Source organism: Halomonas urumqiensis (assembly GCF_003028575.1).
Classification (GTDB): domain Bacteria; phylum Pseudomonadota; class Gammaproteobacteria; order Pseudomonadales; family Halomonadaceae; genus Halomonas; species Halomonas urumqiensis.
The window spans coordinates 282,047-339,717 of the sequence record NZ_PYUD01000002.1 but is presented as its reverse complement, the minus strand read 5'-3'; the positions used below and the strand labels follow the sequence as shown (position 1 = coordinate 339,717).

Genomic DNA, 57,671 nt, shown 5'->3' with positions numbered 1-57,671 from the left:
CCAGGCACTGTTCGAGCAACGGTTCGCCGATGAACCGTTCGTCGACGTGATGCCCGCCGGCAGTCATCCGGAGACCCGCAGCGTCAAGGGCGCCAACGTCTGCCGCCTGGCGGTACATCGTCCCGGCAACGGTAACACCGTTGTCGTGCTCTCGGTGATCGACAACCTGGTCAAGGGCGCCTCCGGCCAGGCGATCCACAACCTCAACCTGATGTTCGGCCTCGACGAGAACGCTGGTCTCGCCGCCCCGGCGCTGATGCCCTAATCTCGCTCACCAACAGTCACGGCGCCGATGGAAGGTCGACGACTGGCCGAAAAGTTGACCCTTTTGCTGGGGATTGGGGATAATACATGGCTGAGTCATCCATTTCCCTTAAGGGAGCTCGTCCATGAGCGGTGCTGAATCCTTCGTTCCCACCCCCTTGCTGCTGTCCGAGAGTGCCCGCGCGCGCCTGGCATCGCTGATAGATGAGGAGGGCAACAGCCAGCTCAAGCTGCGTGTCTACGTGACCGGTGGCGGTTGCTCGGGCTTCCAGTATGGCTTCGACTTCGCCGAGGATGTCGGGGAGGACGATACGCTGGTCGAATTCGGCGAGGTGGGCCTGGTGGTCGACCCGTTATCCTACCAGTACCTGGTAGGTTCCACCGTCGACTACGAGGAAGGACTCGCCGGTGCCCGATTCCTCGTCCAGAACCCCAATGCCACCACAACCTGCGGCTGCGGCGCCTCTTTCATGGTCTGATCCGGACCTTTCCCCGTGACTTGACGCTCTGACGGATTCTCGCCATGGTAAATATGGTGAATCCCAACAGAAAAGTCTTAACAACGGGGAAACAAATGAAAAAATCGTCCATCACATCATCATTGCTGAAACAATCCGCGCTGTTCTCGGCCATGGCCCTTGGCTTCGGGCTTGGTGCCAGTGCCATGGCCCAGACGCCCACGGTAAATGTCGCCACCGACCCAAGCTTCGTTCCCTTCGAGATGCTCGATCCCGACACCGGCGAGATGATCGGTTTCGACATGGACATCATCAACGAAGTGGCCGAGCGTGCCGGCTTCGAGGTGAACCTCACCACCATGGAATTCGCTGGCATCATTCCCGCCGTACAGACCGGTAACCAGGAAATCGCCATCGCCGGCGTGACCATTACCGAGGAACGCGCCGAGATCGTCGACTTCTCCGATCCCTACTACGATTCGGGTCTGCAGATCATCGTGCGTGCCGATAACGACAGTGTCGAGACTGTCGAGGACCTTGAGGGCATGACGATCGCCACCAAGATCGGTTCCACCAGCTACGACTATCTGCAGGAAACCCTGGGCGAAGACGCCGACATCACGCCGTACCCGGGCACCTCCGACATGTACATGGCGCTCCTGGGCCGCAATGTCGATGCCGCCTTCTACGACGCCCCCAACGTCGCCTACTTCGCGAAGACCCGCGGTGAAGGTCGTGCCAAGGTCGTAGGCCCGCTGTACGAAGGTCAGCAGTACGGCATCGTATTCCACAAGGGTAGCGAATGGGTCGAGCCTACCAACCAGGCGTTGGCGGAGATGCGCGAGGACGGCACGTACGACGAGATCTTCGAAAAATGGTTCGGTGAAGCTCCCGAAGACGAGTGATTGCCGACACGCCCTGAAGGTTCCGCCATGTTGGATGCAAGGCGGGAGGATAAGCGGGGCCGGGTGGTCATGCCTCCCGGCCCCGCGTCGTTTCCAGACATCGCGGAGAGACGCTCGTGGAAGTGACCTTTCAATTCGATTGGGGAGCGGCATTCGCTTCGATTCCCCACCTGTTGCCAGGCATCCCCTGGACCCTTCTGATCTCGTTCGGTGGCCTGGCCATCGGTTTTCTGATCGGCATCGTGTTTGGCCTGATGCGCATCAGCCGCTCTCGCCTGATGCGTATCCCTGCCATTTTCTATATCGAGGTCTTTCGTGGTACCCCGATCCTTGTGCAAGTGCTGTTCATCTTTTATGGCTTGCCACAGCTGCTTGGTGGTCCGATCAACGCCCTGACCGCTGGCATCGCCGCCATCGCGGTCAACTCAGGTGCCTATATCTCGGAAGTGGTACGCGGCGGTGTGCAGTCCATCGAGCGCGGTCAGCGTGAAGCGTCACTGTCGCTTGGCTTGTCGCGTACCCAGGCCTTTCGCTACGTGATCTGGCCACAAGCCTTCCGGCGCATGATTCCGCCGCTAGGTAACCAGGGCATCATCAGTATCAAGGATACCTCTCTGTTCTCGGTGATTGGGGTCGGTGAGCTGGTGCGTCAAGGCCAGATCTATATCGCCACCACCTTCACGGCGCTTGAGGTCTACTTCATGGTGGCGCTGCTCTACCTCGCCATCACCTGGACGCTATCGCTGGTGTTGCGTTTCCTTGAACAGCGCGGCCTGGCCGGACAATGAGGAGAGTCACCGCATGACCGATAACGACACAGCGACCGCTCCCATCGTCCAGATGGAGAAGGTCAACAAGCACTTCGGCGACCTGCATGTGCTGAAGGACATCGACCTGAACGTGGTACCCGGCGAGGTAGTGGTGGTGATCGGTGCCAGTGGTTCCGGCAAGTCGACGCTGATTCGCTGCATCAATGGCCTCGAGGAGTTCCAGGACGGCCATATCATGGTCGATGGCAACCAACTCACCCCCCACGGCAAGAGCGGCAAGGCACTTCAAAAGATCCGCACCGAAGTCGGCATGGTGTTCCAGCAGTTCAACCTGTTTCCCCACCTGAGCGTGCTCGACAACGTCATCCTGGCACCCATGAAGGTACGTGGCTGGAGCCGAGCGGACGCGGTGGAGACCGCCGAGCGTCTCCTTGCAAGGGTCGGCATCAGCGACCAGGCCGCCAAGCATCCCACGCAGCTCTCCGGAGGTCAGCAGCAGCGTGTGGCGCTGGCCCGGGCACTGGCCATGGAACCTCGGCTGATGCTGTTCGACGAGCCCACCTCGGCACTCGATCCTGAAATGATCGGCGAAGTACTGGATGCCATGCGTGAGCTCGCCCGCGAAGGCATGACCATGGTGATCGTCACTCATGAGATGGGCTTTGCCAGGGAAGTGGCGGATCGCGTCATCTACATCCACAAGGGCGAGATCGCCGAGGCCGCACCGCCCGAGACGATCTTCGATCAACCCAAGGACGAGCGAACACGCAGTTTCCTCTCCCGCGTGCTAAAGCACTGAAAAACAGGCGTAGAAGACGAGCGAAAGAGGGCCCTGTCGTTATCGACAGGGCCTTTTTCATGCCTGTGGATAGAATTTTCCTGGCGCCCTGGCATATACGCCGCCAAGGCCCACTCCCAAGGCCTTCACCACACATCATCGAGGTTGTTCACAGCCACGGGCACAAGGCATGTACCCGACGGTGGACAAGCGGTAGATTCTCTCCACTGTGGATAGAGTGGCATTCCGTCCACAAGCTCCAGACAGGTCCCTCCCAGGCAGTCACCCGCTTGTGCGTCTTTGAGTCAACAGCGTATCATTTTGTTTTTATGTTGATTAATTCACTTATCCACGGTTTTTGTCCACACCAGTAGTTACTACCACAACAGAACTTCTCTCTATATATTTTGATTTAACTGATAGATAGCCCAATACCACCACGGGCCTGAAAACCAGGTGTGGAAAACCCCTGACGATTACCCACAAGGGGTTTATACTGGCCGGCTTGTTCACAGCGGCTCCGTTTCCGGAGCTTGCGGGGCAACGCAACTACCTGACGACAACGCAGGCGCTATCGGCGCCAACGAGGTGCACCTTGGATTACCCAGACCGCTTTGACGTGATCGTCATCGGCGGTGGCCATGCGGGAACCGAAGCCGCGCTGGCCTCCGCTCGCATGGGCTGTCAGACCCTGCTTTTGACCCACAACATCGAGACCCTGGGCCAGATGTCCTGCAATCCCGCCATCGGCGGCATTGGCAAGAGTCATCTGGTCAAGGAGATCGATGCGTTGGGTGGGGCCATGGCGCTGGCTACCGACCTGGGAGGCATCCAGTTTCGCGTGCTCAATTCCCGCAAGGGGCCCGCTGTGCGTGCAACTCGCGCCCAGGCCGACCGAGTCCGTTACAAGGCGGCGATTCGGGGCATGCTGGAAAACCAGGCCAACCTGACGATCTTCCAGCAGGCGGCCGGAGACCTGGTAGTTGATGGCGACACCGTGCGCGGCGTGGTCACCGAGACCGGGATCCGTTTTCTTGCCGAGACGGTCGTACTGTGCACCGGCACCTTCCTCGGCGGGGTGATCCATATCGGGCTGGACAAGAGCCTGGGTGGCCGTGCCGGTGACCCGCCTTCCAACGCCCTGGCCGAGCGTCTGCGTTCGTTGCCATTCCGGGTCGACCGCCTGAAGACCGGTACTCCACCACGCCTCGATGCCAAGAGCGTCGATTTTTCGATGCTCGAGGAGCAGCCGGGCGATTCCCCGACGCCGGTGATGTCGTTCATGGGCAAGCCCGAACAGCACCCGCGTCAGATGAGCTGTCACATCGCGCATACCAACCAGCGCACCCACGAGATCATCTTCGCGAATCTCGATCGTTCACCGATGTATTCCGGTGCAATCGAGGGCACCGGGCCACGTTACTGCCCATCGATCGAGGACAAGGTGCATCGCTTTGCCGACAAGCAGAGCCACCAGATTTTCATCGAACCCGAAGGCCTCGACACCCACGAGCTCTATCCCAATGGGATCTCCACGTCACTGCCGTTCGATGTGCAACTGCAGGTGGTACGCTCGATCAAGGGTCTTGAAAATGCTCATATCACTCGTCCCGGCTATGCCATCGAGTACGATTTCTTCGATCCGCGAGACTTGAAGCACTCGCTGGAAACGAAATTTATCCACAACCTGTATTTCGCCGGGCAGATCAATGGCACCACCGGGTACGAGGAAGCTGGCGCCCAGGGGCTGCTGGCGGGCCTCAACGCCGCTCGCCGTGCGCGTGGCCTCGATGCCTGGTGGCCGCGCCGGGATGAAGCCTACCTCGGCGTGTTGGTCGATGATCTGATCAGCATGGGCACCCGGGAGCCGTATCGCATGTTCACCTCGCGTGCCGAATACCGGTTGCTGCTGCGCGAGGACAACGCCGACCTGCGCCTCACCGAGGCCGGTCGCGAACTGGGCTTGGTCGACGACACCCGTTGGGCGGCCTTCAGCGCCAAGCGCAGCGCCATCGAGGCCGAGAGTGCCAGGCTCAAGGCGAGCTGGGTGCAGCCCGGCACCCCGTTGGCCGCTGCCATCGAGGGCAAGACCGACAAGCCGCTGTCGCGTGAGTACACGCTGCTGGATCTGCTCAAGCGTCCCGAAATCGAGTACGCCGATGTCGCGTCGCTCATCGGTGAGCCAGTGAGCGATCCGGCGGTTGCCGAACAGGTGCAGATACAAGCCAAGTACCAGGGCTACATCGACCGCCAGCAGGATGAAATCGACAAGCTCAAGCGCCATGAGGCGACGCCCTTGCCGTCCGATCTCGATTATCAGCGGGTCGAGGGGTTATCCCACGAGATTCGCCAGAAGCTTGGCGAGGCTCGCCCGGAGACGCTTGCCCAGGCATCGCGCATCTCCGGTGTGACGCCGGCGGCGGTGTCGATCCTGCTGATCCACCTCAAGAAGCGTCGCCTGCTCGATGGCAATCGGGTGGCCAGCGCATGACGGCTGTCGAACAGCAGAGTACCGCTCGCCTCGACGAAGGCCTTGAACGACTCGGCATCGAGGTCGACAGCAGGCAGCGCGAACAACTGCTCGGCCTGCTCGGCCTGTTGCACAAGTGGAACCGCGCCTATAACCTCACCGCGATACGCTCTGTCGAAGAGATGGTCCCTCGTCACCTGCTCGATAGCGCCGCGGTGTTGCCCCATGTGCATGGTCCCCGGCTGCTCGATGTAGGCACGGGCCCCGGCCTGCCGGGCCTGGTGCTGGCGATCCTTGCGCCGACACTGGCCGTGACGCTGCTCGACAGCAATGGCAAGAAGGTGCGCTTCCAGCGCCAGGCGGTAATGGAACTCGGCCTGACCAACGTGACCCCGGTACAGGCAAGGGTCGAGGCGTTCTCGGGCCAGTTCGACCAGGTCATCTCACGGGCCTTCGCAAGCCTGGGTGACTTTGTCGCCCTGACAGAGCCTCTGGTGGCCCCGGGTGGACAGTGGCTGGCCATGAAGGGGCCTGCCGTCGAGAGCGAGCTTGTGGACCTGCCGCCCGGTATCGAGCCGGTCGAACGATATGAGCTGGCGGTGCCCTTCGATGTCGGCAACCGCCTGTTGGTGCGACTCGAGCGTCGTGAATCTGCCCTGGCCTGAACGCAAGGTGTCTGCAAGGGTCGCTCGAGGGGAATGCAGCCCGACCATTCGTATTTCCCAGCAAGGGAGTTGCCCGTGACAAAGATCATCGCGTTGACCAATCAGAAGGGTGGCGTCGGCAAGACCACCACCGCCGTCAACCTCGCCGCCAGCCTGGCGGCGCTCGATCGCCGCGTATTGCTGGTCGACCTCGATCCCCAGGGGCATGCCACCATGGGGAGTGGCGTCGACAAGCATGAGCTCGATGGCAGCGTGCTGGATGTGCTGCTGGGCGATAAGCGCGCCATCGACGTCATCCTCGACTGTCCCGTCGCGGGATACGCGCTATTGCCGGGCAACGGCGACCTGACGGCTGCCGAAGTGGCGTTGCTCGACCGTGAAGCGGGTCGTGAACGTTGTCTTGAGAAGGCCCTGGCCGATGTTGCCGGTGAATATGACGTGGTGCTGATCGACTGCCCGCCGTCGCTCAACATGCTCACCGTCAATGGCCTGACCGCCGCCCATGGCGTGCTGATTCCGCTGCAGTGCGAATTCTACTCCCTCGAGGGGCTGTCGGCGCTGCTCGATACCGTCGAGCAGATCAAGGACAGCGTGAATCCCGACCTCGAGATCTTTGGCATACTGCGTACCATGTTCGATGCCCGCAACAGCCTGACCCGGGACGTGACCAAGCAGTTGCGCGATTACTTCGGCGATACCCTGCTCAAGGCCACCATTCCGCGAAACGTCCGGGTCGCCGAGGCGCCAAGCCACGGTCTGCCGGTCACCAAGTATGCCCGCTTCTCAAGGGGCAGCCAGGCCCATCGGGTGCTGGCCAAGGAGATGATTCGGCGCCTGTCGCTTTAAGCGCTCGATGAAAACGCTGTGATGAGGGAATGTCGATGACGCGTAAACGCGCCCTGGGCCGAGGCCTGGATGCCCTGATCGGGGCCGGTGCTCGCCGCCGCGAGAGTCTGGATTTGCCCGAAGTGTCGCTCGATGCGATGGAGTCGGATGCGGGTGACGTCACGCCCGTTCCGGAGGCCGAGGAACGCCTCGAGCGACTGCCGCTGAGTCAACTGACACGCGGCAAGTATCAGCCACGCCGTGATATTCAGCCCGAGGCACTGGAGGAGCTTGCCGACTCGATCCGTGCCCAGGGGGTGATGCAACCCATCGTGGTGCGTCCGGCCGGCGAGTCGCGTTACGAAATCATTGCCGGTGAACGGCGTTGGCGTGCCGCGCAACTCGCTGAACTGGACACCATCCCGGCGGTGATTCGCGAGGTCAGTGACCAGGTGGCGCTGGCGCTTGCGTTGATCGAGAACATCCAGCGCGAAAACCTCAACCCGATGGAAGAGGCGATGGCGCTCAAGCGTTTGCTGGAGGAGTTCGAGCTCACCCAGCAGCAGGTGGCGGACGCGGTCGGCAAGTCGCGGGCCCAGGTGACCAACCTGCTGCGCCTGATGACGCTGGACCCGGAGGTCCAGACTCTGCTGGAGCGAGGCGACCTCGATATGGGGCACGCGCGGGCGCTGCTGGCGCTGACCGGTGCCAAGCAGCGTCGTGCGGCCCACGAGGTGGTCAACAAGGACCTCACCGTTCGCGATACCGAAGCGCTGGTCAAGCGGCTCGCCGCCGGGGAGCCCAAGAAAGCCGCGGCCGTCGCACCCGGCCCGGATGTGACACGTCTGGAATCGCGCCTTGGCGATCTGTTGGGTGCTCCGGTAAAGATTCAGCATGGACGTGGCGGCAAGGGGCGCTTGACCATCCGCTACTCGAGCCTGGATGAGCTGGATGGCATTCTCGAGCATATCCGTTGAGCACATTTCAGCGCTGGGGCAGCCACCAAACCTGCACCTTTGGTCGAAAATTAATCACTTATGGAGACAATTCGTCAGGAAGTCGGTTGAAGGGCTCGGGGGGCTTCCCTATAATCCGCGGTGGTTTGCAGGTACCTTGCCATGTGCCGACGTGACAACCTTGAAGGTGGTGTAGCCTCCGACAGGTATCCAGCAATGCGCAAGCTGTCCGCGGCAATCAAGCGCCAGTCGATAGCGGTTCATCTCTGGTGGTTGCAGTGTCTGGCGGTGCTGGTGGTAACGGTGGTAGCGGCGGTTGCAGCGGGCGTGAGCGGCACGCTCTCATCGCTTACCGGTGGTATGGTGTGTCTCTTGCCGCAGCTGTTCTACATCTGTCGGCTTGGTCGATCGTGGAGGCGCAAACCGCATGCGGTCGTCATGGATTTTTACCGAGCCGAAACGGGAAAGTTTGGTTCGACGGTGGCACTGTTCGTCATCATGTTCGTCACAGTGCCTCCCTCAAACCCGATTTTTTTCTTCAGCGCATATACGGCGGCTCAACTCATGTACTGGCTGATACCCTGGCTGCAGCATGACAGGCCGGCCCCCTGAACCGAGGTAAGCACCGCATGGCAGCAGGAAATGAAGTCACGGCGACGTATTACATACAGCACCATCTTCAGAATTTGACCTTTGGCCGCCACCCGGAGAATGGTTGGTCCCTGGCAGGCAGTGCCGAGGAAGCTCGCGAGATGGGATTCTGGGCGATCCACCTGGATACCATGGGCTGGTCCATCGCCATGGGCATGCTGTTCATCTGGTTGTTCCGCAAGGCGGGTCGGTATGCGACTACCGGTGTGCCTGGAGGCCTACAGAACGCGGTCGAGATGGTATTCGAGTTCATTGAGAATCTTGTGCGTGCCACCTTTCATGGCAGGAATCCCGTCATTGCGCCGCTGGCGCTGACCCTGTTCGTCTGGATCCTGTTGATGAACACGCTGAAAATCATCCCGGTCGATTACTTCCCGGAGCTGTTCATGCGTCTCGGGGTTGACTACATGAAGATCGTGCCGACCACCGACCCCAATGCGACGCTGGGGATGGCTCTGGGTGTGTTCTGCCTGATCATTTACTACAGCATCAAGGTCAAGGGAGCAGGTGGGTTCGCCAAGGAGCTGTCGCTGACCCCCTTCAATCATTGGAGCCTGATCCCCTTCAACCTGGTACTTGAAGTGGTGGGTTTGATCGTCAAGCCGATCAGCCTGGGCTTACGTCTGTTCGGCAACATGTTTGCCGGCGAGGTCATCTTCATCTTGATCGCCCTGCTACCCTTCTGGGCCATCTGGGTGCTGGATGTTCCCTGGGCGATCTTCCACATTCTGGTGATTTCGCTCCAGGCGTTCATTTTCACCACACTGTCGATCGTCTACCTCAGTGCGGCGCACGAGCATCACTAAAACCCGAGCAAGTTTTTTAGTCCTTAGCTTCAACTCAACTTAACCTCAACTCAAAACTAGGAGCACTATCATGGAAATCGTCTACATCGCTGCGGCCATCATCATCAGCATCAGCGCTCTGGCTACCGGCATTGGCTTCGCCATGCTGGGTGGCAAGCTGCTTGAATCCACCGCTCGCCAGCCTGAGCTGGGTGACCAGCTGCAGACCAAGACCTTCATCATGGCCGGCCTGCTGGATGCCGTGCCGATGATCGGTGTCGGTATCGCCATGTACCTGATCTTCGTCGTCGCCGGTTAATGACAGCGCCGAGTGCACCGCACTCGGCTTGCTTGTTTCCGGTTGCCACGAATCAGTCAGAGGTACATCCCTGTGAATATCAACATGACGCTAATCGGGCAGACGATCGCCTTCGCGATCTTTGTCTGGTTCTGCATAAAGTACGTGTGGCCGCCGATCAGCAATGCGCTCCATGAGCGCCAGAAGCGGATCGCCGATGGCCTCGATGCGGCCAGCCGTGCGTCCCGGGACCTCGAAGTCGCCCAGGAGAAGGCCGAAGCCACGCTGCGCGAGAGCAAGCAGCAGGCTTCCGAAATTCTCGAGCAGGCCCACAAGCGCTCTTCACAAATGGTCGAAGAGGCCCGTGAGCAGGCCCGCGCCGAAGGCGAACGGATCGTCGCCCAGGCGCGTGCCGAAATCGACCAGGAAGTGAACCGCGCCAAGGACGAGCTTCGTGCCCAGGTGTCCCGTCTTGCTGTCACCGGAGCCGAGCGAGTACTGGAAGCCTCCATCGACGAGAAGGCCCATCGCAAGCTGCTCGACAAGCTTGCCGCCGAACTGTGAGGAGGTGATCCATGGCGGAAACGTCTACTGTCGCCCGACCCTATGCCAAGGCGGCTTTCGAGTATGCGCGTGATCACCAGGTACTCGATACCTGGGCGGCACAACTCGAGATGCTTGGGCACGTCGTCGCGAACCAGGATATTCAGAAACTGCTTGCAAGCCCCAAATTCACCACCGAACGCAAGGTGGCAATGGTGCTGGAAGTTGCCGACATCAAGGCCGATGAGCAGGCCCGTCGCTTTCTGGATGTCCTGGCGGAGAAGGGTCGTCTGCCGGCCCTCACTGCCATTGCCGAGCAATTCGAGCGCATGCGTGCGGATCACGAAAAGCGTGTCGATGTCACGGTGGTCTCGGCCTACTCGCTCGACGACAAGCAGCAACAGAAGCTCGCTTCTTCACTCAAGAAGCGCCTGAATCGCGAAATCTCCATTACCACTCAGGTGGACCCGACGCTTCTCGGCGGTGTCATCCTGCGTGCCGGCGATACCGTCATCGACGGTTCGGTACGCGGTCGATTGGCCCGTCTTTCCGAAGCCCTTTCCGCCTGAGTTCGAGGGACATGGCATGCAGCAACTGAATCCTTCCGAGATCAGCGACATCATCAAGCAGCGTATCGAAAAGCTGGATGTCGCATCTGAAGCCCGTAACCAGGGCACCATCGTCAGCGTATCCGACGGCATCGTGAAGATTCACGGTCTCGAGGACGCGATGTTCGGTGAGATGATCGAATTCCCCGGCAGCATCTTCGGCATGGTACTCAACCTGGAGCGTGACTCCGTGGGTGCCGTGGTGCTGGGTGACTACCTGCAGCTAGAAGAGGGGATGACCGCGAAGTGTACCGGTCGTATCCTCGAGGTGCCGGTGGGACCTGAGCTTGTCGGCCGCGTAGTCGACTCGCTGGGCAACGCCATCGATGGCAAGGGCGATATCAATGCCAAGCTCACCGATGCGGTCGAGAAGGTCGCCCCCGGCGTCATCACCCGCCAGTCGGTCGATCAGCCGGTACAGACCGGCCTGAAGTCCATCGACGCCATGGTGCCGATCGGCCGCGGTCAGCGCGAGTTGATCATCGGTGACCGTCAGATCGGTAAGTCAGCCGTTGCCATCGATGCGATCATCAACCAGAAAGGCAAGAACATCACCTGCGTCTATGTGGCGATCGGTCAGAAGCAGTCGACCATTGCCCAGGTGGTGCGCAAGCTCGAAGAGCATGGCGCCATGGAACACACCATCGTGGTGGCGGCCGGTGCGGCCGACCCCGCGCCGATGCAGTTCCTGGCGGCCTATTCGGGCTGCACCATGGGTGAGTACTTCCGTGATCGTGGCGAAGACGCACTGATCGTCTATGACGATCTCTCCAAGCAGGCGGTCGCCTATCGCCAGGTCTCGTTGCTGTTGCGCCGTCCGCCGGGCCGTGAAGCGTATCCGGGTGATGTCTTTTATCTCCACTCGCGTCTGCTCGAGCGTGCCGCGCGTGTCAACGCCGACTACGTCGAGAAGTTCACCAACGGCGAAGTGAAGGGCAAGACCGGTTCACTGACCGCGTTGCCGATCATCGAGACCCAGGGCGGCGACGTCTCGGCGTTCGTACCGACCAACGTGATCTCGATCACCGACGGCCAGATCTTCCTCGAGACCGACCTGTTCAACTCGGGTATCCGTCCGGCCATCAACGCCGGTCTATCGGTATCCCGTGTGGGTGGTTCGGCCCAGACCAAGATCATCAAGAAGCTGGGTGGCGGTGTGCGTCTGGCACTCGCCCAGTACCGCGAGCTGGCGGCGTTTTCCCAGTTCGCTTCCGATCTGGATGAGGCGACCCGCAAGCAACTGGAGCATGGTCAGCGCGTCACCGAGCTGATGAAGCAGAAGCAGTACTCTCCGCTGTCGGTGGCCGAGATGGGCGTGACCCTTTACGCCGCCAACGAAGGCTTCCTGGATGACGTCGATGTCAGCAAGGTGCTGGACTTCGAACGTGCCCTGCACGACTTCATGAGGTCCGAGTACGCCGAGCTGCTCGACAAGATCAACCAGTCCGGCGACTACAACGACGAGATCCAGCAGGGGTTGAAAGAGGGTCTCGAGAAGTTCAAGGCCACTCAGAGCTGGTAATGCCCGATGGGCCCGTCCGCAGGGGCGGGTTCCGGCGCTTTCTGAGGGCAAGAACGGAGTAGATCGCGATGGCAGCTGCAAAAGAGATACGCACCCAGATCGGGAGCATCAAGAACACGCAGAAGATCACCAGCGCCATGGAAATGGTGGCTGCGTCGAAGATGCGCAAGGCACAGGACCTGATGCGGGCCAGCCAGCCCTATTCACGCCAGATCCGTAACGTCGTTGGCCATGTGGCCGATGCCAACCCCGAATATCGTCATCCGTGGATGGTCGAGCGTGATGTCAAGCGGGTCGGCTATATCGTGGTCTCCACTGACCGCGGCCTGTGTGGCGGCCTGAACATCAACCTGTTCAAGACCGTGCTCAAGGATGCCAAGGGCCAACGTGACGAAGGCGCGGAACTCGATTTCTGTGCCCTCGGCCGCAAGGCGGGCGGTTTCTTCAAGAGCTACGGGGGTAACCTCGTGGCGGCGAAGAGCGGGCTTGGCGAATCCCCGGAGATGGAAGACCTGATCGGTAGCGTCAAGGTCATGCTGGACGCCTACGACGAAGGTCGACTGGATCGCCTGTATGTGGTGTACAACGAATTCGTCAACACCATGACCCAGAAGCCGGTGGTAAGGCAGATGTTGCCGCTCTCCCCGGACATGGGTAATGACGGGCATCACGAAGAGAACAAGCGTCCCGGTAGCTGGGACTACCTGTATGAGCCGGATGCCAAGGCGCTGCTGGACAGCCTGCTGATTCGCTTTGTTGAAGCGCAGGTGTACCAGGCGGTGGTCGAGAACGCAGCCTGTGAGCAGGCCGCGCGAATGATCGCCATGAAGAACGCCACCGACAACGCTGGCGGCCTGATAGACGACCTCGAGATGGTCTACAACAAGGCACGTCAGGCGGCGATCACTCAGGAGATCTCCGAGATTGTCGGCGGCGCGGCAGCCGTATAGCGCCAGGGGAGGGAAGCTCCCTCCCGGCATGCAGGTTTCATTTTCAGGTATTTGAGAGGAACCAAGATGAGCGGACGTATCGTACAAATCATCGGCGCGGTGATTGACGTAGAGTTTCCGCGGGACGATGTTCCCAAGGTCTACGACGCGCTGAATGTCTCGACTGTCGAGACGGTGCTCGAGGTCCAGCAGCAGTTGGGCGACGGCGTGGTGCGTACCATCGCCATGGGCTCAACCGAGGGCCTCAAGCGCGGCATGGACGTCACCAACACGGGTGCGGCCATCTCCGTGCCGGTCGGCAAGGAGACCCTGGGGCGCATCATGGATGTGCTGGGTCGTCCGATCGACGAAGCCGGCGAGATTGGTGAGCAGGAGCGCATGCCGATCCACCGCAAGGCGCCGAGCTACGCGGATCAGGCGGCGTCCAACGAGCTGCTGGAAACCGGCATCAAGGTCATCGACCTGGTCTGCCCGTTCGCCAAGGGCGGCAAGGTCGGCCTGTTCGGCGGCGCCGGTGTCGGCAAGACCGTCAACATGATGGAGCTGATCCGCAACATCGCCACCGAGCACAGCGGTTACTCAGTGTTCGCCGGTGTCGGTGAGCGTACCCGTGAGGGTAACGACTTCTACCATGAGATGACCGAATCCAACGTCATCGACAAGGTGTCGCTGGTCTACGGTCAGATGAACGAGCCGCCCGGCAACCGCCTGCGCGTGGCACTGACTGGCCTGACCATCGCCGAGAAGTTCCGTGATGAAGGGCGTGACGTGCTGTTGTTCGTCGACAACATCTACCGCTACACCCTGGCGGGCACTGAAGTATCGGCGCTGCTGGGTCGTATGCCGTCCGCGGTGGGCTACCAGCCGACCCTGGCCGAGGAGATGGGTGTCCTGCAGGAGCGCATCACCTCCACCAAGACTGGCTCGATCACCTCCGTACAGGCCGTCTACGTGCCTGCGGATGACTTGACCGACCCGTCGCCGGCCACCACCTTCTCGCACCTCGATGCCACGGTGGTACTGGCACGTTCGATCGCCGAGCTGGGTATCTATCCGGCCATCGATCCGCTGGACTCCACCTCGCGTCAACTTGACCCGCTGGTGGTGGGCGATGAGCACTACGACACCGCACGCGGTGTGCAGAACGTGCTGCAGCGCTACAAGGAACTCAAGGACATCATCGCGATTCTCGGCATGGACGAGTTGTCCGACGAGGACAAGCAGGCCGTGGCCCGTGCGCGCCGAATCCAGCGCTTCCTGTCGCAGCCGTTCTTCGTCGCCGAGGTGTTCACCGGTTCGCCGGGCAAGTACGTGTCGCTTAAGGAGACCATCCGTGGTTTCCAGGGCATCCTCAACGGTGACTACGACGATCTGCCCGAGCAGGCCTTCTACATGGTCGGCACCATCGACGAAGCGGTCGAGAAAGCCAACCAGATGAAGTAATCCCGTCTACCTGGGAGACACATCGCCATGACGAAAAGCTTAAAGTGCGAGATCGTCAGCGCCGAAGAAGGGATCTTCTCTGGCGACATCGAGCGGATCGTCGCGACGGGCCACATGGGCGAACTGGGCATTCTGCCCGGCCACGCCCCGCTGCTGACCGAGCTGAAGCCCGGCCCCGTGCGGGTCATCCATGATGGCGGGCGGGAGGAAGACTACTACGTATCCGGCGGCTTCCTTGAAGTCCAGCCCGACGTGGTGACCATCCTGGCCGATTCGGCCGTTCGTGCTCATGACATTGACGAGGCGTCGGCCGAAGAGGCTCGCCAGCACGCGCTCAAGGCCCTGAACGACAAGTCCGCGGAGCTGGATTACACCCGCGCGACTGCCGAGCTTGCCGAAGCCGTGGCCCAGCTGCGCACCATCCAGCAGCTGCGCAAGAAGGCCGGAAAGGGCTGATCTCGCCTTTCCCCGGCCACGACGCCCCCCGTGCCATGTCACCATGACAAGGACCGGGGGGCGTTTTTTTGTTGCAGGAGAGTCGTAGCCGGCGCCTAGTCCACGGCGTCAGGAGGATGCCATGTCGTTGAAGGAATCGCTCAAGCAACAGCAGCAGGCACTGCTGGCCGCACTCGATGCCGGGCAGCGCGAACGCCTGGATACACTGCTGCCGGAACTACGCTCCGCCGATATCGCCGAGATCATCGAGGATATTCTCGACGAGGAGGATGACCTGCCGGTCGCCCTCGAGCTTCTCCACTGCTTGCCGCTGGAGCGTCGTGCCAATGTCCTGACCTATCTTCCTGACGAAGAACAGCTGGATATTGCCGAGTCGATGTCTGACAGCGGATTGCTTTCGGTACTTGAGGAGATGGGCTCGGACGAGCGTGCGGACCTGTTCAACCTGCTCGGTGAGGATCGTCGTCAACTGCTGCTGCGACGCATGGCTCGCCATGAACGCGAGGATCTCAAGCGCCTGGCGAGCTACGAGGAGGGTACCGCCGGCGCGATCATGACGGCGGATTACGTGGCCATCCCGGTGGGGCTTACGGTGTCCCAGGCGATGATGCGGGTTCGCCAGACGGCGCCTGATGCCGAGACCGTTTACCAGCTTTATATCATCGACCACGAGGGCCGCTTGGCTGGCACCATGTCATTGCGCCAGTTGATGGTGGCCCCCCCCGGAGCGCGGATCGATGCGCTGATGATCAAGGACGTGATCAGCATGGTGGTGACCGCCCCCCAGGAGGAGGTCGCCCGGGTCGTGGCCCGCTATGACCTGCTGGCGTTGCCGGTGGTCGATGCCGAGCAGAAGCTGGTGGGCATCGTCACCCATGACGATGCCATGGACGTCGCCGAGTCGGAGGCCACCGAAGATATCCACAAGGGGATGTCGATCGGGCAACTGGAAGGCGGGGTCAGCCGGGTGCCGTTGTGGAGCCTGTATCGCAAGCGAGTCACCTGGCTGGTATTACTGGTGTTCGCCAACTTGTTCTCCGGGGCGGGTATTGCCTATTTCGAGGAGACCATCGCCGCCCAGGTGGCGCTGGTGTTCTTCCTGCCGCTGCTGATCGGCAGTGGGGGCAATGCCGGCGCCCAGGCCGCCACGCTGATGGTACGTGGCATGGCCACTGGTGATGTCGGGATCAAGGACTGGGGGAAGCTACTGGGGCGTGAGTTGCTGGTGGCAGGCTCGCTTGGCCTGACCATGGCGCTGGCCGTGGCACCCATCGGGGTGATGCGTGGCGGGGAGGCCGTTGCCATGGTGGTGGCCATGAGCATGGTGATCATCGTGCTGTTCGGAAGCCTGCTGGGCATGTGCCTGCCGTTTCTTCTGGACCGGCTGGGCTGGGACCCGGCCACGGCGTCGGCACCGCTGGTCACCACGTTGATCGATGCCTCAGGCGTACTCATCTACTTCAGTATCGCCACGGCCGTGTTAACGGGACTATAACGTTCTAGTCCGAAAAACGTTCTACGCCGAAAAAGGGCCTTAGCAGGAGGCCTGTGGCGGACATCGCCGCGCCAGAAAGGTATGCTCTGCGCGTTATCCACCCCCGCTCACCATGAAGCAGGGGGACATCATATTTTGACAGGATCTCCACATGGATTGGCTACAGGTAGCCGTGCTTGCCATCGTTCAGGGATTGACCGAATTCCTGCCGGTCTCGAGTTCCGCCCACTTGATCCTGCTGCCGGTGCTCAGCGACGCCCAGGACCAGGGTCTGGCTTTCGACGTGGCGCTGCACGTGGGCAGTCTTGCCGCGGTGGTGATCTATTTCCGCCAGGAACTGTGGAGGATGACGCGCAGCTTCAGTGCATCGTTGGCCGGTGGCGGAGTGGATCAGGATGCGCGCCTGGCCTGGTGGGTGATCCTGGCCACCATCCCGGTCTGCGTGGTGGGCCTGGCCTTCAAGGATTTCATCGAGGCCGGTATGCGTTCACCGCTGATCATCGCCTTCGGCTTGATTGTCTTTGGTGTGCTGCTTGGCTATGCCGACTGGAAGCATCGTGGCACGCGCTCTGAATATCAGCTGAGCCTGCGCGATGTGCTGGTGATCGGCGCCGCGCAGGCCCTGGCCCTTATCCCCGGTACCTCGCGTTCGGGGATCACCATCACCGCGGCCTTGATGCTGGGGATGAATCGCGAGGCCGCCGCGCGCTTCTCGTTTCTGTTGTCGATCCCGGTCATTGTGCTGGCCGGTGGGCTCGAGTCCGTGGGGCTGGTGCGGGAGGCCCGTGAGGTCGATTGGTTGGCGCTGCTGGTTGGCACCGCGCTGTCGGGTGTCAGTGCTTACCTGTGTATCCATTACTTCCTGGCGTTCATCAGGAGGATCGGCATGCAACCGTTCGTGGTGTATCGCCTGCTGCTGGGTGCCTGGTTGTTGTGGCTTTACTGGTAAGCTTGTTGCTTGTGTGGAGATATCCAATGAATTTGTCCGCTTTGCGTTCGCCTACATCGCTGCGTGTGGTAGTGCTCGGCTTGCTTGGCCTGGTGGTCGCGGGGTGCTCAGAGAGCGATCGTCCCCTCGATTCTCCGGTGCACTTGAATGGTGATATCTTCGGTAGCTTCTATCAGGTGACCATCGCCGACCCGCTGACCCAGGGTGAGGCACAACAGCTCGAGGAAGGTTTCGTCGCCGAGTTGCAGGATGTCGATGCCGCCATGTCGATCTACCGCGACGACAGCGAGCTGATGGTCTTCAATCAGTCCCCTCTCGAGGAGTGGCAGCCGCTGTCGGATGAACTGATCGAAGTGTTGGCCATCAGCCGTACGGTGCATGAGCAGAGCGGAGGCGCCTTCGACCCCACCGTCGGGGCGCTGGTGAACCTGTGGAGTTTCGGCGCAGAGGCGCGTCCGGAAGAAGTGCCCGCCGAGGAGACCTTGCAGGCGCGGCTGGCCGAGGTCGGTTTTGATCATGTGGAAATCGATGACGAGAACCTTCAAGCCCGTCGCCTGCGTGATGTGCTGGTCGACCTGGGCGGCGTGGCCAAGGGGCATGGTACCGACCGTGTCGCGGCCTATCTCGACGGCCAGGGTATCGAGCATTATCTGGTCAATCTTGGTGGCGACCTGGTCGCCAAGGGCTATCGTGATGGTGAAGGAGAACCCTGGCGCATCGGCATCGAAGCCCCTCTAGAAGACCGCCAGGAGGCTCGTCATATCGTGCCGCTGCCGGAAATATCGATGGCGACCTCCGGGGATTACCGCAATTATTTCGAGCAGGATGGAAAGCGCTTCTCGCACACTCTCGACCCGCGCACCGGGCGTCCGATCACTCACCGACTGGCGTCGGTGACGGTGGCGCACTCGTCCAATGCCTGGGCGGATGCCTGGGCCACCGCGTTGATGGTGTTGGGAGAAGAGCGTGGCATGGCTCTGGCCAGGGAGCACGCACTGAACGTAGTAATGATCGTGAGGGATGACGATGAATGGATCAGCATCGTAAGCCCCGCGTTCATCGAGCTGTTCGATGAGTCGCTGATCGACGATCTCGGCCTGCAGCCGCCCGAGTCTCTAAGCCCTTAGAAGCTTAAGCCCGTAGAGACATAAGCTCCTAGAATGTAGGCGAGGGCGGGACTGGCGACGAGGCCAACATTCACGATGCATGGACGATAGATGCATGGATAGACAAGCAACAGGAGTCACGATGACGCTCGATGTGGTGATACTGGCGGCCGGGCAAGGTACCCGGATGCGGTCAGCCCTGCCCAAGGTACTACACCGGTTGGCCGGCAAGCCGATGGTTCGACATGTGATCGACACCGCCAGTGGTCTCGCCGCCGAGCGTACCCATGTAGTGGTTGGCCACGGCGCAGAGCGGGTGCGTGAGGCACTGGCCGACTGCCAGTTGCGCTTCGCCCTGCAGGCCGAGCAGAAAGGTACAGGACACGCCGTGGCCCAGGCGCTCGAGGGCCTGGGCGAGGGCAAGGTGCTGGTGCTGTATGGCGACGTGCCGCTGATCCATCGCCAGACCCTGGAGACGCTGCTCGAGGGTGTCGATGACACCCGCATGGGGCTGCTCACCGTGACCCTGGACGATCCGTCGGGCTATGGTCGTATTCTGCGCAATGAGGCGGGCGAGGCGGTGGCCATCGTCGAACAGAAGGATGCGTCTGAATCGGAACTCGCGGTGCGCGAGTGCAACACTGGCATCATGGCGATGACCGCAAGCCAGCTCAGGCGATGGTTGCCAAGGCTGTCTTCCGAAAATGCCCAGGGTGAATACTACCTGACCGATGTGATCGCCATGGCCGCCGCCGAGGGCGTGAAGATCGTCACCACCCAGCCCGCCAAGGCGCTGGAAGTGGAAGGCGTCAACAATCGCGCCCAGATGGCGCGCCTGGAGCGTGCCCACCAGCTGGCGCTGGCCGAACGGCTGATGGCCGAGGGGGTGGCACTCCTGGATCCGGCCCGCCTCGATATCCGTGGCACGCTGAGCTGTGGCCATGACGTGGAGATCGATGTCGGTTGCGTCTTCGAGGGCCACGTGGAGCTGGGTGAAGGCGTGCGGATTGGCCCTTACTGCGTGATTCGTGACAGCCACATCGGCGCCGAGTCGGTGATCGATTCGCACAGCGTCATCGATGGCGCCGTGGTGGCCGGTCGCAACCGTATCGGTCCTTTCGCGCGGCTGCGCCCGGGAACGCGGCTGGCGGTCGGCGCCAAGGTAGGAAACTTCGTCGAGACCAAGAATGTCGAGGTTGGCGAAGGCAGCAAGATCAATCACTTGAGCTATGTGGGCGACGCACGTCTGGGACGTGAAGTGAATATCGGTGCCGGCACCATCACTTGCAATTATGATGGCGCCAACAAGCACCGCACCGAGATCGACGACCACGTGTTCATCGGCTCCAACAGCGCGCTGGTGGCACCACTGAGCGTGGGGCGCGGCGCGACCGTGGGAGCCGGCTCCACCATCACCAAGGATGTGCCGGACAGTGCGCTGGCGGTGTCGCGTAGCCGCCAGATCAGCAAGGCCGACTGGCCACGCCCCGGCAAGTCACAGGACGACTGAGGAGAGACCCCAATGTGTGGAATCGTAGGCGCCGTCGCCGAGCGCAATGTCGAAGGTATCCTGCTCGAAGGCCTCAAACGCCTCGAGTATCGCGGCTATGACTCGGCGGGCATGGTCATCCAGTCGACACGGGGTGAACTGGTGCGTTGCCGTTCGGTGGGCAAGGTGGCCGCACTCGAGGCTCGCCTGGTAGAGACCTCGCTGCCAGGGCGCTGCGGCATCGCCCACACCCGCTGGGCGACCCATGGACGGCCCAGTGAAGTGAATGCCCATCCTCATCAGTCTCGTGGCCAGATTGCCGTGGTGCATAACGGCATCATCGAGAACCATGAAGCGCTGCGCGAGGAGCTGGGCGACGCGGGCTACGCCTTCGACTCCGAAACCGATACCGAAGTGGTGGCGCACCTGATCGAGCGTGAACACCGCAAGGGAGGCGATCTGCTCGATGCCGTGCGTCACTCTCTGGCGCGGCTGGATGGCGCTTATGCACTGGGCGTGGTGTGCGCCGCCGAACCCGATGTGATCATCGGTGCCCGCAAGGGTAGCCCGCTGGTGGTGGGGGTGGGGATCGATGAAGCCTTCCTCGGTTCCGACCCGTTGGCCCTGCTGCAGGTCACTGACCGCTTCATCTACCTGGAAGAGGGCGACGTGGTGCGTCTCTCCGCCAAGGGACGCATCGAGGTATTCGATGCCAGCGGTGCGGCGGTCGAGCGCGAGGTGCAGACCTTCGAGCATGGCGATGGCGCCGCCAGCAAGGGCGAGTATCGTCATTTCATGCTCAAGGAGATTCATGAGCAGCCGGCGGTGATCGCCGCGGCCCTGGAAGGTCGCCTGGGTGACAAGCACGTGCTGATCGAGAGCTTCGGCCCCGAGGCCGAGGCGCTGTTCGGCCAGGTCAAGCAGATTCATATCATTGCCTGCGGCACCAGCTATCACGCCGGCATGGTGGCGCGCTACTGGCTCGAGAAATACGCCGGGGTACCGGTGCAGGTGGAAGTGGCATCGGAATACCGCTACCGCAAGGTCGTGGTGCCGGAAGGCACGCTGTTCGTCACGCTCTCCCAATCCGGTGAAACCGCCGATACCCTGGCCGCGCTGCGCTTCTCCCGGGAAAGCGGCTATCTGGGCAGCCTGGCGATCTGCAACGTGCCGGGAAGCTCGCTGGTACGCGAGTCCGACCTGACCCTGATGACCCAGGCCGGGCCCGAGATCGGCGTGGCGTCTACCAAGGCCTTCACCACCCAGCTCACGGCGCTGATGCTGCTGACCCTGGCACTGGGCCGGTTGAGGAGCCTGGATGCCGCTACCCAGGCTGAACTGGTGGCCGCGCTGCGTGGCTTGCCGGCGCTGGTGACCCGTGTGCTCGAGCTCGATCCGCAGATCGAGGCGATGTCGACCGCCTTCGCCGAAAAGCACCACGCGCTGTTCCTTGGTCGCGGTGCGCATTTCCCCATCGCCCTGGAAGGTGCGCTCAAGCTCAAGGAGATCTCCTACATACACGCCGAAGCCTATCCGGCCGGTGAGCTCAAGCACGGCCCGCTGGCCCTGGTCGACAGCGAGATGCCGGTGATCTCGGTGGCCCCCAACGACGAGTTGCTCGACAAGCTGAAGTCGAACCTGCAGGAAGTACGTGCGCGTGGTGGGGAGTTGTTCGTGTTCGCCGACGAACAGGTGGGCATGGCCGAGGAAGACACCGTTCATGTGCTGCGCCTGCCCCATGTGCATGAGGCGCTGGCGCCGATTCTCTACACGCTGCCGCTGCAGCTCCTCAGCTACCACGTGGCCGTGCTCAAGGGCACCGACGTGGACCAGCCGCGTAACCTGGCCAAGTCAGTAACAGTGGAATAGCCAGGGCGAGTGGCCGTGATAACAGTCAAAGTGGGCATCCGCCCACTGAGCGGTTTATCGATACGCCCCGCGTGGCCCATCACTTATCAGTGGTGGAGCCACGTTGAGGCAGCATCGGGTATGGCCATGGCACCACAATGTAAGAAATACCGATAGTAGGCGAATAACAACGACCAGGTACCTGGTTTTCACTGCTGAGTGCGCCGCTGGCACTGTGGCATTATATCGTGGCTGAATTACATAGGGTTCAATGTTTGGTGTAGCGCTATCAAGTGTTTACTATTTTCAGAGATTGCTGGCTTATGGATTAATCTATTTTAGGGGAACTGTTGAATGGTTTGCTGGTTTTAATAAAATAAGTTTGGTTTTTGTTCATGGCTTGTATTCAACGCTTTTGGGGCCTATATTCATGAACGTATAAGCTATAATATGTTTTGACTTGCTGGCCCGCTATGACCCATTTTTCATTTTCAACTGATAACTTTGCTCCCAGTGAGCGTCTTGAGGCAGCGCAAGATATCTACAGCGCGATAGCCCAAGTGCAGCTCGATGCTCCAAAAAATCGAACGCCTCATGTAGAAACACGCATTAGACTGCTGCCTGGCATTTCCATTGCCAACGTGACGGCATCGTCATTACACGCCGCACGAGAATCACCTCAAGTTGTCGATGGCAACGACGATATCACTTTCTTGATCCACCCTGGTGGCCAGGGGGGATGGCTTTCCCACCTGAAGTCCCATGATACGCTAGCCTGCACGCCAGGCCGTGCACGCATTGTACTTAACCACCAATCAGGCAGCGTTGACTTCCATGGTGAGCGGGTCAACTTTCTCAGTGTGGCATTTTCACGCGCGCAGTTATCTCCCTTTATTAATGGAATTGAAAATTTACCAAAAAATTTGCTGCCACCCGGAGAGCCTCTGCAGCATCTTACCCGTATCGCATTGGCGCTTACCCAGCGCGCTGATGCCATGGATGATGGTGCATCCCTACAGCTCAGCAGCCAACTGATGGACCTCGCCTGTCTTGCGCTGGGCGCTACCCGTGAAGCGGGTATTCGATCCTATCGAGGCGGCTTGAGAGATGCTCGCCTGAAGGCGATAAAAGCCGATATTAAACTTCTCGCACGCACCCCATTAAGCCTGCAGGAGTTGGCCTTACGGCATGCGGTATCGCCCAGCTATATTCGGGCGCTATTCAGCAACGAAGGCACTTCATTTACCGACTATCTGCTGGAACAGCGGCTACAGCTCGCTTTTGATGCGCTGACAAGCGACAGGGTGGCGAAGCGGTCCGTCAGTGATGTCGCTTTTCGTAATGGATTCAACCACCTATCTTGGTTTTACCGCGCCTTCAAGAAGCGCTTCGGGTTCCCTCCAGGAGAAGCGCGAGAGATCGCCACCGACTCCGTGAGTGGCGATTGATCAGCGCAGCGAGTGTAGCGCTGAGTGGAAGATGCCCCCCTTCCCAATGCGTAGGCTGGTAAAAAAGCACAAGTTTCGCAGGGGGCATACCATGAACCGGATCTATCGCACTGTTTGGAATACGGCCAGGGGGCAGTGGCAGGTCGCGCCGGAAACCGTTAACCGCCAGGGCAAAACCTCGCGGCGAACCGCCACTGTAGGCACGGTGGCGGCCTTGGCGGCGGGCAGCCTGCTAGTGTTTCCGCTCAGTGCGTTTGCCAGTGGGCTGCCCTCAGGTGGTGACATACGTGCCGGTAGCGGCAGTATTGAACAATCCGGCAACACCATGCGCATCAACCAGGACACCGACCGCATGGCCATGGACTGGGATGACTTCTCGGTGGAGGACGGCCATCGCGTTGAATTTAACCAGCCTGGCCGCGACGCCGCTGCGCTTAACCGCGTCACTGGTGATCAACTCTCGCAGATTCGTGGCGCCATTGACGCCAACGGCCAGGTGTTTCTGGTCAACCCCAACGGTATTGTGTTTGGTGATACCGCCCAGGTCGATGTGGGCGGGCTCGTCGCGTCGACGCTGGATATCAGCCCCGAAGACTTCATGGCAGGCGACTTTACCTTCGAAGGCTCCAGCAGCAGCGCGATTATCAACCAGGGCAACATTCGCGCTGGTGAAGAAGGCTATGTCGCCCTCATTGCTGCCGAGATCATCAATGAAGGCAGCATCCGCGCCCCGCGTGGCGATGTGATGATGGGCGCAGGCAGTCGCGTCACCCTCGACATGGGTGGCCCCATCAAGATTGAAGTCGAACAAGCGCTTTTAGATACCTACATCGAGCAAGGCGGTGCCATTCGTGCTGATGGCGGGCGGGTTTACCTCACCGCCAAGGCGGCTGGTGACCTGGCCGCCAGCGTGATCAACCATACCGGCGTGACGCAGGCACGTACGGTCGCCGAGAACGAGCAGGGTGAAATCTGGCTGATGGGTGATGAGGCTCACGGCGAAACCCAGGTAGCCGGCACGCTGGATGCCTCGGCACCGGAAGGCGGTGACGGCGGCTTTGTGGAAGCCAGTGCGGCCAAGGTCAGCATTATGGATGAGGCCACCGTGACCACCCGCGCCGATGACGGCGAGACTGGCGAATGGCTGATTGACTCCCAGGACTATACGGTTGCGCCTTCCGGTGGCGGTATGACCGGGAATAGCCTTTCCAATAATCTCACCGATAACAACGTCACTATCGAAAGTGTTGAAGGCGGAGAAGACGGCAACGGCGATATTTTCGTCAACGATGAGGTTACCTGGAGCAGCGGCAATACCCTGACGCTTAACGCCCAGCGGGATATCGAGATCAATCAGGAGATGGACGCCAGCCAGGGCGATGGCGGCAAGCTGGCGTTGGAATATGGGCAGGGCAGCACCAACGGTGAGATTGGCGGCGAAGAGGCGCTTTTCACGGCCAACGCTCCCGTCAATCTGCAAGCGGGCCAGAACTTCTCCACCCAAATAGGTTCCGGTGGTGCTGTGCGCGAATTTACCGTCATCACGGAGTTGGGGAAGGAAACCGGCTATGCCGACGGCACCTTGCAGGCCATTCGTGACGGTTTAGATGGCTACTATGCCCTTGGGGCGGATATTGATGCCAATGAGACTTCTACTTGGAATGGCGGGGATGGTTGGGAGCCGTTAAGGACTTTCAGGGGAATTTTTGACGGATTGGGGCACGATATCTCATCGCTGACAATTAACCGCTCTAGTGAAGATAACGTTGGCTTTTTTGGATACATGGGGGCAGATAGTTATACGCAGAACATTAATTTAACCGATGTTGACATAACTGGTTCATTCATAGTAGGTGGATTAGTTGGACGTATCTATAACGGAATTATTCACAACAGTGAAGTGACGGGGCGTGTGACAGGAGAGTCGGACGTGACTGGTGGGGTAGTTGGCTCGATTGAAATTTCCGTTTTGAAAAATAGCAGCGCCAGTGTGCATGTTAGTGGAAAGAATTTTGTGGGTGGCTTGGGAGGAGCAGTTCAAAACAGAGCAAAAGTTTATAAAAGTTATGCCACTGGCAGGGTAGAAGGCGTCGATTATGTGGGTGGTCTAATAGGGGTGGTAGCTAATGAATGGGATGAAAGTTCTGATGTTAAAAACAGCTATGCCACAGGCGCTGTTAGCGGAACATCTAAAATAGGTGGTTTGGTAGGACATCTAGGGACCGTGGGCAGCATGTTACCTGGCAATGCTACAGTAAACAATAATTATGCCACAGGTCAGGTGACAGGGGATTCAGCTGTTGGTGGTTTGCTGGGCAGTATTGATGTAGCTGATGGTACAGAAGTCAAAATTGAAAATAATTTCTGGGATGTTGATACCTCTGGCATTGGCTCGGCAGGTGATGTTTCAAATGGTGCCACCGGCCTTACCTCCGCCGAGATGAAGCAAGCGTCCATCTTTATCGATGCCGGTTGGGATGATTCTATCTGGTCGATTGGTGGTACAAATACATCGGGTTATGGTGTATTTCGTCCTTATCTCACCAACGTCACCCGCGAAGAAGATATCCCGGATAAAATCACGCTGTTTGACGACGGCTTTGGCACCGAAGACCAGCCCTTTACCCTGACCGACTGGCAGCAACTGCAGAACATCAACCACAACGACGATGTACTGACCAGTGGGTATTATTACGCGTTGGCCAATAACCTGGATACCAGTACCGAGGGCTATACCGAGTTTGCCAGCGCCACGGCGAATAATGGCAAAGGCTGGGAGCCAATTGGTAATGATACCCATCGTTTTTCGGGAACATTTGATGGGCAGGGTAATACACTCACCGAGCTTATCATCGATCGACCCAGTCAAGATGTTGTTGGCCAGTTTGGCTATACCGATGGCGCGACCATCCGCAACGTCGGGCTGGAAGATGGTAGCGTGACGGGCAATAGCTCAGTCGGTGGGCTGGTGGGGTATAACAATTCTTCAACGATCAGCAATAGCTACGCCAACGGTGACGTAATGGGCTTAAACGACGTCGGCGGGCTGATAGGGACCAATTTCAATTTATCTTCCACGGTAAGCAACAGCTATTCCACCGGCAATGTGGAAGGTAACGATAACATCGGCGGACTGGTGGGGATAAACTTCTTCTCCACGATCAGCAGCAGCTACGCTACCGGTAGTGTAAAGGGCGACAGTAACGTCGGCGGGCTGTTGGGGGCTAACCGGGCTTCCGCCACGGTCAGCAACAGCTACGCCGACGGTAGTGTGAAGGGCGACAGCAACGTCGGCGGGCTGGTGGGGTTTAATCGCATTTCCTCTACTGTCAGCAACAGCTACGCCGCCGGTAGTGTGGAGGGCAGTAGCAATAATGTCGGCGGGCTAGTGGGGTTAAACGACAGTTCCACGGTCAGCGCCTCTTACTGGGATACCGAGACAACCGGGCAGAACAGCAGTGCTGGCGGTACAGGTCTCTCCTCCTCCGAAATGCGTGACTCCTCCACCTTTACTGATGCCGGTTGGGATGCAGCTATCTGGTCCTTCGGTGCCGGTTCAGAATTTGCCGGTTACGGCCTTTCCCGCCCTTACCTCACCAATGTCACCCGCGATGAGGATATCCCCGATCAACCCCCACTGTTTGATGACGGCTTTGGCACCGAAGATCAGCCCTTTACCCTGACCGACTGGCAGCAGCTGCAGAACATCAACCACAACGACGATGTGTTGACTGGTGGGTATTACTACGCGTTGGCCAATAACTTGGATACCAGCACCGACGGCTATAATGAGCTGGCCAGTGCGTCCGCGAATGAAGGAAAAGGCTGGGAGCCGATTGGCGAAAATGGTAGAGAATTTACCGGTGTTTTTGACGGTTCCAACCATACTGTTTCTAACCTAGTTGTTAGCCGGGAATCGAAGAGTTATATCGGACTGTTTGGTAGATCTTCCAATTCATCCTTTAAAAATGTTGGGGTCGTTGATGTTGATATTGATGGTCTCGCTAGTGTTGGTGGTCTAATTGGTTATATTGCTTTTTCTGATATCACTAATGCATATTCCACCGGAGAAATTAAGGGGGACGGCGATGTAGGAGGGCTGGTTGGTATTCATTTTAATGGCTTGGTTGAAAATAGTTATTCGACAGTATCAATAAAAGGAAGCAGTAATTCTGGTGGACTTGTAGGATATAATATTGGTGATCTGCGGAACACCAATGCACAAGGAGATGTTGAAGGAACTAGGTACGTTGGAGGCCTGGTTGGAAATAACGACGTTGCAGGCTCAATTAGAGATAGTTATTCGTCTGGAGCCGTTAAGGGGGATAACTTATTTGGAGGCTTGGTGGGTTATGATGGATCAATTATATATAGCCTAACACCGGATATAAGCAACAGCTTTTGGGATGTCGATACCTCTGGTATTGGCGAGGCGGGTGACAGCAACTATGGTGCTACCGGCCTTACCTCTGCCCAGATGCAATACCCTTCCACCTTTACCGATGCCGGTTGGGATAAAACCATATGGTCTTTAGGAGCGGGCGCTGATGCCGCCGGTTATGGCCTTTCTCGCCCCTATCTCACCAACGTTACCCGTGAAGAGGATATCCCCGATCAAACGCCGCTGTTTGACGACGGCTTTGGCACCGAAGACCAGCCCTTCACCCTCACCGACTGGCAACAACTGCAGAACATCAACTACAACGATGATGTGCTGACTGGTGGGTATTACTACGCACTGGCCAATGACCTGGATACCAGCACCCAAGGCTATACCGAGCTTGCCAGTGCCACGGCGAATGACGGTAAAGGCTGGGAGCCGATTGGAGGTGCTTTTATCAACGAAGCGCGTTTTACGGGCAACTTCGATGGTAATAATCGCACCGTTTCTGATGTGGCCATGGAGCGTGGGCGCTGGGGCCTCGGTCTATTTGGCGGTATGCGCGATGCTTCCGTCAGTGATCTTAGTCTCCACAATCCATCAATCGAAACAAATGGGAATTCCTATTATGTTGGCGCACTGTCAGGCCTAATCGATAAGACAACGGTCGATAATGTCACCATTAGCGGAGATCAGGCGGAGGTCTCAGGTTACACCTCGGTCGGTGGCTTGGTGGGGCAGTCAAACATGTCATCCATCAGCAATAGTCATGTGACTATTCAGGTGACAGGCAACCCCGACTCTGAAGCTCACGGTGGTCTGGTGGGGTTTAATCTAGGATCCCTGATAGAAGATAGTGCGGCTGAAGGAAATGTCAGTGGCGGACGTTATACCGGCGGTGCTGTTGGTAACCATATAGATGGCATGATCCGCAACACCCAATCATCGGGTGATGTCAGCTCTTCTGGCGTACGGGGTTATGTGGGCGGCTTTGTTGGCTTTAACCAAGGCCCTGTAGAGCGGGCCTCTGCTGTAGGGAATGTGTCAGGTCCGGTCGGTGATGATTTTAATGCTTCTAATACGCTGGGCATGGGCAGCTTTGCCGGGGATAACAAGGGGACGCTTCGTGATATTCAGGCCAGCGGCAGTGTCACGGCCAGCAACGCCACCGGTAATGAAATCGAGATAGCCGATGGCTTGCTAGGCCGGAATACCGGCTCTCTGTTCAATGGCCTGGCCAGCAATGATAACACCGCGTACTGGCTACAGCATGATAACGACATGGCCATAGCCAGCCAGCCAAACGATTCCAGTCAAGCAGACAGTGCGGCGATTAAGAGCCGCCTTGAGGCGGGCATCAACGTCAACCTAGCGACGACGGGGGATACTCAGAGCTTCGATGCTGGAATAGGCACTATCGGGACGGTGGATCTGGGCGATGCAAGTCACCATAACGCGGCCTTAAGTATTAGTGCCCTAAATGAAATAACCCTCAGTTCGGCACAGGCACTTCGACTGGGAGCGGTCAATGCTGGTGATGCTATTGATATCGCTACCCAGGCGGGGGATATGACCCTGACAGGAGATATCACTACCGCTGATGCCTCAAATCAGGCGCTACGCCTCAGCGCCGGGGAAGGTGAGAACGCAGGCAGCCCCAGTGGTGGGGATATTGACTATCAGCAGGGGGATCTCACCACCGGCAGCGGTGGGCACGTGCTGCTTTACACGGGCAGCCTGGCAGGCAGCGAGGCGATCGCCGCGTTAATTGACACCGGTGATTTCCGCTACAACAGCACCCCCGCCGAGACCAATTTCACCGCAGCGCTGGACGCTGACCGCCACCTTGTCTACCGCGAACAGCCCGAGATTCTGGTGAGCGCCGACGGCAAGACCATCACCTACGGCGACAGCGTCCCGGCGGATTACGATCTCAAGAGCACTCGCGGCTACGTCAACAGTGACGACGACAGCATTCTCAGCGGCACGCCGCAATGGTCGGTGGATGAAACACTCTCCAATGCGGGCTATCAGGAAGCCGGAGAGCATCGCATTGATTACGCCGATGGCTTCTCGAACCCGCTGGGGTATGCCATCGTCACCGATGTGGAACAAACCGGCGCGCTCACTGTTGACCCTCTGGCGCTGACCGCCACCGAGATTACCGAGACAAAAGCCATGTACGGCGACGCGCTCGAGCCTGGCGATGTGGTACTGGAAGGCGTGTTGAACGATGATCAGACCACCGCCGACGCTGAAGTGGTGGATGTCAGCCTGAGCACCTCCAATAACATCAATACAGGCACCTACGACCAAGGCGTTGATACCAAGAGCCTGGCGGGTGAGGATGCCGCCAATTATACCGTGACGGCCTTTACCCAGCCGGATAGTGCAACGGTGACACAACGCCCCCTAACCGTCACCGCCAACAGCGCCACCACCACCTATGACGGCACCGAGCAAAATGTCACCGGGTTCACTGCCGAAGGGCTGGTCGCCAGCGAGACCGAGGCGGTACTCGATAACGTGACCACCACCGGTGGCAGCGGCACGGATGCGGGGAGTTATCAGCATGAGGCCAGCGGCACGGATACCAACTACGCCCTGACCTTCAACCCGGGCGAGCTGACCATCGACAAGGCCAATGCCACCGTCACCGCCAGCAGCGCCACCACCACCTATGATGGCACCGAGCAAAATGTCACCGGGTTCACTGCCGAAGGGCTGGTCGCCAGCGAGACCGAGGCGGTACTTGATAACGTGACCACCACCGGTGGCAGCGGCACGGATGCGGGGAGTTATCAGCATGAGGCCAGCGGCACAGACACCAACTACGCCCTGACCTTCAACCCGGGCGAGCTGACCATCGACAAGGCCAATGCCACCGTCACCGCCAACAGCGCCACCACCACCTATGATGGCACCGAGCAAAGCGTCACTGGCTTCACTGTCGAAGGATTGGTGAATGGTGAAGATGAATCGGTACTGACCAACGTCAGGACCACCGGCGGCAGTGGTACGGATGCGGGGAGTTATATCCATGCCATTGATGGTACGGCGAAAAACTACCTTTTAACCTTTAACGATGGACAGTTAACCATCGACCCGCGGCCGATCACCGTCATCGCTGACGATCAACAGAAGACCTACGGCAACGATGACCCGGAACTGACTTGGCAAGTCACCGACGGCAACCTGGTCGGCGACGATAGCCTTTCTGGTGATGTGACCCGCGAGGCCGGTAACAACGTGGGCGACTACGCCATCAGCCCAGCGGACTTGGCCAACGGCAACTATGTCGTCAGCGCCGAGAATGGCACGTTGAGCATCGACCCGCGCCCGATCACCGTCACCGCTGACGATCAACAGAAAACCTACGGTGATGCCGACCAGACGCTGACCTGGCAGGTCACCGACGGCAACCTGGTGGGTGACGACACCCTCATGGGCGATGTCGCCCGCGAGGCCGGTAGCGATGTCGGTGATTACGCCATCAGCGCGGCGGACCTGGCCAACGGTAACTATGTCGTCAGCGCCGAGAATGGCACGTTGAGCATCGACCCGCGGCCGATCACCGTCACCGCTGACGACCAGCAGAAAATCTACGGCGATGCTGACCCGGCCCTCACCTGGCAAGTCACTGATGGCAACCTGATCGGCGACGATAGCCTGGCCGGGGATGTCACTCGCGAGGCCGGTAGCGATGTCGGTGATTACGCCATCAGCGCGGCGGACCTGGCCAACGGTAACTATGTCGTCAGCGCCGAGAATGGCACGTTGAGCATCGACCCGCGGCCGATCACCGTCACCGCCGACGATCAGCAGAAGACCTACGGCAACGATGACCCAGCCCTCAACTGGCAAGTCACCGACGGCAATCTGGTGGGCGACGATAGCCTTTCTGGTGATGTGACCCGCGAGGCCGGTAACAACGTGGGCAACTACGCCATCAGCGCGGCGGATCTGGCCAATGGTAACTATGTCGTCAGCGCCGAGAATGGCACGTTGAGCATCGACCCGCGGCCGATCACCGTCGCCGCCGACGACCAGCAGAAAATCTACGGCGATGCTGACCCAGCCCTCACCTGGCAAGTCACCGACGGCAACCTGGTCGGCGACGATAGCCTTACCGGGAATCTAACCCGTGAGACTGGAGATAACGTCGGCAACTACGCTATTCAGCAAGGTAGCTTTGATGAAGGCCAAGATCCTAATTACGCCATCAACTTTTTGAACGGAGAATTAGTGATTATTCCTGGCATAAATATGAGTGCTGTCATCAATCAGACGCTTAGAGATGCATCCTCAAATGAACAAGAAACGCCTTTAAGTTTTGCAAGCACTAGTACCCGCAGCACGGGGACACTGCCGGGCGGTATTGCGATTATGGATGGGGGGATCAATACCGACCTGGATGATGACGCTGAGGGGGATAACTAATGCGCTACTTGCTGACTAGAAAACCCGCGAAAACAATGATGGCCTTATGCTTTTTGGGTACATTTTCCATCGTGAGTTACGCACAAACAGTGCCGGATGCAGGGCGACTCCTTCAGGATACCCTGCCAGAGCGTGACTATCAGCCTCGTGAGTCGTCTGTCGAGATCAACTTTCAAGGGGCGCCTCTCACAGAGAGCAGTGGCGAAAGTCGAGAAGTTCTAATCAACGATGTCTCTTTTAACGGCAATACCGTCTACGATGATGCGACTCTGTTCGAACAAGTCAGGCATCTGATGGAAAAAAGCCATGATATGGCGGGCTTGCAAGCAATTAGCAATATCATCAGTCGTTTTTATCGCGATAATGGTTACCCTTTTGCCCAAGCGCTGCTGCCGAAACAAGATATCAGTCAGGGCACGCTAACCATTCGTCTGATGGAAGGGAATTACGGCGAGGTGACAGTGACAGGCGATGAAACTTCACTGATAGACGGTGTGGCACCCTACCTGTCAAGCCTACGACCAGGCGACGTTATTCAGGGAGAAAAACTGGAACGCACCGCCCTGCTGCTGGGTGATATGCCGGGTATTGTGGTTACCCCGGTGATGCGCCCAGGCGAGGCAAGCGGCACGGGGGATCTAGTGGCTGACGTCGAACCCACGCAACGCGTACGAGGCTATGTCGGGGTGGATAACCATGGCAGCCGATCATCCGGCAAGGGACGAGCAATGGTAGGCGTGCAAGCCAGCCGGTTGGTAAAAGTAGGTGACGAACTCAGCGTAACAGCGCTCTACTCGGAGGAGGATTTATGGCTGGGCCGCGTGGCATACTCTCTGCCGATTGGCTATAAAGGCTGGCGTGGCGAAGCGGCGTATGCACGTACAGAGTACGATCTACGCGCCCCGTTTAGTGGCTTTACCGGTACGGCGGATACCAGCCATTTACGCTTAACCTACCCACTGATTCGCCAGCAAGCATCCAACTTAACAGTCTCCGTTGGAGGTGAGTACACAGAGTTAAATGATCGCTTCGAAGGTGTTAGTTACCAGCAACGCTATGGTCATAGCTGGCCATTGGCACTCCAGTTCGATCATCGCGATTCGCTTGGCCTGGGCGGCGTGACGTATGGCGAAGCCCGGCTGCAAAGCGGTCAGGTCAATAACCAAGCGAACGAACAGGTGGATGGTGGGTATACCAAGGCCAATCTTAGCCTGTCACGCCTTCAGCGGCTTGGTCACGGCTTCTCTCTACTGCTGAACGGTGATCTGCAATGGTCGGATTCGCCGCTGGATTCCTCGGAAGCCATGAGCCTGGGTGGTGCCCGTGGTGTAAGGGCATACCCCCAGGGCGAGACCAGCGGTAGCCGTGCCTGGCTTACCCAGCTTGAAGTCCGCTATCAAGCGACGTCTGAACTTTCGCCCTATGTGTTTTATGACCATGGAGCGCGTCAAGGATTTGCCGATGAATCCAGCGAGGTCTTAGCAGGCGGCGGGGTTGGCGCACGCTATGCTCAAGGCGGTTGGAGCATCGATGCGGCGGTGGCGATCCAAACGACCGGTGATGCTGTCTCGCAGAGCGAACAGAAGGACCCTCGGTTCTGGATTTCTACCCAATATCGTTTTTAATCGAGACCGGTACCGAGACGATAATCGACTCATTAGACCCAGCCACCATTGGTGGCTGTCGGGTCAGCAGGCGTTGGCGTAACATGCACTCTCTTCTGAATGCCACTAAGAGGCGGCCCTTGCCACAGCTTTTTTTGTTCGACATGCACACATGTCCCGGTGAATCAGGAAGCTCATCGCCCAGATCAGAACCACCAACGCTGATCGAGTCCTGAGATGATCCCCATGATGTGTTGCCACCGACCGTGACCCCGCGCCTCCATCTGGGCCTGGCCATGTGGGCCAACCCGGAGTGGCGCGGTTCCCTTTACCCACCCCATGGCGGTGGGCTTGAGGAATATGCGCAGGTTTTTTCCACCGTGGAGGGCAATACCACCTTCTACAGTGGCCCGCCGAAGGCCGACACCGTGGCTGCCTGGTCGCGCCAGGCCCCTCGCCATTTTCGCTTCTGCTTCAAACTGCCGGCCGCGCTGACCCATGAGAACCGCTTGGCAGGTGTCGAGTCAGCCGTCGATGCTTTCCTTGCTTCACTCGCCCCGCTGCACGATCGGCTCGGCCCGGTGATGGTCCAGTTGCCGCGTGATTTCGGTTATAGCGAGCTTCCCCGGTTGGATGCGCTGCTGTCTCGCTGGCCACCCGATATTCCTTGTGCGGTCGAGGTTCGACACAGTGAATTCTTCCACAAGGGCATGGCCGAGATTGCCTTGAACCGATTGTTGATAAGTCACCGTGTCGACCGGGTGATGCTCGATGTCCGGCCACTGTTCTCGCCACCACATGATGAGCATCCCGGCTTGCTCAAGGCCCGAGAAGAAAAGCCGAGACGCCCATTACACGTGCTTTCCACGGCAGATAGGCCGCTGGTGCGCTTCATCGGCCACTATGACGAAGGTCTCAATGACCGCTGCTTTAGGCCGTGGATCGACCGTCTTGTCCTGTGGATAAAACAGGGGAAAACTCCTTTTCTCCTTGTGCATACACCGGATAACCGAGCGGCTCCGGCATTGGCCCGGCGCTGCTATCGCAGGCTTTGCGACCACCTGCCACTCGAGGCCCTGGGCCCCTTCCCCGGGGAGCGTCAAAACCGCCTTTGGTGATTCGCCATAAGGCGACTGGCCATCAAGCGTATGATCGGATAGTTTTGTGGCCCGGTGATCCTGGAGGCATGACTCGGCAGTGATCCTGCCAGGATCCTGTCATGCTCTGGACGGTGTCGTGTAACCCACGACGCCCTGGACGTGGCAATGTCAAGCACAAGCCGTCATTGCACCTGACCGGTCGATGGCGACACGCACACTCAGGGTGAATCATGTCGAAACTCGAACATGCACAGTGGTCATCGAAAATGACCTTCGTGCTCGCTGCCGCGGGTTCCGCGGTAGGGCTGGGCAATATCTGGCGTTTTTCCTACATGGTGGGAGACAGTGGTGGCGCGGCCTTTGTGCTGATCTACCTGGCCTGCGTGGCACTGGTCGGCCTGCCTATCCTGGTTGGCGAGTGGCTGATTGGCCGCCGCGGTCAGAAGAATCCGATCAACGCCATGGCCGAACTGGCCCGCAAGGGAGGCCACTTGCCGGCCTGGGCACTGGTTGGTGTCAGCGGTGTGCTGGCCGCTTTCCTGATTCTTTCCTTCTATAGCGTTATCGGGGGATGGTCGCTCTCCTATACCCTGGGAGCGGTGACCGGGGCGTTCTCTGGCCAGGATGCCGACGGCATCGGGGCGATCTTCAACGGCTTGCTGGCCAACCCCACGGTCTTGCTGTTGTGGCACACCGCGTTCATGGCGTTGGTGATCTGGATCGTCGCCCAAGGTGTCACCAAGGGGCTCGAGGGTGCCGTGCGCACCATGATGCCGGCGCTGGTGATCCTGATGCTGGTGCTGGTCGGCTACGGCATGACCACCGGGCATTTCGGTGAGGCGCTGGCCTTCATGTTTCGCCCCGACTGGAGTGCGGTGACCGGTGGTGTGGTGCTGGCCGCCATGGGGCAGGCGTTCTTCACCCTGTCGCTGGGCATGGGCATCATGATGGCCTATGGCTCATATCTGGGCGAGGATGTCAGCCTGATCGGCACGGCGCGCACGGTGATCATCATCGATACGGCCATCGCGCTGCTGGCGGGGCTGGCGATCTTCCCCATCGTGTTCGCCAACGGGCTTAGCCCGGGCGAGGGGCCGGGGCTGATTTTCGTCACCCTGCCGCTGGCCTTCGGCAACATGGCCGGTGGCACCCTGCTTGGCCTGATGTTCTTCCTGCTGCTGACCTTCGCTGCGTTGACCTCGGCGATATCGCTGCTGGAGCCGGTGGTCGAGTTGCTGGAGGAGCGCACACCGCTGTCACGCGTGGCGGTGACGATGATCGGCGGGGTGGCCGTCTGGGCGCTGGGTATCGCTGCACTGATGTCGTTCAACGTGTGGGGCGATGTCCTGATCTTCGGCCTGAACATCTTCGATCTGCTGGATACGTTCACCAGCAAGTTCCTGCTGCCGTTGACCGGCCTTGGCGCCATCGTCTTCGTGGCCTGGTGCCTCGACCGCCGGAGCGTGGCGGGCGAGCTACAGCTCGAAGGCACTCAGGAACAGATCTGGCATGCGGTATCGCGGTATGTCGCACCGCTCGGTGTCATCGCGGTGTTCGTCACCGGGCTTCTGTAACGGGCTTCTGTAACGCCGAAAAAACGGAGAGCAAGTCCCTGCAAGCCCCGCACAAGCGGGGTTTGCTGTCTCTGGAACCGCTTCCTTGCCTGTGTCTGAAAGCGCTTCGCTATTTGTATCAGGGAATCTGTATCCGAAAGTGCCGGAAGGCCTAGTGCATCTCGTCCTCTACCGGCTCGTCTTCGGGTAGCTGGGCGATGTCACGGGATAGCCGTTTGAATTCCCGGTGCAGTTCGATGCCACGCCGGGCGCGCAGGTTGCGCTGGGCGGCGGAGCGGGAGCGTTGCTCGTGCTCGACGACTTCCATGCTCATGAAGATATCGAGGAGTTCGCTCTTCAGGGTCGTTAACCGTTCGGCATTGCGCATAATCGACTCTCCTTACCAGGGGATCGCGATACTGCACTATTTACTATACCCCACTTGACAGAATGATGACGGTCAGGCTTTTTCACCGCCGAGTGGCTGCCGACAACGCTTGGCCAACGCACTTCCGGCTAGGCAGTGTGAGTGGGGAATCGAAAAGCAAGAGCGGCGCAGGGGACAGGGCGTAGCGGACATCTTTTTCAGGGACGAAAAAGTTAGCGCCCAGGGAGGGGTTAACAGCGTGTCCGTTAAAGGCCTGTCGCCGTCGAGCCGCCCGGATTAGGAAGGAGGGGTGTGCCCTTTAGGGTCTCGCTTGGGGCATACTGTAGCGATCCGCCCGCGTGTCGAAGCCAAGCAAGGAGTTCCGTGTGAGTCGTGCACTGTTCGATGAGATGAGACGCCGCATGGAGCATTTTCGCCGCTCCGAACAGAAAGTGGCGCGCTTCGTATTGCGCAACCCCGAGGAAGTCATCCATATGCGCATCGTCGACCTGGCGACCGAGGCCAAGGTCAGCGAGCCGACCGTGGTACGCTTCTGCCGAGCACTTGGCTGCAACGGTTTCCAGGACTTCAAGCTCAAGCTTGCGCAGATGCTGGCGAGCGGTAGCCAGTTCGCCCAGTTCTCGATGAACGATAGCGACTCGGTGGCGGAATTTTCCCACAGCATCTTCGATTCCACCGTGGGCACCCTGCTGTCGGTGCGCGATCGTCTCGACAACGAAGCGCTGAGCCATGCCATCAACGCCCTGGCGATGGCCAATCGGGTCGAATTCTATGGCTTTGGCGCCTCCGGCGCGGTGGCCTTCGATGCTCAGCACAAGTTCTTTCGCCTGCAGATATCCACCGCCGCCTATACCGATCCGCATATGCAGAACATGTCCGCGGTGACCCTCAAGGAGGGCGATGTGGTGGTGGCCATCTCGCAGACAGGCCGTACCAAGGCACTGGTGGCAAGCGTCAGGCTGGCGCGTGAGGCCGGTGCGACGGTGATCGGGCTGTGTCCCAGCGGCTCGCCGCTGGCCGAGGAAGTCACCCTTCCGCTGTATATCGATGTCCACGAGGACACCGAGATCTACACCCCGATGAGTTCGCGCATCGCGCATCTCGTATTGGTCGATGTGCTGGCGGTGGGAGTGGCCAAGACCCGCGGCCCGAAGCTCGCCGAACAGCTTCGCGAGGTGAAGAAGAGCCTGACGCCGCTGCGTTTTCCTGAGCAGGAAGGCAAACCCTGACACGGGTCTTGCCCCACCGCAGGCCTGTCCACGGCACAGTACAGAGCGAACGGATTATCCACCTGGCCCAGCGGGGGTAGCCACTCCGTAGTGCACGATATGCTAAGCTGATCGCCCATTTTACCAGCAGCGATGCCCTCTCCATGGACGACGTCACGGCGATTCTCGACCACCTCAACACCGCTCAGCGCGAGGCGGTCAGCGCTCCTCAGGGCAACATGCTGGTGCTGGCGGGGGCCGGTTCCGGCAAGACCCGTGTGCTGGTCCACCGCATTGCCTGGCTGATGCAGGCGGAGGGACTTTCTCCCTACGCGGTGCTGGCCGTGACCTTTACCAACAAGGCGGCTCGCGAAATGCGAACCCGCCTGGAAGCGTTGCTTGGCCTGTCGTTGCGTAACGTGTGGGTCGGCACCTTCCACTCCATCGCCCATCGCCTGTTGCGCACCCACTGGCAGGATGCCCGGCTACCCCAGCATTTCCAGATCATCGACTCCGACGACCAGTTGCGCCTGGTCAAGCGCCTGCTCAAGGATCATTCCATCGATGACGAGCGCTTCCCACCCCGCCAGGTGCAGTCGTTCATTTCCGGTTGCAAGGAAGAGGGGCTGCGCCCCCATCAAGTCGATGTCGCGGGTGATGCCTACATGGGCCAGATGGTCGAGCTCTATGAGCGCTATCAACTGACCTGTGAACGTGGCGGGCTGGTCGATTTCGGCGAATTGCTGCTGCGCAGTCTGGAGCTTCTGCGCGACAACCCGGCGCTGCTGGCCCATTACCAGGAGCGCTTCGGCCACGTGCTGGTAGACGAATTTCAGGACACCAACACGCTCCAGTACGCCTGGCTGAAGCTGCTCTCCGGCATGCGTACGCCGATGACCGTGGTCGGCGATGACGACCAGTCGATCTATGGCTGGCGTGGGGCACGCATCGAGAACATTCGGCGTTTCGAACGCGAGTTCCCCCAGACGCATACCGTGCGGCTGGAACAGAACTACCGCTCCACCAGTGCCATCCTCGAGGCCGCCAACGCCTTGATCAGCCACAACGCCGAGCGCATGGGCAAGGAACTGTGGACCGATGGCGCGCGCGGCGAGCCGATCTCGGTCTACGCCGGTTTCAACGACCTGGACGAGGCGCGCTTCATCGTCGACACCCTGCGCGAAAAAGTCGATGAAGGCTTCATGCACCGCGATATCGCCATCCTCTACCGCTCCAATGCCCAGTCGCGGGTGATCGAGGAGACGCTGATCCGCCAGGGCGTGCCCTATCGGATCTATGGTGGCCAGCGCTTCTACGAACGCCTCGAGATCAAGAATGCATTGGCCTACCTGCGCCTGCTGCTCAACCGTGACGACGATGCGTCACTGGAGCGGGTGATCAACGTCCCGGCGCGCGGCATCGGCACGCGCACCGTGGAAATCCTGCGCACGCGCGCCCGTGAACAGGGCGTTTCGCTTTGGCAGGCGCTGCATGACGGGTTGAGCGATGGCACGCTGAAGGGCCGGGCGGGGACGTCGGTCACCACGTTTGCCGACTTGATCGAGCGCCTGGACAACGACACCGCGGGCATGTCGCTGCACGAGATCATCGATCGGGTGATCGAGGCCTCGGGGCTTGTCGAGCATCACCGCAGCGAAAAGGGCGAGAAAGGCCAGGCGAGGGTCGAGAACCTCGAGGAACTGGTCACCGCGGCACGTGCCTTCACCCAAGGCGAAGCCTTCGAGCCACCCGAGGCTGGCGAAGGCGCCGTGGCGCTGGAAGCCTTCCTCTCCGAGGCGGCGCTCAACGCCGGCGACCACGAGGCCGACGAGTTCGAGGACAGCGTCCAGTTGATGACCCTGCACTCCGCCAAGGGCCTCGAGTTTCCGGTGGTGTTCGTGGCCGGGGTCGAGGAGGGCCTGTTCCCGCACAAGATGTCCATGGAAGAGCCGGGACGCCTCGAGGAAGAGCGTCGCCTCTGCTACGTGGGGCTGACCCGGGCGATGAAGAAGCTCTACCTGACCCATGCCGAGATTCGCCGCCTGCACGGCAAGGAGACCTTCCAGCGTGCCTCGCGCTTCCTGCGCGAGATTCCCGAGGAATTCCTCGAAGAGGTACGCCTGCGTGGCCAGATCTCGCGCCCAGTGACCAGCGCAAGGCCAAGCGGCCTGCGGCAGACCGAGGTCAACGGAGGGGCCGAGTTTCCGTCGTTGTCGCTGGGGCAGCGCGTGCGCCACCCGGTGTTCGGCGAAGGCGTGATTCTCAACGCCGAAGGCCAGGGCGAACGTGCGCGGGTGCAGGTCAGCTTCGAAGGCGAAGGCGATAAATGGCTGGTGCTGGGATTTGCCAAGCTGATGCCGTTATAGGGTTTCTCTGCTGGGTGACATGCCCGTTGACGTGAACGTCAACCCGCGTGCTTGCCCGGCAATTGGCGTCTGCCGCATACTGCTAGGCGGACATATCGCGCCCGAGAGCGTGGATCAGAACAATTTCCTGGAGTCATGCCCGCCATGCAACGTCGTCTCTTTCTCAAGTCCAGTCTTACGACCCTGGGTGCCGGTGCTGTTGGTATCGCCGCCGCGCCTTTCGTTTCCACCGCCAGTGCCCAGGAGACCATCACCTGGGACATGGTGACCTCCTGGCCGAAGAACTTCCCGGCACTGGGTACCGGGGCCAACGATTTCGCCAAGCGCATCGAAGCGCTCTCCGGTGGGCGCATGCGGATTCGCGTGCATGGCGCCGGTGAGCTGGTGCCGGCCCTCGAGGTGTTCGACGCCGTGGCCGCCGGTACCGCCGAGATGGGTCACTCCGCGTCCTATTACTGGCGTGGCAAGGTCGCCGCCTCGCAGTTCTTCACCGCGGTACCGTTCGGCATGAACACCACCGAGACCAACGCCTGGCTGTACCACGGCGGCGGTCAGGAGCTGTGGGACGAGGTCTACGGCAAGCACAACCTCAAGCCCTTCCCGGTGGGTAACACGGGTACCCAGATGGCTGGCTGGTTCAAGAAGGAGATCAACTCCCTCGAGGACATGCAGGGCCTGCGCCTGCGCTTGCCGGGGCTTGCCGGTGAGGCGATGAACGGCATCGGCGTGACCACCGTGAACATGCCGGGCTCTGAGATCTTCACCTCCATGCAGACTGGCGTGCTGGATGCCGCCGACTGGGTGGGCCCCTACAACGACCTGGCCTTTGGCCTGCATCAGGTGGCGGACTACTACTACACCTCGGCGTGGAACGAGCCCAGTGCGGTCCTCGAGGGGACCGTCAACCTGGATGCCTGGAACGCCCTGCCGGACGATCTCAAGGCAGTGGTCACCGAGGCGGCGCGCGCCTCCAACCTGGCGATGATCAGCGAATTCGCCTACCGCAACGCCCAGGCGCTCGACACGCTGGTCGATGAGCACGGCGTGCAACTGCGGTCCTTCCCGGAGGACGTGATGGCGGCACTGCATGAGGCGTCATTGGCGGCGATCCAGAACCAGGTGGACGAGGATGAGGATTCGCGCAAGGTCTATGAGTCCTACAAGGCGTTCCAGCAGTTGCTGCGTCGCTTCAGTGACGTGGGCGAGTATGCCTACCTGAAGAATCGCGAAAACGTCGGGGCCTGATGCCCCTTGGGCCTTGCGGCCCGGCATGACTCAGGGGCGCCATGCGGCGCCCCTTTGACGTTCAACGTCCGTCCGTTCAGGGATGCACGGCGCGGATGCGGCCGTTGTCGTCCAGTGCGACCATCACGAAACGGGCCTCGGTGACCTTGTGCAGCTCGTGGGGGTCACGCTCGTTGGGCTGGCGGATCCACACCTCCACATCGATCTTCACCGAACTGTGGCCGATCTCGCGCACCAGGGTGAAGATGTGGACCACCGAACCGACGCGCACGGGACTCAGGAAGTCCATGGTTTCGATGGCCACGGTGGCGGTGCGTCCGCGCGCCTCTAGGCTCGCTGCCAGCTCGGCGGCCTGATCCATGTGGGCGACCAGCCAACCACCGGCGATATCGCCGTGCAGATTGGTATCCTGGCGGCTGGCCACCAGCTTGAGCGCTAACTGGCCTTGCGGGGCGGGAATGTCATCGAGCTCTGTCATGGGGTGTCGCTTTCCGGGGGTATCGGGATTGTTATTGTCGGCCTGACGCGCCATCGTCTGTGGGCGCTCTTTCAGAGGTCATGGTATACGCTTGTGATCATCTATCACCAGCGCTGCGTCATCCTGCCGGGGGCGCCGGGCCGGAATCGAGGAGACTGAATGCATCGGCGAAGGAGATTTCGACGTTGGCTAGCCGCCATGGCATTGGTCATGTTGCCGACCCTTGGCATGACGGACGAGGGCGTGGGTGACGTGGCAGGTAACCTCGGTGCGGTGGGTTCCGATACCCTGGCGAGCCTGATGTTGCGCTGGGGCGAGCGGCTTGCCGAACAGCATCCCGGGGTGCGTCTGCAATTGCTGGCCAGCGGCTCGGCCAGCGCGCCCGCCGCACTGGCGGCCGGTACCACACGGCTTGGCCCGATGTCGCGGCCGATGCGCGTCGAGGAGCGTCAGGAATTCATCGACAGGCATGGCTATCCGCCCCTCGAGATCGAGGTAGCGCGTGACGCCCTGGTGGTGGTGGTGCATCGCCATCACCCTCTCGAGGCATTGAGTGCCGAACAGCTCGATGCCATTTTCTCCACGACGCGTGAGTGCGGTGCCGAGACGCCCATCACGCGCTGGAGCCAGTTGGGATTGACCTTGCCCGCTGACCGGATCGTATTGCATGGGCGCAATGTTGCCTCGGGAACCCATGGTCTCTTCAGGGAGGTCGCGCTGTGCGGTGGCGACTACCGAGTACGGGTCAACGAGCACATGGGGTCCGCTGCTGTGGTGGCGGCGGTGGCGGCGGAGCCATCGTCGATCGGCTATACCGGCATGAACCATCTCACCGCCAGCGTGAAGGCCTTGGCACGCAAGGATGAACAGGGCCAACTGCACACCCCAAGCCCGGAATCGGTGCGCAGCGGCGAGTACCCCATGGCGCGCGGCCTCTATCTTTACGTCAACCTGCCACCGGGGCAGCCATTGCCGGCGCCGGAACGGGCGTTCATCGAGCTGACCCTGTCGCCCGAGGGGCAGCAGATCGTACGAGAGCTTGGCTTCGTGCCGCTCTCGGACGCACAGCTCGATGAAGAGCGACACGCGCTGCTCGAGCGACTTCGTGACGACGCTGACCATCCCGGGGGTGGTTGAAGGTGTCATGGAGTTGTCATGACAATGTCGTATTTTTCTGTCATTGCCCGTCAGGAGTTGGGGATCGACCATGATCGAACCCACACCACCCGTTGCCACATCTTCCAACGCCACGCCCCTTGGCAAGCGCTTCCGCCAGGGGCGTGATCGTTTGGCGACGGCGCTGATCACGGCGGGAGGCATCGGGGTGATTCTGGCGGTCCTGGCGATCGGGGTCTTCCTGGCCATCGAGGTGGTGCCGCTGTTCATGTCGTCCGCGGAGGTGCCGTTTCAGGATCTCTCGCCACTGATATGGGGAACCCTCAAGGCGGCCTGCTTTGCCTTGTTGTTTGCCGTGCCGGTGGCGCTGGGTGCGGCCATGCACTCTTCGGTGTTCATGTCGCGCCGGCTGCGCAGCCGAATCAAGCCCACCCTGGAACTGATGGAGGCCCTCCCCGGTGTGGTCATCGGCTTCGTCGCCGGGCTGGTGCTGGCGCCCTATGTGGAACGCCACCTGGCGGGTGCCCTTTCCCTGCTGGTGGTGATGCCGGTTTGCGTGTTGCTGGCCGGGGCGCTGTGGTCGTGGCTACCGCCGCGGATGCGTCGCCTCCTGCCGCTGGGGTGGGCGGGGCTGTGGCTGGTGCCGTGGTTGGCACTGTGGGTGGGTGTTGCCCTGTTTCTGTCGCCCTGGATCGAGACTCAGCTGTTCAACGGCGACCTGCGTGGCTGGCTGGATAGCCGCTTCGGGCTCGATTATTCGGCACGTAATGCCTTGATTGTCGGGCTCGCCATGGGCTTCGCGGTGATTCCGGGCATCTATGCGCTGGCCGAGGATGCGCTCTCCGGGGTGCCCGGGCACCTGGGTGAAGGCGCCGAAGCGCTGGGTGCGACCCGCTGGCAGACGCTGTGGAAGGTGGTGTTGCCGGCAGCGGGGCCGGGGCTCTTTTCGGCGGTGATGATCGGTGCCGGACGCGCCGTCGGCGAAACCATGATCGTGCTGATGGTCAGCGGCAACACGGCACTGATGAGCCTGAGTCCGCTGGAAGGGATGCGCTCACTGGCGGCGAGTATCGCCATCGAACTGCCCGAGGCGGCCCCCGGTGAGATCCATTACCGGTTGCTGTTTCTGGCGGCGTTGCTGCTTTTCATCTTCACTTTCCTGGTCAATACGCTGGCCGAGGTGGTCAGGGAGCGGCTGCGCGGGCGTTACCGGCGTTTGGGTGGTGGCTCATGAAAGGGCTGACGGCACCCCGCTGGTTCGCTGGACGCGCGCGCTTGCCACGTGGCGAGGGGCCCTGGCCGTGGTTGGTGGCCGGTAGCGTGGCGCTGTCGCTGTTGATGCTGCTGGCGCTTGTCTTGTTGCTGGCCGTTCGCGGCCTGGGGCATTTCTGGCCATCGCCGGTGGCACTGGTGAGCCTCGAGGATGGCAGCCAACTGGCGGGAGTGAAGGTTCGCGAGGAGCGCCGTTTCGATGGCGCGGGCAGTGAGTGGCTGCTGCGCACTGCCAATCGCGACCTCGAGGGCGGAATCTGGCAGTGGGTGGCGGTGGATGCCATCGAGTCCGTCAGCCATCCCCAGGACCTGGTGGTGATGTCGCGAACCCGCTGGGGTGACTTCATCGGCCGGCTGGTGGCGCTGGAAGATGCCTCGGGGAATCAGCAAGAACAAGCCGCCTGGAATGCCTTCGAGGCTCGCCTGGCCGAGATCCAGGCACTACGCGACGAGCGTGACCGCCTGCGTGGCGATGTCGTGCTCCCGCTGGTGCGTCGGCTGGAACGGGGGCTCGACAGCGAGGCCCGCGAGCGGCTGGCCGCGGCCAACGCGCGCATTCGTGGCTTGCAGCGGCAGATGATCGGCGAGACGCTGATACTGGAGAGTGCCGATGGCCAACGGCTCGCTCAGCCCATTGAGCAGGTGTTGCGGGCCTGGCGGCCCAACGCCATGTCGTTGCCTGACAAGCTCGGCGCCTGGTCACGCGGTGTCTGGCGCTTTCTCTCCGAAGGCCCTAGAGCCGCCAATACCGGTGGCGGGGTATGGCCGGCGATCTTCGGTACCGTGCTGATGGTGTTGTTGATGTCGGTGCTGGTCACCCCGTTCGGTGTGCTGGCGGGCATTTATTTGAACGAGGTGGCTCACCAGGGCCGCTTGACGCGGGTAGTGCGCATTGCCGTGCGTAACCTCGCCGGTGTGCCGTCGATCGTCTACGGGGTGTTCGGGCTGGGCGTGTTCGTGCATGGCATTGGTGGGACGCTGGACACCTGGTTCTTCAGTGACCAGTTGCCCTCGCCGACCTTCGGTACCGGCGGGTTGCTGTGGGCGTCGCTGACGCTGGCATTGCTGACCCTGCCGGTGGTGATCGTGGCCACCGAAGAGGGGCTCGCCCGGGTGCCGGAGCACCAGCGCGAAGGAGCACTGGCGCTGGGTGCCACGCGGCTCGAGATGCTGGCCCGCGTGGTGCTGCCGATGACCGTGCCGGCGATGCTGACCGGAGTGATCCTCGCCGTGGCTCGGGCCGCCGGGGAAGTGGCTCCGCTGATGCTGGTGGGCGTGGCCAAGCTGGCACCGCAGGTGCCGGTGGACGGCGATTTCCCCTTCCTGCATCTTGATAGGAAGTTCATGCACCTGGGGTATCACATCTTCGATGTGGCGTTCCACGGCGGCGATGTGCAGGCGGCCATGCCGCTGGTCTATGCCACGGCGCTACTGCTGGTACTGGTGATCCTGGTGCTTAACCTGACTGCAATATTTCTGCGTCATCATCTGAAGATGCGCCATGTCGCATTGCCCCGCCACTGAGCTGGGGGAGTGCAGGGAGAGAGCGAGCCCGATGTCCGTTTCCTCACCATCGCGCCCGGCAACCGCCGGGCCGTTCATCGACTTCGAGAGCCATGACAGCTGCCTCGAGATCGAGGGGCTGAGCCTGGCCTACGCTGGCAAGGCGGCGCTGAGCGAGCTGACGCTCAAGGTGCCCAGGCATCGGGTGACGGCGTTCATCGGCCCTTCGGGGTGTGGCAAGTCGACCCTGCTGCGTGCGCTGAACCGGCTGCATGACCTCAACGAGGAGGTCGACTTCTCGGGTCGCATCCTGCTCGATGGCCAGGACATCCATGCGCCCGAGGTGGCGGTATCGGAACTGCGCAGGCGGGTGGGGATGGTGTTCCAGATGCCCAACCCCTTCCCGATGTCGATCTACGACAACGTGGCCTTCGGGTTGCGGCTGCAGGGCGGCATGCGCAAGCGCCAGATGGACGACATTGTCGAATGGGCGCTGAGCTCGGCAGCCCTGTGGCACGAGGTGAAGGACCGGCTGCGGGCGTCGGCCTGGTCGCTTTCTGGCGGGCAACAGCAGCGCCTGGTGATTGCCCGAACCCTGGCGGTTCGCCCCGAGGTGTTGCTGCTCGATGAACCCGCCTCGGCGCTCGATCCTATCTCGACGCTAAAGATCGAGGAGTTGATTCGTAACCTCAAGACCCAGCTGACCCTGGTGCTGGTCACCCACAACATGCAGCAGGCAGCCCGGGTATCGGATTACACCGCCTTCCTGCAGGAGGGCGAACTGGTGGAGTACGGCGCCACCGACACCCTCTTCACCAATCCGCGCCTGGCGCGAACCGAGAACTACATCACCGGGCGCATGGCCTGACGGCCCGGCCCCAAGGAGAGTCCCATGGACATCACCAGCGATATTCACAGCCAGCACATCTCCCGCCAGTTCAACCAGGAACTCGAGGAGCTCAAGACCCATCTGATGGCGATGGGTGGACTGGTCGAAAAACAGGTGCAGGACGCGGTAGCCGCCCTGCTCGATGCCGATTCGTCACTGGCCCAGCGCGTGGTCGACAATGACCGTGCGGTCAACGACATGCAGATCAAGATCGATGAGGAGTGCACCCGTGTGCTGGCGCGCCGCCAGCCGGCGGCCTCCGACCTGCGCCTGGTGCTGGCGGTGATCCGCGCGGCCTCGGACCTCGAGCGCATCGGCGATGAGGCGAGCAAGATCGCCCGCAACGCCATCGATCTGATCAACGCCGACAACGGCAGCCGTGGCTTCGTCGAAGTGCGCATGATCAGCGAGCACGTGCGTCGCATGGTGCGCGATGCCCTGACCTCCTTCGCCCGCTTCGATACCGAACTGGCCCTGCAACTGGTGCACGAGGACGACGAGGTCGACAACGAGTACCGCACCGCCATGCGCTCGCTGATGACCTTCATGATGGAAGATGCGCGTTCGATCTCGTCGATCCTCAACGTGATGTGGATCCTGCGTGCGCTCGAGCGGATCGGCGATCATGCCAACAACCTTGCCGAATACGTGATCTACCTGGTCAAGGGTCTCGATATCCGCCACAGCGATCCCGACGAGCTCGACGAGCAGGGTCTTTCCCGCAAGGGTTGACCCGCGGGCGGGAATCGTCATCAATAACGCAGGCCACTGCCTCCTGGGCGGTGGCCTGTTGTCATTTTCCAGTGAGATTCCACCATGCTCAATGCCATGACGGCGCTGACTCGCGGTACCCGGCTGGTCTATCGCCCCGGGATGCGCCGCTACGTGTTCCTGCCGATTCTCGTCAACCTGCTGGTCTATGCCGGCATGCTGCGCTACGTACTGGCCAACTTCGGTGGCTGGCTGGATGGCTGGATGGCCATGGTGCCAGGCTGGCTGAACTGGCTTTCGTGGCTGATCTGGCCGCTGTTCGTGGCAAGCCTGGTGTTGATCGTGTTCTTCACCTTCACCTTGGTGACCCACCTGATCGCCGCGCCCTTCTATGGGTTCCTGGCGGCCAAGGTCGAAGTCATCGTCACCGGCAGGCCGCCGATCGACGACCGTGGCCTGGCGCGTACCGCGGTGGATGCGCTGGGCCGCGAAATGGTCAAGCTCGGTTACATCCTGCCGCGAGCACTTGGGCTGTTCGTGATCAGTTGGATCCCGGTATTGAACCTGTTCGCCCCGCTGTTGTGGGTGCTGTTCTCGGCCTGGATCATGGCCATCACCTATCTCGACTACCCGATGGACAACAACAAGGTCAGTTTCGCCGACATGCGCGGCAGGCTCTCGGCGCGCTGGTGGCCGAGCCTGACCTTCGGCGGCTGGGTGACCCTGATCACCTGGATTCCTCTGGCCAACCTGTTTCTGCTGCCTGGCGCCGTGGCCGCGGCGGTATTGATGTGGGATCGCCATTACCGGGTTCAGCACCGGGTTCAGCAAACGGACCAGCGCGACATCACGCCACGCTGACCCCGGATGGGGCGTCGAACTGCTAGCCTCTGTTCGGTCATGTCGCCTCAAACCCACTCGTACATGGATTCGCCAAATGCACATCAAGTCCCTTTTGCCGCTCGCCGCTGGCCTGACGTTCGCCGCCTCCACCATGGCCCACGATTATCAACTGGGTGACATACGCATTGCCCATCCCTTCGCCACGCCAGCACCTCCCGGCGTGCCGCATGCCGCCGCTTACCTGGATATCAGCGTGGCGGGTGACGAGCCGGCGGTGCTGGTGGGTGCCAGCACCCCGGCAAGCGACAGCGTCGAGCTACACAACATGAGCATGGACGATGGCGTGATGAGCATGCGTCGCGTCGAACAGATCGACGTGCCGGCCGGCACCACCGAGACCATGCGTCCGGGGGGTGGCTATCATCTGATGATGTTCGAACTGACGGGAGCGCTTGCCGAAGGCGACAGCTTTCCGATGACGCTGGAGTTCGCCGAACATGGCGAGATCAAGGTGGAGGTATGGGTGCAGAATGCCGAGGAAGGCAAGGACGCCGCGGATGGGCATCACGATCACTGAGCCGGCGGGCCAGTGGTGGAGAGGCACTTTACTCAGGCGTGGTGAGGGAAGGCGTCGTCGGTTGCCAGGATCAGCCGACTGGCCGGAAAGATACAGCGGAAGGTCGCGCCCTGGCCAGGGTGCGAGTTGATCTCGAGGTGCGCATCGTGGCGCAACAGCACGTGCTTGACGATGGCAAGGCCAAGCCCAGTGCCCCCGGTGGCGGTGCTGCGGCCCTTGTCGACCCGGTAGAAGCGTTCGGTCAGGCGCGGGATATGGATCGGGTCGATGCCTTCGCCGTCGTCTTCCACTTCCAGGCAACCACCCTTGGGATGCGGCTTGAAGCGCAGCGTGATGTGGCTACCCGGTGGGGTGTAGCGCACGGCATTGAAGACAAGGTTGGAGATGGCACTGCGGATCTCCTGCTCACTGCCAGTCAGGCTTGCGGGTTGCTCGAGTTCCACACTGATCGTCTGGCGGCCGGCGGAAAGCGCCTCGGCATCGCGCTTGACGCTCTCGAGCAACGCCTGCAGGTCGAACGCGGCGTGATCGGCACCGCCCCGGTCGGTCTCCAGCCGTGACAGCAGCAGCAGGTCGTTGACCAGATTCTGCATGCGCGTGGTCTGTTCCTGCATCTGACCAAGCCCCCTGGCGAAACGCGGCGGCAACTGGTCGGCATAGTCGCTATAGGTCTCGAGGTAGCCGCTGAGCACGGTGAGCGGGGTGCGCAGCTCATGGGAGACATTGGCCACGAAATCGCGACGCATCTCCTCCAACTGGTGCAGGCGGGTGATGTCGCGGGCCATCACCAGCCGTTCGTCGTCGCCGTACAGGGTGATCTGGAACTGCAGGACCATGCGCTCGTCGATCGGCGAATGCAGCGTCAGTGGCTCGCGGTAATCGAGTGAGTGGAAGTAGCCGACGAAGCGCGGGTCGCGGATCAGGTTGGTGATGTGATGGCCACGATCATGGGCGGTCTTCAGGCCCAGCATGCGTTCCGCGGCGCTGTTCCACCACTCCATGTCGCCATGTCGGTCGAGCATCACCACGCTGTCGCGCATCGCCTCGGAAGACTCCTCGATGCGCCGCAGGATGCCGAGCAGGCGGCTCTGGGTGATGCGCTGGGCCTTCTGATGGCGGTAGAGCCGATCGAACAGCTCGCCCCACAGGCCACTGGCGGCGGGTGGTTCAGACTGGGGCGTGTGGGTCAGCCAATGGTGCAGGGCACGCAGCTGCAACAGATGGTAGACCAGATAGAGCGAGATACCCACGGCAAGCCCGAAGCCGGCGATACCCAGAATCCAGCCGAGCCCCCACCCGAGGATGGCGAGCAGGCCAAGGCGCAGGAATTCACGTTTCCAGAGGCGCACGTCAGCCCTTGTCGGAGAACCGGTAACCGGTGCCGCGCACGGTTTGCACCAGATGCTGGTGCTGGTCGCCGAGTGCCTTGCGCAGGCGGCGGATATGCACGTCCACGGTTCGCTCCTCCACATAGACATTGCCGCCCCACACCTGGTCGAGCAGCTGGCTGCGCGTGTAGGCGCGTTCCTGGTGGGTCATGAAGAACTGCAGCAGGCGGTACTCGGTGGGCCCCATCTCCAGTGCATGCCCGTTGGCACTGACGCGATGGCTGACCGGGTCGAGCAGCAGGCCGTCGATCTCCACGGGATCCTCGACGCCACGTGGCGTGGCACGGCGCAGCACCGCCTTGAGCCTGGCCACCAGCTCGCGTGGCGAAAACGGCTTGGTGATGTAGTCGTCGGCGCCAGCTTCCAGGCCCTGGATCTTGTTGTCTTCTTCGCCCTTGGCGGTGAGCATGATGATCGGCAGTTCGGCGGTAGTCTCCTCGCGCTTGAGTCGCCGTGCCAGCTCAATGCCGCTGGTGCCGGGCATCATCCAGTCCAGCAGCACCAGGTCCGGCTGGTGGTCGACCACCATGGCGTGGGCTGTCTGGGCGTTGTCCGCCTCGAGGACATGATAGTCGGCCATCTCCAGCGCCACCGCGATCATCTCGCGAATGGATGCTTCATCATCGACGATCAGAACGGTCTTGGCGGTCATCCGGAAGCCTCGTTAACAATGACGGGTCGATGACGATCTCACCACGTCATTATGACATTAGCATGACAGCTGTGCCCTTCTAGCCATTACCTAGCCTCCACCTAGCAATTACCAGAGCGCTGGGGCAAGCCGAAGAGGAGGTCCTACGCCAGGGATGGCGTCGGTAGCGCCCAGGGATGGGTTCACAGCGCCTCCTCGCAGGCTTGCCCCAGCGCTCTTTCGATTCACGTCAGGCGACAAAATCCGGCCAAAGCGACAGCGCAAGGCCAGCGAAAACTACCAACCCCGACCAGTGATTGTTGAGAAACGCCTGGAAGCAGCGGTCGCGGTCACGCTTGCGGATCAGCGCCTGCTGATGCACGAAGGTCGCCGCCATGGCGGCAAGGCCCAGCCAGAAGTATCCACCCAACGCCAGGCGCAGGCCCGCCCAACTCAGCAGAGCCAGGGTCAATACCTGCAGCAGCCCGATCATCAGCCGGTCGGCTTGGCCGAACAGTACCGCCGTGGACTTGATACCGATCTTCAGGTCGTCGTCGCGGTCGACCATGGCATATTCGGTGTCGTAGGCCACCGTCCAGGCGACGTTGGCGGTGAACAGCAACCATGCCTCGAACGGGACATGGCCGAGCACCGCGCCAAACGCCATGGGTATGGCCCAGGAGAACGCCGCGCCGAGGAACAGCTGTGGCAGGTGGGTGTAGCGCTTCATGAACGGGTAGATGAACGCCAGCACCACGCCCACCAGTGACAGCATGACAGTGAACAGATTGGTGAAGCAGACCAGCACGAACGCCGCCATCACCAGCATCAGGAACAGTGCCTGGGCCTCGCCTTCACTGATCCGTCCGGTGGCCAGGGGGCGGTTGCGAGTACGTTTCACATGGCCATCGAAGTGACGATCGGCGTAGTCGTTGACCACGCAGCCGGCGGCGCGCATCACATAGACACCGGCAACGAAGATCAACAGCACGTTGCGCCCGGGGATGCCCTCGGCGGCGACCCACAGGGCCCACAGCGTTGGCCACATCAACAGCCAGGTGCCGATCGGGCGGTCCAGGCGCATCAGCTGGAGAAAGTCGGGCACCCGGGCGAGTCCGGTCGGGCGCATCAGGGTTCGGTCCATCTTTACCTCGCGAAAGTCGTTGGCCATGAGCCTAGCGCGAAGGCAGGCCGAGGTCATCCGCCATGCGCTCGAGAAACCACTCCTGCACCAGCACCCGGAAGTGGCCATGGCGAAACAGCGAGCGCCGACCCCAGGGGCCTTGGGCCGAATGGAAACCGGCGGGTGAGGTAGTCACCTCGATATCGCCGCGCTCGAGGTCCGGCTGGCGGAACAGCCAGCTGCCCAGCGATTGCTCGCCTAGCTGGTCGAGCCGCTGGCCACGCAGGTCATCAAGCGGTGCCACCGAGCGGGCGACGACCCAGGGTTGCTCGTCCAGGCACAGGGCCACCTCGCGTAGCCAAGCCTGGCGATGCATCGGTAGCCCGAGCGCCTGGGCCTCGTCGAGGCGCGGAATGCCGGTGCGCTGGTCCAGCAGCCTGACGCGAAAGGTACGGGGTGCCCCGGCGGCGATCAGGCGCGCGGTGAGCGAGTCGCGGGAGGCGATCCATTGCCACCATGCCGCGCTCATGGCCGGACGCGCCGCGGCGAGGGGCAACCAGTGGGCAAGGCGGACGGGGTCGGTTGGGGGAGTGTCGGACACCGGGCGCTCCGCATCGATTCAGGGGGCTGGTAGTGTAACATGCGGGTTTGCAACGCTTCCCCGTTCACTTTCCGGCCAAGGAGTTCCATGAGCGCTTCCCTGACCATCATCGGCTCCGGCATGGCGGGTATCGGCCTGCTTCGCCAGTTGCGAGCGCATGATGCCGAGCGACCGGTCACCCTGATCACCGCCGACAGCGGCGACGACTACTCGAAACCGTTGCTCTCCACCGGCTTCGCCAAGTCGCTAGCGGCCGAGCGCCTGGCGATGCGCTCGGCGCTTGAGGTGGCGGATTCGCTGGGTGCGGTGGTGCGTACCCATACCCGGGTCGATGCCATCGATCTGGCGGCGCGCACGCTGTCGATCGGTGGCGAACGGTTGCCTTGGGGGGAGCTGGTGCTGGCCACCGGTGCCGCACCCGCCGTGCCCTTCGCGATTCCCGATGCGCTGGCCGGTCGCGTGTTCACCATCAACGACCTTGACGACTACCGCGCTTTCCAGGATGCGCTGCAAGCGCTTGGCCGCCCCGCGCGCGTGGCGATCATCGGTGCGGGGTTGGTGGGCTGCGAGTTCACCAATGACCTGGTGGCGGGGGGGCATCGGGTCAGCCTCGTGGCCCCGGAGCCTGCGCCGCTGGCGCAATTGCTGCCTGAGCGGCTGGGGCAGGCGCTGGGTGGCGCGTTCGCCGATGCGGGTGTGAACCTGTGCCTTGGGCACAGCCTTGCGCATTTCAGGGAGAGTGGAGGCGACGTGGGGCTGGTACTCAGCGATGACAGCGAGTTCGCCGCCGACCTGGTGCTGGTGGCAACCGGACTGCGCCCTCGCACGGGGCTCGCCACACAGGCCGGGCTCGAGGTCAGCGATGCCGGGATAGTGACCGACCGCTACCTGGCAACTTCCGCCCCGGGTGTTCATGCTCTGGGCGATGTGGCTTGCGTGGCGGGGGTCAATGCCATGTACGTGCAACCGCTGCAGGCCAGCGCCAAGGCACTGGCCTGCACCCTGGCGGGTACGCCGACCCCGGTGTCCTATGGCCCCTGGCCGGTACTGGTCAAGACACCATTGTTACCAGTCGTCGCGTTGCCGCCAGCCCAGCCTCCGACGCGTTGGCGAATCGAGGGACAGGGCGCGGATTTCACGGCGCTTGCAGAATCCGCAGACGGCCGTTTGATCGGATTTGCGTTGACAGGGGCTTGTGTCCGTCGGAAAGTTGAGCTGGCGCGGGTTGCGCCGCCGTTGCTAGGCTAGGACATCGGTGCCGTGGCTGTGGCTTGGCCGTTGGGCGGTATCGAGAGACCAGTGGCATTCGCATATTGTCTTCCTGGACAGGGCGTCCATATGCGAGTGTGATGGCCTGACAACACGACATGAATCACAACAACAGGTTGGCGATGCGATCGCCGGCCGACGAGATACAGATACCAGGAGGGTAATATGCGTAAACCAGAACTCGCCGCGGCGATTGCCGAGCGTGCCGATCTTTCCAAGGACAAGGCAAGTCAGGTGCTCAATGTCATTCTCGACGAGATCACCGGAAGTGTGGCGCAGGGTCAGGACGTGTCGCTGATCGGTTTTGGCACCTTCACTGTGCGCGAGCGTGCTGCCCGGACTGGCAAGAACCCGCAGACGGGTCAGCCACTGGCCATTCCGGCCAGCAAGACCGTTGCCTTCAAGCCGGGCAAGGGTCTCAAGGATGCCGTGGCCAAGTAGCCTCGGTTGTGTTGGCCGTGTCACGTTGGCCAGCCCTGATGCGACCCGCCCAGGCGGCGGGTCGCAGAACATTCCTTCTCTTCCACGACGCGGTGGCGCCCTTCCATGAAGCTGCGACTGACGCTCTGGCTACTGGCCTTCCTGCTCAAGCGTGCGCTGCGCCGCAAGGCGCGATTTCGTGAACTGCTGGGCGAAATGCGTGGCCTGGACTGGGGCATTGCCACCGAAGACCTCTCCATCGCACGCCACTATCGCATGTCACCCGGCGGCATCGAGAGTGGCCGTGGGCTTCCGGTTGACCTTGATCTGGAACTGCGCTTCGAAGACCAGGCCACCGCGCTCAAGGTGCTCAGAAAGCCGACCCAGCAGGCCTTCCTTGACGGCATGATGGACGGCAAGGTGCGCCTGGTCGGTGATTCGGGCGACCTGCAGAAACTGCAGCGATTGCTCAAGCACCTGTAACCGGGCTTCGCCCGGAGCGGTAAGCCATAAGCTTTAAGCTGTAAGTAAAAGCAGAAACACCTTGAACATTAGGTCGGCGGGCGAGTTGTTGGCACCCCTCACGCCTTACACCTCACACCTTATACCTGCCCGTAGCGTCCCGCTTCTTCGCCCAGCCAGCGGCGGATAAGCGGCTGGCTGGCATCCGGGTGGCTTAAGAGCAGGGCATCGGCCAGTGGCGCAACGCGTTCGAGCAACTCGGCATCGCGCTCCAGGTCGGCAATCTTCATCTGCGCAAGCCCGGTCTGGCGGGTGCCGAGCACTTCGCCGGGGCCGCGCAATTCGAGGTCCTTTTCGGCGATGCGAAAGCCATCGGTGGTTTCACGCATCACCGCGAGCCGCTCACGCGAGTTGGCCGACAGCGGACCGTGATAGAGCAGCACGCAGAAGCTCTCGGTGGAGCCGCGGCCGACGCGGCCACGCAGCTGATGCAACTGGGAAAGCCCCAGCCGTTCGGGGTTCTCGATGATCATCAGGCTGGCATTGGGCACGTCCACGCCAACCTCGATCACCGTGGTGGCGACCAGCAGGTCCAGTTCACCGGCCTTGAAGGCATCCATCACCGCGGCTTTATCGGCAGCCTTCATGCGCCCGTGTACCAGGCCGATGGCCAATTCGGGCAGCGCCTCGGTGAGCTCGTCGCGAGTGGCTTCGGCGGCCTGGCACTGCAGTACCTCGGATTCTTCGATCAGTGTGCATACCCAATAGGCCTGGCGGCCCTCGGCACAGGCATGGCGAATGCGTGCCACCACGTCGGGGCGACGCTCGTCGGGGACCACCACCGTCTTGACCGGGGTGCGGCCGGGCGGCAGCTCGTCGATCACCGAGACATCCAGGTCGGCATAGGCGCTCATGGCCAGGGTGCGCGGGATCGGCGTGGCGGTCATCACCAGCTGGTGAGGGGTCAGGCCACCCGCTTCGCCCTTTTCGCGCAGGGCCAGGCGCTGATGCACGCCGAAACGATGCTGTTCGTCGATGATTGCCATGCCCAGCCGCTGGAAATGCACATCCCCTTGAAACAGCGCATGGGTGCCTACCACCATGCGGGCCCGGCCATCCAGGATCGCCGCCTTGGTATCCAGGCGCGCCTTGCCCTTGAGCTTGCCGGCCAGCCACGCCACCTCGATGCCAAGCGGCTCGAACCAGTCGCGAAAGGTGCGGAAGTGCTGCTCGGCGAGAATCTCGGTGGGCGCCATCATCGCCGCCTGGCAGTCGCCGGCGATCGCCGAGAGCGCCGCCATGGCCGCCACCACCGTCTTGCCGGAGCCGACATCACCTTGCACCAGGCGTAGCATGGGCGTTTCGCCAGCCACGTCGACGCTGATTTCATCGAGTACCCGGCGTTGGGCCCCGGTCAACGAGAAGGGCAGTTGCGTCAGGAAGCGCGCCTGCAGGTTACGCCCGCTGGGCAGGCGCGGCGCGCCATCCTTCTGAATACGCAGTCGCACCTGCCGCAAGCTGAGGCGGTGGGCCAGGAGCTCCTCCAGCGCCAGGCGCTGGCTTGCCGGGTGCTGGCCGCTGGCAAGCTGTGCCGGGTTGATATCCGGGGTCGGCTGATGGAGCACGTGCAGGCAATGGTGCAATTCGGGCAAGCCGAAGCGGCGGCGCAATTCACTGTCGATCCAGTCCGGCAGTGCCTCGGGCTGTTCATCGAGCAGGGACAGCGCCTGTTCGATCAGCGCCCGCAGTCGGGTCTGATGAAGCCCCTCGGTTGCCGGGTAGATCGGCGTGAGGTGGTCTTCCACTGGCGGGGCATCGGCGCTGAGCAGCCGATATTCGGGATGATAGATCTCAAGCCCGGTGGCCCCGGCACGCGCCTCGCCGAAGCAGCGCACGCGAACACCTGGCTGGAACTGCTGTTGCTGGGCCGGCGAGAAGTGGAAGAAGCGCAGGCTGAGGATGCCCGAGCCATCGCGCAGCCTGACCAGCAGGCTGCGCCGCCGGCCCCGTACCACTTCGCCGGCCACCACGTCGCCTTCCACCACCGCTTCGTGCCCGGCACGCAGCGTGCCGATCGGCGTAATGCGGGTGCGATCCTGGTAGCGCAACGGCAGATGGAAGAGCAGATCGGCGACACTGGCGATACGCAGCCGGCCGAGCTTGGCGGCCAGTGCTTCGCCGACGCCCTTGAGCGATGTGACCGGCGCATCAAGCGCATTGATATCGGCACTCATGCGGGTTCGAGTTCGGCCTTGCGGCAGTGCGCAATGGCCTTGGTCACCGCATCGATGGCCTTGGGCCGCGGAAAGCTGGCGCGCCAGGCGATGGCCACGGTGCGCGAGGGAGCCGGGTCCTTGAAGGGCCGGCTGACCAGCATGCCGCTCTCGTAATGGCCGGTGCCGATCGCCGAGTGGGGCAGTA

The 57,671-nt window shown here is 61.1% G+C and carries 49 protein-coding genes (2 of these 49 running past the window's edge); 41 read left to right on the top strand and 8 right to left on the bottom strand.

Features of this window, described 5'->3' with window-relative positions; all coding sequences use genetic code 11:
- The 28 genes from argC to C6V82_RS08685 form a co-directional block, all read left to right on the top strand.
- Positions 1 to 265 carry the 3' end of an N-acetyl-gamma-glutamyl-phosphate reductase gene (gene argC, locus C6V82_RS08820; protein ID WP_102587597.1) on the top strand. It extends 770 nt beyond the left edge of the window, so the window shows 265 of its 1,035 coding nt (coding positions 771–1,035); its start codon lies off the left edge, out of view; it ends in the stop codon at positions 263 to 265.
- A gap of 124 nt (positions 266 to 389) precedes the next feature.
- Positions 390 to 743, top strand: a complete 354-nt coding sequence (gene erpA, locus C6V82_RS08815) for an iron-sulfur cluster insertion protein ErpA (protein WP_102587596.1) — start codon at positions 390 to 392, stop codon at positions 741 to 743.
- A gap of 95 nt (positions 744 to 838) precedes the next feature.
- Complete coding sequence (locus tag C6V82_RS08810) at positions 839 to 1,627, top strand: transporter substrate-binding domain-containing protein (protein ID WP_102587595.1); 789 nt, start codon at positions 839 to 841, stop codon at positions 1,625 to 1,627.
- A 116-nt stretch (positions 1,628 to 1,743) separates the two neighbouring features.
- A complete protein-coding gene (locus C6V82_RS08805; protein WP_102587594.1) occupies positions 1,744 to 2,415 on the top strand; it encodes an amino acid ABC transporter permease in 672 nt (223 codons plus the stop codon).
- A 13-nt stretch (positions 2,416 to 2,428) separates the two neighbouring features.
- On the top strand, positions 2,429 to 3,196 hold the full coding sequence (locus C6V82_RS08800) for an amino acid ABC transporter ATP-binding protein (protein WP_102587593.1): 768 nt from the start codon (positions 2,429 to 2,431) through the stop codon (positions 3,194 to 3,196).
- Positions 3,197 to 3,770: 574 nt separating this feature from the next.
- Positions 3,771 to 5,666: a tRNA uridine-5-carboxymethylaminomethyl(34) synthesis enzyme MnmG gene (gene mnmG, locus C6V82_RS08795; protein ID WP_102587592.1), complete on the top strand. Its 1,896-nt coding sequence runs from the start codon at positions 3,771 to 3,773 to the stop codon at positions 5,664 to 5,666.
- Entirely contained in the window at positions 5,663 to 6,310 is a 648-nt protein-coding gene (gene rsmG, locus C6V82_RS08790) for a 16S rRNA (guanine(527)-N(7))-methyltransferase RsmG (protein WP_102587591.1), read from the top strand. The genes mnmG and rsmG overlap by 4 nt, the downstream gene beginning before the upstream one ends.
- Positions 6,311 to 6,385: 75 nt before the next feature.
- A complete protein-coding gene (locus tag C6V82_RS08785; RefSeq protein WP_102587590.1) occupies positions 6,386 to 7,156 on the top strand; it encodes a ParA family protein in 771 nt (256 codons plus the stop codon).
- Between the two features lie 35 nt (positions 7,157 to 7,191).
- Entirely contained in the window at positions 7,192 to 8,112 is a 921-nt protein-coding gene (locus C6V82_RS08780; RefSeq protein WP_102587589.1) for a ParB/RepB/Spo0J family partition protein, read from the top strand.
- 195 nt (positions 8,113 to 8,307) lie between these two features.
- Positions 8,308 to 8,703: an ATP synthase subunit I gene (locus C6V82_RS08775; RefSeq protein WP_180978251.1), complete on the top strand. Its 396-nt coding sequence runs from the start codon at positions 8,308 to 8,310 to the stop codon at positions 8,701 to 8,703.
- 17 nt (positions 8,704 to 8,720) lie between these two features.
- A complete protein-coding gene (gene atpB / locus C6V82_RS08770; protein WP_102587587.1) occupies positions 8,721 to 9,548 on the top strand; it encodes a F0F1 ATP synthase subunit A in 828 nt (275 codons plus the stop codon).
- 70 nt (positions 9,549 to 9,618) lie between these two features.
- A complete protein-coding gene (atpE, locus tag C6V82_RS08765; RefSeq protein WP_102587586.1) occupies positions 9,619 to 9,846 on the top strand; it encodes a F0F1 ATP synthase subunit C in 228 nt (75 codons plus the stop codon).
- Between the two features lie 72 nt (positions 9,847 to 9,918).
- Positions 9,919 to 10,389, top strand: coding sequence for a F0F1 ATP synthase subunit B (locus C6V82_RS08760; RefSeq protein ID WP_102587585.1), 471 nt, complete (start codon positions 9,919 to 9,921; stop codon positions 10,387 to 10,389).
- A gap of 11 nt (positions 10,390 to 10,400) precedes the next feature.
- Positions 10,401 to 10,937 (top strand): F0F1 ATP synthase subunit delta, encoded by a 537-nt coding sequence (locus tag C6V82_RS08755; RefSeq protein WP_102587584.1) that lies wholly within the window; start codon positions 10,401 to 10,403, stop codon positions 10,935 to 10,937.
- 16 nt (positions 10,938 to 10,953) lie between these two features.
- Positions 10,954 to 12,498 (top strand): F0F1 ATP synthase subunit alpha, encoded by a 1,545-nt coding sequence (gene atpA / locus C6V82_RS08750; protein WP_102587583.1) that lies wholly within the window; start codon positions 10,954 to 10,956, stop codon positions 12,496 to 12,498.
- Between the two features lie 68 nt (positions 12,499 to 12,566).
- Positions 12,567 to 13,448 (top strand): F0F1 ATP synthase subunit gamma, encoded by an 882-nt coding sequence (gene atpG, locus C6V82_RS08745; protein WP_102587582.1) that lies wholly within the window; start codon positions 12,567 to 12,569, stop codon positions 13,446 to 13,448.
- Positions 13,449 to 13,514: 66 nt separating this feature from the next.
- Positions 13,515 to 14,891: a F0F1 ATP synthase subunit beta gene (gene atpD, locus C6V82_RS08740; RefSeq protein ID WP_102587581.1), complete on the top strand. Its 1,377-nt coding sequence runs from the start codon at positions 13,515 to 13,517 to the stop codon at positions 14,889 to 14,891.
- A gap of 27 nt (positions 14,892 to 14,918) precedes the next feature.
- Positions 14,919 to 15,347, top strand: a complete 429-nt coding sequence (locus C6V82_RS08735; protein WP_102587580.1) for a F0F1 ATP synthase subunit epsilon — start codon at positions 14,919 to 14,921, stop codon at positions 15,345 to 15,347.
- A 121-nt stretch (positions 15,348 to 15,468) separates the two neighbouring features.
- Positions 15,469 to 16,842, top strand: coding sequence for a magnesium transporter (gene mgtE, locus C6V82_RS08730; RefSeq protein WP_102587579.1), 1,374 nt, complete (start codon positions 15,469 to 15,471; stop codon positions 16,840 to 16,842).
- Between the two features lie 151 nt (positions 16,843 to 16,993).
- A complete protein-coding gene (locus C6V82_RS08725; RefSeq protein WP_102587578.1) occupies positions 16,994 to 17,791 on the top strand; it encodes an undecaprenyl-diphosphate phosphatase in 798 nt (265 codons plus the stop codon).
- Between the two features lie 26 nt (positions 17,792 to 17,817).
- Entirely contained in the window at positions 17,818 to 18,918 is a 1,101-nt protein-coding gene (locus C6V82_RS08720; RefSeq protein WP_102587577.1) for an FAD:protein FMN transferase, read from the top strand.
- Positions 18,919 to 19,039: 121 nt separating this feature from the next.
- Complete coding sequence (gene glmU, locus C6V82_RS08715) at positions 19,040 to 20,407, top strand: bifunctional UDP-N-acetylglucosamine diphosphorylase/glucosamine-1-phosphate N-acetyltransferase GlmU (RefSeq protein ID WP_102587576.1); 1,368 nt, start codon at positions 19,040 to 19,042, stop codon at positions 20,405 to 20,407.
- Positions 20,408 to 20,419: 12 nt separating this feature from the next.
- Positions 20,420 to 22,255: a glutamine--fructose-6-phosphate transaminase (isomerizing) gene (glmS, locus tag C6V82_RS08710; RefSeq protein ID WP_102587575.1), complete on the top strand. Its 1,836-nt coding sequence runs from the start codon at positions 20,420 to 20,422 to the stop codon at positions 22,253 to 22,255.
- Between the two features lie 452 nt (positions 22,256 to 22,707).
- Positions 22,708 to 23,682 carry an AraC family transcriptional regulator gene (locus tag C6V82_RS08705; protein WP_102587574.1) on the top strand — a complete coding sequence of 325 codons (975 nt, stop codon included), beginning with the start codon at positions 22,708 to 22,710 and terminating at the stop codon, positions 23,680 to 23,682.
- A 91-nt stretch (positions 23,683 to 23,773) separates the two neighbouring features.
- Entirely contained in the window at positions 23,774 to 32,503 is an 8,730-nt protein-coding gene (locus C6V82_RS08700; RefSeq protein ID WP_181247809.1) for an MBG domain-containing protein, read from the top strand.
- The gene (locus C6V82_RS08695) at positions 32,503 to 34,128 is read left to right on the top strand and encodes a ShlB/FhaC/HecB family hemolysin secretion/activation protein (protein WP_102587850.1); all 1,626 of its coding nucleotides are present in this window, start codon (positions 32,503 to 32,505) and stop codon (positions 34,126 to 34,128) included. Before C6V82_RS08700 ends, C6V82_RS08695 begins: the two co-directional genes overlap by 1 nt.
- Positions 34,129 to 34,373: 245 nt before the next feature.
- Positions 34,374 to 35,225, top strand: coding sequence for a DUF72 domain-containing protein (locus tag C6V82_RS08690; RefSeq protein ID WP_102587858.1), 852 nt, complete (start codon positions 34,374 to 34,376; stop codon positions 35,223 to 35,225).
- A gap of 212 nt (positions 35,226 to 35,437) precedes the next feature.
- The gene (locus tag C6V82_RS08685; protein WP_102587849.1) at positions 35,438 to 36,781 is read left to right on the top strand and encodes a sodium-dependent transporter; all 1,344 of its coding nucleotides are present in this window, start codon (positions 35,438 to 35,440) and stop codon (positions 36,779 to 36,781) included.
- Between the two features lie 151 nt (positions 36,782 to 36,932).
- Here the strand turns inward: C6V82_RS08685 and C6V82_RS08680 are convergent, their stop codons facing one another.
- Positions 36,933 to 37,148 (bottom strand): PA3496 family putative envelope integrity protein, encoded by a 216-nt coding sequence (locus C6V82_RS08680; protein ID WP_102587848.1) that lies wholly within the window; start codon positions 37,146 to 37,148, stop codon positions 36,933 to 36,935.
- A 365-nt stretch (positions 37,149 to 37,513) separates the two neighbouring features.
- Here C6V82_RS08680 and hexR point away from each other — a divergent pair, with 365 nt between their 5' ends.
- The 3 genes from hexR (at position 37,514) to C6V82_RS08665 (ending at position 41,967) form a co-directional block, all read left to right on the top strand.
- On the top strand, positions 37,514 to 38,377 hold the full coding sequence (hexR, locus tag C6V82_RS08675; protein WP_102587847.1) for a transcriptional regulator HexR: 864 nt from the start codon (positions 37,514 to 37,516) through the stop codon (positions 38,375 to 38,377).
- Positions 38,378 to 38,520: 143 nt separating this feature from the next.
- Complete coding sequence (gene uvrD / locus C6V82_RS08670; protein ID WP_102587846.1) at positions 38,521 to 40,722, top strand: DNA helicase II; 2,202 nt, start codon at positions 38,521 to 38,523, stop codon at positions 40,720 to 40,722.
- A gap of 144 nt (positions 40,723 to 40,866) precedes the next feature.
- A complete protein-coding gene (locus tag C6V82_RS08665; protein WP_102587845.1) occupies positions 40,867 to 41,967 on the top strand; it encodes a TRAP transporter substrate-binding protein in 1,101 nt (366 codons plus the stop codon).
- A 76-nt stretch (positions 41,968 to 42,043) separates the two neighbouring features.
- Here C6V82_RS08665 and C6V82_RS08660 read toward each other — a convergent pair whose 3' ends face one another.
- Positions 42,044 to 42,445 carry an acyl-CoA thioesterase gene (locus tag C6V82_RS08660; protein WP_102587857.1) on the bottom strand — a complete coding sequence of 134 codons (402 nt, stop codon included), beginning with the start codon at positions 42,443 to 42,445 and terminating at the stop codon, positions 42,044 to 42,046.
- 198 nt (positions 42,446 to 42,643) lie between these two features.
- On the opposite strand from C6V82_RS08660, the gene C6V82_RS08655 reads away from it, so the two are divergent.
- The 7 genes from C6V82_RS08655 to C6V82_RS08625 all read left to right on the top strand — a co-directional run bounded on the left by C6V82_RS08655 (position 42,644) and on the right by C6V82_RS08625 (position 49,356).
- The gene (locus tag C6V82_RS08655) at positions 42,644 to 43,582 is read left to right on the top strand and encodes a PstS family phosphate ABC transporter substrate-binding protein (RefSeq protein ID WP_102587844.1); all 939 of its coding nucleotides are present in this window, start codon (positions 42,644 to 42,646) and stop codon (positions 43,580 to 43,582) included.
- A 70-nt stretch (positions 43,583 to 43,652) separates the two neighbouring features.
- Positions 43,653 to 44,795, top strand: a complete 1,143-nt coding sequence (locus tag C6V82_RS08650) for an ABC transporter permease subunit (protein WP_102587843.1) — start codon at positions 43,653 to 43,655, stop codon at positions 44,793 to 44,795.
- Complete coding sequence (gene pstA, locus C6V82_RS08645) at positions 44,792 to 46,357, top strand: phosphate ABC transporter permease PstA (protein ID WP_102587842.1); 1,566 nt, start codon at positions 44,792 to 44,794, stop codon at positions 46,355 to 46,357. The genes C6V82_RS08650 and pstA overlap by 4 nt, the downstream gene beginning before the upstream one ends.
- 31 nt (positions 46,358 to 46,388) lie before the next feature.
- Positions 46,389 to 47,204, top strand: a complete 816-nt coding sequence (gene pstB / locus C6V82_RS08640; protein ID WP_102587841.1) for a phosphate ABC transporter ATP-binding protein PstB — start codon at positions 46,389 to 46,391, stop codon at positions 47,202 to 47,204.
- A gap of 24 nt (positions 47,205 to 47,228) precedes the next feature.
- Entirely contained in the window at positions 47,229 to 47,957 is a 729-nt protein-coding gene (phoU, locus tag C6V82_RS08635) for a phosphate signaling complex protein PhoU (protein ID WP_102587840.1), read from the top strand.
- 84 nt (positions 47,958 to 48,041) lie between these two features.
- Complete coding sequence (gene cysZ, locus C6V82_RS08630) at positions 48,042 to 48,797, top strand: sulfate transporter CysZ (RefSeq protein ID WP_102587839.1); 756 nt, start codon at positions 48,042 to 48,044, stop codon at positions 48,795 to 48,797.
- A 76-nt stretch (positions 48,798 to 48,873) separates the two neighbouring features.
- Complete coding sequence (locus tag C6V82_RS08625; RefSeq protein WP_102587838.1) at positions 48,874 to 49,356, top strand: copper chaperone PCu(A)C; 483 nt, start codon at positions 48,874 to 48,876, stop codon at positions 49,354 to 49,356.
- Between the two features lie 32 nt (positions 49,357 to 49,388).
- On the opposite strand, the gene phoR is transcribed toward C6V82_RS08625, so the two are convergent.
- The 4 genes from phoR to C6V82_RS08605 form a co-directional block, all read right to left on the bottom strand.
- Entirely contained in the window at positions 49,389 to 50,705 is a 1,317-nt protein-coding gene (gene phoR / locus C6V82_RS08620) for a phosphate regulon sensor histidine kinase PhoR (RefSeq protein ID WP_102587837.1), read from the bottom strand.
- 1 nt (position 50,706) lies between these two features.
- The gene (gene phoB / locus C6V82_RS08615) at positions 50,707 to 51,396 is read right to left on the bottom strand and encodes a phosphate regulon transcriptional regulator PhoB (protein ID WP_102587836.1); all 690 of its coding nucleotides are present in this window, start codon (positions 51,394 to 51,396) and stop codon (positions 50,707 to 50,709) included.
- A 229-nt stretch (positions 51,397 to 51,625) separates the two neighbouring features.
- The gene (ubiA, locus tag C6V82_RS08610) at positions 51,626 to 52,519 is read right to left on the bottom strand and encodes a 4-hydroxybenzoate octaprenyltransferase (protein ID WP_102587856.1); all 894 of its coding nucleotides are present in this window, start codon (positions 52,517 to 52,519) and stop codon (positions 51,626 to 51,628) included.
- A 31-nt stretch (positions 52,520 to 52,550) separates the two neighbouring features.
- The gene (locus tag C6V82_RS08605; protein WP_102587855.1) at positions 52,551 to 53,027 is read right to left on the bottom strand and encodes a chorismate--pyruvate lyase family protein; all 477 of its coding nucleotides are present in this window, start codon (positions 53,025 to 53,027) and stop codon (positions 52,551 to 52,553) included.
- Positions 53,028 to 53,186: 159 nt separating this feature from the next.
- Between C6V82_RS08605 and C6V82_RS08600 the strand changes: the two genes are divergently transcribed.
- From C6V82_RS08600 to C6V82_RS08590, 3 genes are all read left to right on the top strand, one after another.
- Positions 53,187 to 54,347: an NAD(P)/FAD-dependent oxidoreductase gene (locus C6V82_RS08600; protein ID WP_102587835.1), complete on the top strand. Its 1,161-nt coding sequence runs from the start codon at positions 53,187 to 53,189 to the stop codon at positions 54,345 to 54,347.
- Positions 54,348 to 54,533: 186 nt separating this feature from the next.
- Positions 54,534 to 54,809, top strand: coding sequence for an HU family DNA-binding protein (locus C6V82_RS08595; protein ID WP_102587834.1), 276 nt, complete (start codon positions 54,534 to 54,536; stop codon positions 54,807 to 54,809).
- 105 nt (positions 54,810 to 54,914) lie between these two features.
- Positions 54,915 to 55,271: a hypothetical protein gene (locus C6V82_RS08590; RefSeq protein ID WP_102587833.1), complete on the top strand. Its 357-nt coding sequence runs from the start codon at positions 54,915 to 54,917 to the stop codon at positions 55,269 to 55,271.
- A gap of 119 nt (positions 55,272 to 55,390) precedes the next feature.
- Here the strand turns inward: C6V82_RS08590 and recG are convergent, their stop codons facing one another.
- Both recG and C6V82_RS08580 read right to left on the bottom strand, forming a co-directional pair.
- On the bottom strand, positions 55,391 to 57,484 hold the full coding sequence (gene recG / locus C6V82_RS08585; RefSeq protein WP_102587832.1) for an ATP-dependent DNA helicase RecG: 2,094 nt from the start codon (positions 57,482 to 57,484) through the stop codon (positions 55,391 to 55,393).
- Positions 57,481 to 57,671, bottom strand: partial view of a hydrogen peroxide-inducible genes activator gene (locus C6V82_RS08580; protein ID WP_102587854.1) — the final stretch only. 730 nt of this gene lie beyond the right edge of the window; only the last 191 of its 921 coding nucleotides appear in the window; its start codon lies beyond the right edge, outside the window — the gene reads right to left on this strand; it ends in the stop codon at positions 57,481 to 57,483. Before C6V82_RS08580 ends, recG begins: the two co-directional genes overlap by 4 nt.

What these genes read in the sequence shown, in the direction of transcription:
- glmU (WP_102587576.1), top strand. Translation starts at nt 19,040, where the DNA reads ATGACGCTCGATGTGGTGATACTGGCGGCCGGGCAAGGTACCCGGATG.
- C6V82_RS08755 (WP_102587584.1), top strand. Translation starts at nt 10,401, where the DNA reads ATGGCGGAAACGTCTACTGTCGCCCGACCCTATGCCAAGGCGGCTTTC.
- C6V82_RS08810 (WP_102587595.1), top strand. Translation starts at nt 839, where the DNA reads ATGAAAAAATCGTCCATCACATCATCATTGCTGAAACAATCCGCGCTG.
- C6V82_RS08665 (WP_102587845.1), top strand. Translation starts at nt 40,867, where the DNA reads ATGCAACGTCGTCTCTTTCTCAAGTCCAGTCTTACGACCCTGGGTGCC.
- pstA (WP_102587842.1), top strand. Translation starts at nt 44,792, where the DNA reads ATGAAAGGGCTGACGGCACCCCGCTGGTTCGCTGGACGCGCGCGCTTG.
- C6V82_RS08680 (WP_102587848.1), bottom strand. Translation starts at nt 37,148, where the DNA reads ATGCGCAATGCCGAACGGTTAACGACCCTGAAGAGCGAACTCCTCGAT.
- C6V82_RS08590 (WP_102587833.1), top strand. Translation starts at nt 54,915, where the DNA reads ATGAAGCTGCGACTGACGCTCTGGCTACTGGCCTTCCTGCTCAAGCGT.
- cysZ (WP_102587839.1), top strand. Translation starts at nt 48,042, where the DNA reads ATGCTCAATGCCATGACGGCGCTGACTCGCGGTACCCGGCTGGTCTAT.
- C6V82_RS08695 (WP_102587850.1), top strand. Translation starts at nt 32,503, where the DNA reads ATGCGCTACTTGCTGACTAGAAAACCCGCGAAAACAATGATGGCCTTA.
- C6V82_RS08780 (WP_102587589.1), top strand. Translation starts at nt 7,192, where the DNA reads ATGACGCGTAAACGCGCCCTGGGCCGAGGCCTGGATGCCCTGATCGGG.
- mgtE (WP_102587579.1), top strand. Translation starts at nt 15,469, where the DNA reads ATGTCGTTGAAGGAATCGCTCAAGCAACAGCAGCAGGCACTGCTGGCC.
- C6V82_RS08685 (WP_102587849.1), top strand. Translation starts at nt 35,438, where the DNA reads ATGTCGAAACTCGAACATGCACAGTGGTCATCGAAAATGACCTTCGTG.
- C6V82_RS08605 (WP_102587855.1), bottom strand. Translation starts at nt 53,027, where the DNA reads ATGAGCGCGGCATGGTGGCAATGGATCGCCTCCCGCGACTCGCTCACC.
- C6V82_RS08775 (WP_180978251.1), top strand. Translation starts at nt 8,308, where the DNA reads ATGCGCAAGCTGTCCGCGGCAATCAAGCGCCAGTCGATAGCGGTTCAT.
- C6V82_RS08595 (WP_102587834.1), top strand. Translation starts at nt 54,534, where the DNA reads ATGCGTAAACCAGAACTCGCCGCGGCGATTGCCGAGCGTGCCGATCTT.
- pstB (WP_102587841.1), top strand. Translation starts at nt 46,389, where the DNA reads ATGTCCGTTTCCTCACCATCGCGCCCGGCAACCGCCGGGCCGTTCATC.
- atpB (WP_102587587.1), top strand. Translation starts at nt 8,721, where the DNA reads ATGGCAGCAGGAAATGAAGTCACGGCGACGTATTACATACAGCACCAT.
- phoB (WP_102587836.1), bottom strand. Translation starts at nt 51,396, where the DNA reads ATGACCGCCAAGACCGTTCTGATCGTCGATGATGAAGCATCCATTCGC.
- ubiA (WP_102587856.1), bottom strand. Translation starts at nt 52,519, where the DNA reads ATGGACCGAACCCTGATGCGCCCGACCGGACTCGCCCGGGTGCCCGAC.
- C6V82_RS08735 (WP_102587580.1), top strand. Translation starts at nt 14,919, where the DNA reads ATGACGAAAAGCTTAAAGTGCGAGATCGTCAGCGCCGAAGAAGGGATC.
- atpD (WP_102587581.1), top strand. Translation starts at nt 13,515, where the DNA reads ATGAGCGGACGTATCGTACAAATCATCGGCGCGGTGATTGACGTAGAG.
- C6V82_RS08800 (WP_102587593.1), top strand. Translation starts at nt 2,429, where the DNA reads ATGACCGATAACGACACAGCGACCGCTCCCATCGTCCAGATGGAGAAG.
- recG (WP_102587832.1), bottom strand. Translation starts at nt 57,484, where the DNA reads ATGAGTGCCGATATCAATGCGCTTGATGCGCCGGTCACATCGCTCAAG.
- erpA (WP_102587596.1), top strand. Translation starts at nt 390, where the DNA reads ATGAGCGGTGCTGAATCCTTCGTTCCCACCCCCTTGCTGCTGTCCGAG.
- phoU (WP_102587840.1), top strand. Translation starts at nt 47,229, where the DNA reads ATGGACATCACCAGCGATATTCACAGCCAGCACATCTCCCGCCAGTTC.
- C6V82_RS08725 (WP_102587578.1), top strand. Translation starts at nt 16,994, where the DNA reads ATGGATTGGCTACAGGTAGCCGTGCTTGCCATCGTTCAGGGATTGACC.
- C6V82_RS08625 (WP_102587838.1), top strand. Translation starts at nt 48,874, where the DNA reads ATGCACATCAAGTCCCTTTTGCCGCTCGCCGCTGGCCTGACGTTCGCC.
- C6V82_RS08720 (WP_102587577.1), top strand. Translation starts at nt 17,818, where the DNA reads ATGAATTTGTCCGCTTTGCGTTCGCCTACATCGCTGCGTGTGGTAGTG.
- glmS (WP_102587575.1), top strand. Translation starts at nt 20,420, where the DNA reads ATGTGTGGAATCGTAGGCGCCGTCGCCGAGCGCAATGTCGAAGGTATC.
- atpE (WP_102587586.1), top strand. Translation starts at nt 9,619, where the DNA reads ATGGAAATCGTCTACATCGCTGCGGCCATCATCATCAGCATCAGCGCT.
- C6V82_RS08700 (WP_181247809.1), top strand. Translation starts at nt 23,774, where the DNA reads ATGAACCGGATCTATCGCACTGTTTGGAATACGGCCAGGGGGCAGTGG.
- C6V82_RS08600 (WP_102587835.1), top strand. Translation starts at nt 53,187, where the DNA reads ATGAGCGCTTCCCTGACCATCATCGGCTCCGGCATGGCGGGTATCGGC.
- atpG (WP_102587582.1), top strand. Translation starts at nt 12,567, where the DNA reads ATGGCAGCTGCAAAAGAGATACGCACCCAGATCGGGAGCATCAAGAAC.
- C6V82_RS08705 (WP_102587574.1), top strand. Translation starts at nt 22,708, where the DNA reads ATGACCCATTTTTCATTTTCAACTGATAACTTTGCTCCCAGTGAGCGT.
- C6V82_RS08650 (WP_102587843.1), top strand. Translation starts at nt 43,653, where the DNA reads ATGATCGAACCCACACCACCCGTTGCCACATCTTCCAACGCCACGCCC.
- C6V82_RS08660 (WP_102587857.1), bottom strand. Translation starts at nt 42,445, where the DNA reads ATGACAGAGCTCGATGACATTCCCGCCCCGCAAGGCCAGTTAGCGCTC.
- uvrD (WP_102587846.1), top strand. Translation starts at nt 38,521, where the DNA reads ATGGACGACGTCACGGCGATTCTCGACCACCTCAACACCGCTCAGCGC.
- C6V82_RS08655 (WP_102587844.1), top strand. Translation starts at nt 42,644, where the DNA reads ATGGCATTGGTCATGTTGCCGACCCTTGGCATGACGGACGAGGGCGTG.
- atpA (WP_102587583.1), top strand. Translation starts at nt 10,954, where the DNA reads ATGCAGCAACTGAATCCTTCCGAGATCAGCGACATCATCAAGCAGCGT.
- rsmG (WP_102587591.1), top strand. Translation starts at nt 5,663, where the DNA reads ATGACGGCTGTCGAACAGCAGAGTACCGCTCGCCTCGACGAAGGCCTT.